Here is a 57,671-nt window from a genome sequence, read left to right as displayed (position 1 = left end):
AGCGCCATCCGCTTCATGTAATCGTTTATCTAAAGTGGATTTAAAGATATGCTTTTTCTTTTCCGACTTTTGAGTTTTTTTATCAATAAACTGCTGGGGAATTCCTGAGGCGCCGAGTTGATCTATTCCTTCCACTGATATCCATTCCCGTATTGTTTATCTTTTGAGAATGAGGAGACACTTGCTGATTCCCCATCAGGTTTTGACTTATTGTCCCAATCCAATGAAAAATAACCACCCTTTTGGATCTTATAATTATGACTGGTCAAATCCTCTGATTCATTAGGTAATGGAGTGACAACACAACGTCCGTCCATTAACATACCACGTTCAACCTCAAGACGGGGAGCGTAAATATTACCAATTACAAAACCACTGGATAAAACGGTTACCTTATGAGAACAATAAATATCGCCTTTAAAGACACCACCGATAACAATCTCTCGAGAGTGCACAGTACAACGCGCCCGTCCAGTGGATCCAATTATAACTTTACCTTCTGAATGTATGGAACCAATAAAATCTCCATCCACTCGCAGGATTCCAGATATAGATAAGTCACCTTGAAAAGCAGTTCCTTCGCCAATGTACGAATTTACAAAATTATTATCAGCCGTATATGAAGCCAAAAAAGAGTCCTTTATTTGTCGTTCAGTATTGTTGTAGATATGTTCATATATTTACGGGGATCAACAACCTGAGTACCTAAATGAATTTCATAGTGAGTATGCGGACCAGTAGCCATCCCTGTACTTCCCAATAATCCTATTACCTGCCCACGATGAACATCCTGTCCTTTTGTCACTAAAATACGATTCATGTGAGCGTATTTTGTATAAAAACCATACTTATGACGGATCAAAACATAGTTACCATATCCAGTTCTATCATATCCTGCTTCTATCACTTTACCATTAGCGGTTGCCACAAGAGGAGTACCGGGTCTATAGGCAATATCAATACCTTTATGAAGATACCAGGCTCCTGTAAAAGGATGAACAGCAGGTCCGAACTCAGCCGTTACATAACCAATACCATTTTGAACTGGCCACATGGTAGGAATATCTACGAGAAGATCTTTTTGTGCTGAGAGTACTTTACCAATTTCTTCTATAGGTTTGGAAGCTCCTTCCATATAGGCTGACAGACTTCTTAAATCGGAAACTTCTGCCATACTGCCCTGCTCTACATTATCGATACCTAAGAAATAACTTAAGTCTCCTAAAGGAACTCTACTGTCATCGTTATTACTGTCAGACTGTAGCCCCAACACACTTAATGTCTGGGATAGAGAGTCTTCAAAACCTTCAGCGGATTTTTTGAGATCACCTATCTCTTTACGCAAAACTTCCATATTCGTTTCTGATGATTGTAAGTCTGTTACTTTTTCCGATAATGTCTGGGCTACACCGGTAATCTTGGTAGAATAGAATAAGAATCCTCCAACAACTACCATCAAAAAGGCTCCAGTGAAGATAAGAGCGAAAAGTGAAATCTGAAAATTAAAGGGCTTCTTTTCCGTATGTGGTATAAGCATGACAGTATACTTACCTTGTCCACGTCCTCTAAAACGTTTAAAAATATTAAACGCGCCAAAAAAACGGCTCTTAAGCCCCTGGGACGCTTTCTTGGAAATATCTTTTTCTGTCTTTTTTAACCTATTTACCGGAGACAAAGTATATCCCTCTCATTGGAATTGAGTATATTCATATCTATATTAACAGGTTTATAAGATCTTTGACAACTCATTCTTTAAAGCCCTTTACTATTTCCCCTACACAACTCTCTTAATTATGTAGATTTTCGGCATAATGAGTATAGTTTTTTACTTTTTATCTATAATTGATGTTGGTATCTGTAAATATTTACGAGGATCTACTACTTGTGTACCCAAATGAATCTCATAATGGACATGAGGTCCGGTAGCGGTTCCTGTCATACCCATTAAGCCAACAACATCACCTCTTTTTAGAACCTGACTTTTTGTAACAATAATACGACTCAAGTGTGGATATTTGGTAAAAAAGCCATACTTATGTCTAACAAGTACATAGTTACCATAACCACCACGATCATACCCCGCTTCAACAACAACACCATTAGCCGTTGAGATAACAGGAGTACCAGTTCGGGCAGCAATATCAATACCTTTATGAAGATACCATTCCCCTGTAAAAGGATGAATAGCGGGGCCAAATTCCGCAGTAACGACTCCCTGACCATTTTGAACAGGCCATAAAGTGGGAATATCAACCAATAAATCTTCCTGTGATTTTAATAACTTTCCGATTTCCTCTATAGGTTTTGAAGTTTGATCCAGGTATAAGGACAAACTGTTCAAATCTTCCAGTTCTTTTGCGTCATTACTACTCGAGTTATTTTTATTCAAAAAGTAACTTAAACTACCAAAAGGAAGATTTTCTTTCTTATTTTCCATATTGGAATCAATTCCTAATACGGCAAGTGTCTGATTAAGAGAGGCTTCAAACTTGGTTGCAGATATTCTCAAATATCCTATTTCTTTTCTTAAAGTCTCCACATGGGACTCAGAAGATTTTAATTCAGCTTCTTTTGTAGTTAAGGTCGAAGATATTTCCGGTATTTTTGTCGAATAGAGTACCACTCCTCCTAGAATGAGAACAAGAAAAATCATGCTGATAATTATCGCCAGAAAGGAAGTTCTAAGATACAAACCTTTTTTATGGGTGTGTGGGATGATAGCTACACTATATTTACCCCTTCCATCTTTATGCTGTCTTTGTAAAAAGGTAATCAAATGGAAAATTCTTCTCTTTATATTTATCCATATATTATAACATGTATTCTTTTCAAAATTCTTGAGCTTATTATCGAGTGACACTTTAACCGCCTTGCGGTCAGATTATATCACAATTCGAAGATTATTTACCACATATTATTAAATCTTAAATTTTCCTTTCCTTAAACTCTTATTGACGTGGAGCTCCCACTGTGCTAGTTTTTATTAAAACAGAGAACAATCTTACCTTAATAAAAGAAGAGAAGCCCATGCGATATTTTGATACTCATTGCCATATAGGACTGATTCATGAAGATCCTATCGAACAGTTGCTTATTACTCAAGAAGCCAAACAAGACGGAGTTGATGGTATTCTAAGTATCACAAACAACATCCAAGACTTCTTTGAAGTATATTCTCATTTAAAGACAGCCTCTAATGTCTATTACAGCATAGGAGTGTCCCCTTCAGAAGTTAATCATCCGGGAAGGGATTGGGAAAGCAAGATAGAAGAAGGAGCCTCCTACGATAAAGTTGTAGCTGTAGGAGAGATAGGCTTAGACTACTACAAAAAGTTTGGAGATAAAAATTCTCAAATCGAATTATTTATTCGACAGTTAGAAATAGCTGAACAGCTAAATAAACCTGTTGTTATTCACAATAGAGAAGCCGGATCTGATATACTCGACATACTACGGGACAAATTACCAGCACGTGGAGGAATACTCCATTGCTTCTCTGAAGATTGGGAGTTTGCCAAAAAAGCGTTAGATCTCAATCTATACATAAGTTTTGCTGGAAATGTTACCTATAGAAATGCGAGAAATCTACACACGACGGCTAAAAACATGCCAGTGGAAAGGATGGTAATTGAAAGTGAAGCTCCTTTTATGATACCTGCCGAGTATAGAGGAAAGCGTAATAAACCCTCTTATATCCATTCTACCTGTGCTTATTTAGCAGATCTGAGAGGAGAAGATCCGGAAGAACTCTCATCTATTTTATATGAAAATTCCCTTAGAGTTTTTAACTTATAATTGATGAATGGATTATCTTAAACCTGTAATCTTACCCGGTGGAACTATACTGCCGGGTAATTTATTTTTAGCTCCTACTGCCGGATATTCAGATGGCCCCTTTCGTAGTATTTGTCGAACCTGGGGTGCTGATCTATGTTACACAGAAATGGTATCAACTGAAGCACTTTGGCGAGGCAATAGCAAAACACATAATTTATTAAAACGTGAAGATAATGAGCCAGAATATGCGATACAACTATTTGGCTCTGATTATGACAGTGTTTATAAATCACTTCCCTATTTGACACAACACAATCCTCTCTTATTAGACATTAATGCCGGTTGTCCTGTACCCAAAATCATCAAATCAGGAGCAGGCTCCTGGTTAATGAAAGATCCCCGAAAACTTATGGACATTATAAAAACCATTAAAGATCATACGGATATTCCTCTTACTATAAAATTACGCTTAGGGTGGGATGCGAACTCTATAAACTACTTGAAGATAGCCCAGGAGGCTCAAGAATTAGGAATACAAGCTGTAGGATTACATGCCAGAACAAAAGAAATGGCCTATAGAGGTAAGGCGGATTGGAATCATATAAAGCATTTAAAAGAAAACTTAGATATACCTGTATTTGGTTCAGGAGATTTATTCACATCTGAGGATGTCATCAGAATGCTAACTCAAACGAAATGTGATGGAGTTCTCATAGCTCGGGGAGCCTTTGGTAATCCTTTTATTTTTAGTCAGATCAAAGGAACCATAGACAAATTAAACGCAAAGACTATCATTGATACGGCCCTAAAACATTTAGACTTATCAATCCAATATTATGGAGATCAAGCCTTCAAAGAAATCAGAAAGCATTTCTCAGCCTACTTAAAGGGCATACCCAATAGTAACGATTTACGTCGAAAGCTGATGACCGCTCAAACAAAAGATCAATATAAACACTTACTTAATAGTATTTTATAAAATACAAACATTTTTTATCGATACACATATATACATTCCTTACTAAAATAGTTATTATTAATAAGTAAATATTTATTGATAATACTTTAACCAATGGAGTAAGGAGTTGAATATGAAAGTTATTGTTGTAGGAATTAATCACGCAGGGACATCTGCCATTAGAACTTTATTGACCCAAAATCCTGAAATTCAGATAAATGCCTATGATCGAAATACAAATATCTCTTTCCTAGGATGTGGAATAGCCCTGGCAGTAGGGGGAACGGTCAAAGATGTAAATAGCTTATTTTACTGTGACCAGATTAGGTTAGAAGAAATGGGGGCGAACGTCTTCATGGAGCATGACGTTATCAAAATAGATGAAGTCAATAAAACTGTTACCATCAAGAACCTTAGCACTAGAGATATCATAGAAGATAGCTATGACAAATTAATATATGCAGCAGGATCATGGCCGATTGATATACCAGGGATACCTGCGGAACATCAAAACCTGGAAAACATCATGTTATGTAAACTCTTCCAGCACGCTGAGGAATTGATTCAAAAAGCAGATGAACCAAATATCGAAAGTGTAGCGGTTATTGGTGCTGGATACATCGGAATAGAATTAGCTGAAGCTTATCAAAAGAAAGGCAAAAAGGTCACACTAATCGATTTTGCCGATCGTGTTATACCAAGGTACTTTGATCCCGAATTCACTGATAAAGTAGAACAGGATATGCTTAATTCAGGCATTACCTTGGCCTTGGGAGAAAAAGTTATTGATTTTGAAGGCATTCAGGGCAAAGTCAAATCAGTGATCACAGATAAGGGCAAGTATGAAGCAGATCTTGTCATAAAAGCTATAGGTTTCAAACCCAATACAGAGTTACTCCCCCATGGGAAGAAGGTAGAAAATGGTGCCTTGGTCGTAGATAGTCAAATGAGAACATCCCTACCAGACGTGTATGCCATTGGTGATGCAGTAGCTCTCTATCATGCTTCCCTACAGAAAAACCAGCAAGTAGCCTTAGCCACAAATGCCGTTAAAACAGGATTAGCTGCCGCTTTTTCAATAAATGGAATAAAAGGAGCAGAAGTCCAAAGCATAGCCGGAACAAATGCTATATCCGTATTCAATAATAATCTGGCAAGCACAGGATTAAGTGAGTTTGCCGCCAGAGCAGCAGGATTAGATATAGACTCAAGCTTTATCGAAGATGCAGATAGACCAGAGTTCATGAATGAATATGGCATGACAAAGATAAAGTTAATATATGAGAAGAAAACTCTTCGATTAGTGGGGGCCCAAGTAGGTTCCTGTGATGATATCAATCATACAGAAATTATATACTATTTAGCTCTCGCTATTCAGAAATCTATGACCTTACCGGAAATAGCTTTCACCGATGTTTACTTCCTCCCACATTTCAATAAACCATTTAATTTTATTCTTACAGCCATTTTACATGGCTATCGGACTGGATTATAACAAAGTGAATAATAAAGTCCTCGTTTAAAATTGTTGAAATCAAAATAAGCCCAGCCTACACTTTAGGCATGGGCTCATTTTTGGAAATGATACAATCCTTTTTTAACAATATATTTACTAGTGATCCACAGGAGAAATTGGTTAAAAAAGAATTAAGACTTGTACATCAAGAACTAAAGGCATTAAAACCACGCTTATATCAAACATCCCCCAAAGCATTCCTGCCTGCACTTGGGCAGCATTTTTACAACCTTTACTTAAACTTATTACCTATTTATGAAGTATTAAGCAAAACAATAGGACATAAAGAACCTGGGCTGAATAGAAATTTTAAGAATTATCTCTTAGAGAGTCTGCTAGGATCCAATTTCGCAGAAAAAAGAGAGTCTTTTCAATATGAAAATATTAAAAGAAAACTAGAAGGGGCTCCCAATAGAGAAAAGGAATCCATAAAGATTCGGGATGAACTTAAAAACTTTTCCAGAAGAGTCATGGCACTGGACAAATCAAAGTTTAACCTGGCTATGGCAGAAGTCAATCACCTTTGGGAACTATGTAATTATCCCTTTTCTAATATACTGGCTTTTTTTGATGTATCTCTCGACCTAAGTAAAATAGAAAAGAAACCAAGTTTCTCATTAAGCTCCAATAAAATGCTCTCTCAGGAATTGAAGGACTTCTACTATCTATGGGGAGGTATTAATTTTAACATGGATTTTCTCCCCCTGTTAACAGTGTTAGAAAAACGTCTCTATGGTGAGCATTTAGAGAAAAAAAAAGATCAACAGAAAATCTTAAACAACATACACCGTTATTACTCCAGAGAACTTCCACCAACTGTCATATTAAATTTGATAAAAGCCTGGGATGAGGACCCCCTCGCCCGTTTACCTGTCAATAAAGAACAGCCTGATGAAATAAAACTATATTTAGAATCCATCGAAAACTTATTCATAAAGGACATGGAAAGGGCACTCCGAGAATTAAAAGAAAATACTATATCCGATGATTTAAAAGTATTATTTGAATCCCAGAACTTAGAGGAGCTAGAGAATTATTGTTATACAAAGAGTCAAGCCTTTGAGGACATTGGCCTACCTGGTTTTAGCAAGATAAAACCTCTTCAAATACTATACAATCATATGAAAATACACTATCTACAACACCTTAAAGATCCTATCAACAAGCTGCTCATAGAAGGTTTTTATGATAGAAAGAACTTTCAGAATAGTCTGACAGAACACTATTATCAATGCGAAAAGATAATAGAGGATATCAACAACTTTGATCAGATATTGGGACAGGAAGGACGACATAGCGTTGTCATATTGGAACAATACATGAGAGAAATCAAATCTGGGGTGGACAGGATGGAACTCAGCCAAAGAATCATTGATAGTATAAACAAAAGAGCCGGTGAGATACTAGAAGAGAAAACACAATCACTTTATGGTCTAACATCCCAATTACAGGATATCCTTCAAGATTTTAAAAAACCTACCCCGGAAATCATTAGCAACATAAAGTCATTCGGGAATCCACTACAGACTCAAGACTCCATAATAAGTGATCTGGTTGAGGGTTTCAATAGGAATACCCAGTTCTTGAAAATAATAAAGCAATTTGTTGTATTAAAGAAACCTATGTAGTACTAAGTATTGCCAAGCCAATAAAAACTTGCTATATCTAGACTCGTGAGTGAAATGGATAGCGTAAAGCATTACTGCGGCGTTGTCGGTATCTTCTCCCAAGAAAAGTCCAATATTCCTGAGCAATTATACTTTCCCCTCTTTAGTTTACAACATAGAGGTCAAGAAAGTGCAGGAATAACCTATGTGAAAGAGGAAAGATTCGCAACATTTAAAGATCTTGGTTCGGTAGGCTCCGTCCTAAGTCACTATCTTAACGAAGAACATTTGTCCTATGCTGGTATTGGACATGTCCGGTACTCGACTGCTGGAGGAAACTTATGGGATAATGCCCAACCCATACATATTACCTGCAATAGAGGGGAGATAGCCCTAGCCCATAATGGTAATATTTCCAATGCAGACAAGTTACGGGAACGCCTGAGCCATGAAGGAGCGATATTTCAATCAACAAGTGATACAGAACTAGTACTTCACATGTTGAGTCGTTCCAGAAAAATTGATTTCTTCGATGGTATAACAGAAGTATTAAAGCATCTGGAAGGAGCCTTTAGTATGGTACTCCTCCATAGAGATATGCTTATTGGGATTCGAGATCCCTTAGGGTTTAGACCTCTGTATATAGGCCAAAAAGAAGGCATGACCATGATTGCCAGTGAGACTTGCGCCCTCGATACACATGAGATCACAGAATACCGATCTGTAGAACCAGGAGAAATGGTCATAGTAACAAAAGAAGGCGTCAGAAGTGAGAGATTTAACTCTTCACCAAGAATAGCTCAATGTGTCTTTGAGATGATCTATTTTGCTCGCCCTGACTCGGAAATATATAATCAATCAGTTCACATCAATCGAAAGAAAATGGGAGCAGCCTTGGCCAAAGTAGACACTGTCGAAGCGGATTTAGTCATTCCTGTACCTGATTCAGGTAACTTTGCCGCCCTGGGATATTCACAGGAATCGGGGGTGCCCTTTGACTTTGGCTTAACCCGAAATCACTTTGCCGGTCGTTCTTTCATACAACCAACAAAATCCAAAAGGGAAATGGCTGTCAAAATGAAGCTCCATCCCAACAAAGAAACCCTTAAGGGAAAAAGAGTAATCATGGTAGATGACTCCCTCGTTCGAGGAACAACTAGCCGAACCATTGTCAAATTATTAAGACAAGCCGGGGCTTCAGAAGTGCATCTTAGACTAAGTTCACCAGAACTTCACTGGCCTTGCTTTTTTGGAATTGATGTTCCCACAAGGGATGAACTTATCTCAAATCATAAAACACCTGATGAAATCGCAGAAATGATAGGAGCTGATAGTGTTATGTTTCTTCCCATAGAAGAATTAGAACACTGTGTAGAAGAACCTAATAAATTCTGCTATGCCTGTTTTAACGGTGATTATCCCGTTCATGTACCATTAAAATCAGAAGGAGTATTGAAAAATGGCTAAGACCTATGCCTCAGCCGGGGTTGATATTGAAAAGGGAGATCGATTTGCGAATTTTATATCCAATATTAATTCCAAAGCCGTATCTCAAGGATTAGGTGGTTTTGCTGGTGGTATCGAGATAGATCCAACCCGCTATAAAAAACCAGTCCTGTTATCCGCAACTGATGGTGTGGGAACAAAACTCATAGTAGGACAACAGCTCAAACAATATGACACACTGGGTATAGATCTCGTTGCTATGTGTGTGAATGACCTTATTGTGTGTGGTGCAGAACCATTAGTCTTTCTTGATTATATTGCTTGCGGTGGGATAGACGAGTCCATTCTTCATCCGCTTATGGCCGGGGTTGTCACTGGTTGTGAACAAGCTGAATGTACTCTGGCAGGGGGGGAAACAGCTGAAATGCCCGATCTCTATAAGACTGGAGACTTTGATTTAGCCGGATTTAGTGTGGGTATGGTAGATAAAGACCAAATGTTGCCCTTCAAAGATCAAATGAAAGCAGGTGATGTTATTCTGGGAATTCCTAGCGCGGGTATACACTCTAATGGTCTTAGTTTAGCCAGGAAAGTGATAAGTCCTGAGGACAAAACAGCTATGACAGAATTACTAAAACCAACCATTATCTATGTAAAACATATGAAATCCCTGCTTCAAACGGGCAATGTACTGGGAGCCGCCCATATTACTGGTGGAGGACTGGAAGGTAATATTGTAAGAAGTATTCCAGACAACCTCAGTATCAAATTGACCTGGGATTGGGATTTGCCCTGGATATTCGAAAAAATCCGTAAAGACGGACAGATCGAAGAATCAGAAATGCGGAAAGTATTTAATATGGGCATAGGAATGGCTGTCATTTGCCATCCTGACAAGGTGGAATCTCTCCTATCAAAGGCAAAAGAATCTGATTTCGAACTTCATAACATCGGGGTCCTCAGCTGATGGCTAAAATAGCTGTCATGGCTTCAGGTTCTGGTAGTAATTTTGAGGCTCTGGTTAAGGGATTACACGGGACGTCTCATAAGGTAGAATTACTCATATGTGACAAACAACAAGCCTATGCACTGACTAGAGCAGAAAAGCTGGAGATTCCCTCTTATGTCGTTTTATACAGAGGGCGTAAAAGAGAAGAAGCAGAAGAGGATATTCTAAGTATTTTGGAGAAAGCACAAGTTGATCTCGTTGTACTAGCTGGTTATATGCGTTTACTCTCACCCACTTTTGTAAATCCTTTAAAAGATAAAATAATTAATATTCATCCTTCCCTACTACCCAAACATCCAGGAACTCATGGAATTGAGGACAGTTGGAAGTCGGATGATAGCGAAATGGGGATAACCATTCACTATGTTGACCAGGGGATGGATACTGGTCCTATAATAGAACAATATTCCTTTGTAAAAGAAGATAAAGACACTCTAGATACGGTAGAGAAGAAAATACATTCTTTAGAACATAAGTATTACCCGGAGGTCATTATAAGACTTCTGGATAAAATAGATTTGGAGGATAAGTAGTGAGAGTACTCATATTGGGCTCAGGAGGGCGGGAACATGCCATATCTTGGAAATTTTCCCAAAGCAAACGTATAAGCGGCTTATACATCGCCCCAGGCAACGGAGGGACTGCTGAATTAGGGACCAATTTGAATATTAACCCTGAAAAGGAAGATCAAGTACTACAAGCATGTAGAGATAATAAGATTGATCTTGTATTTGTTGGTCCAGAAGGTCCTTTAGCTGCTGGAATCGTTGACAAAATCAAGGAAGCTGGAATTGCCGTAATAGGCCCCCATCAGGAAGCTGCACAATTAGAGTCTAGCAAAGCCTTTAGTAAAGATTTTATGGTTAGGAATCATATCCCTACTGCAGAATCAAGAACATTTACTAAAGCCAGTGATTTTGAATCCTACATGAAATCAATCACTCATAGGGTTGTACTTAAAAAGAGCGGATTGGCAGCAGGAAAAGGCGTCCTGGAATCAACAGATCAAGAGGAATTACTTCACTTTGGTAAAGAAGTTCTCAAAACAGACTCACTTGTTGTAGAGGAGTTTTTAGAAGGTTTTGAAGTAAGCTTTTTTGTCCTGTCCGATGGAAAAAATTATCGGGTACTACCACCTTGTTCTGATTACAAAAAAGCTCATGATAATGATGAAGGTCTCAATACAGGTGGTATGGGGGCTATCTGTCCTGTTCCCTGGGTAACCAAGGAATTATATAGTGAGATAGAACAAAGCATCATCAAAACAACAATGGACAGTCTTAATAAAGAAGGACTTAACTATGTTGGAGTTGTTTATATCGGGGTTATGGTGACCAGTAAAGGACCAAAGGTTCTTGAGTACAATGTACGTTTCGGAGATCCGGAAACTCAGCCACTGTTATCCTTAATTGAATCTGATTTTGGTAATATTGCAGATGCTATGATCAAGGGACATCTAGATAACTATACACCACGAGTTAATGAAAATAATACGGCACTGGGGGTTGTTATCGCCGCTGAGGGCTATCCCGGTGAATATAATAAAAGTATCCCTGTTCAACCAATACCTGAAGATACAGAGGATGCTCTGATCTTCCACGCCTCTACATCAATCGATGCTCAGGGTCAATTAGTAACAGGGGGAGGACGTTGCTTTACCTCCGTAGGAATCGGAAGTGATATCATATCAGCCTATTCAGCAGCTTATAGAGGAACAAAATTTGTTAACTTTGAAGGTGCCTGGTTCAGAAATGATATAGGTAAAAAGTTCTACGAAGAGGCATAAGAAAAAGGCTGAAGTTGACTTCAGCCTTTCTTTAATAAAAACGTTTTTGCTGGCAAGCGATCTCGTATAACAAGACACCTGTAGCTACGGAAACATTGAGGGAATCAATATGTCCCCCAGTAGGAATACTAACAATTCCGTCACATTCTTCTTTTACCAGTCTATGTAATCCTTGCCCTTCCCGTCCCATGACGATAGCAACTTTACCTTTAAAATCCATTTCAGGAGAAACGGTACCATTCATATCTGCACCATAGGTCCAGAAACCTGCTTCTTTAACTTGTCCAATGGCCCGTGTCAGATTGGGTACTGTTACGACAGGAACATAAGCACTGGCGCCAGCTGAAGTACGGGCAACCAAATCCGTTTCCTTAACAGATCTTTTGGAAGGAAGAACGACGAGATCCGCTTCAAATTGATCACAGGACCTAAGGATCGCTCCGAAGTTTTGAGGATCTGTTACACCATCCAGAAAGACAACAATACCAGTGTCGCTATTATGTTCAGCAATAAAATCCTCCAGGGATTGATACCGTCTCTTCTGAACCTGATTTACCTGAAGAGCAATCCCCCTATGATTCTTTACACCGCAGAGGGCATCTAATTCTTTATCAGGTACATTCTTTATTGTAACACCTGCTTGTTCCGCCAGTTCCACAATACTGGTATTACGTTTACTTTTTTTACTAATGAATAAGACCATATCTTTCTGAGGGTTACGAATTCCCTCTTCCATACCATGGTAACCTGTGTGTATCAACTTTGTCCCCTACTGATCAGTTTTTTCAATCAAGAGATTAATATTTTGTACTAGTTCCGTAAAGATATCAGGCTCCTTAATATCAATCCTTTGAGGCTTTTTTCCATTGACAATGGTCTCCAGAGAGCGACTAATACGTTTTATGGGAGAAACTATCCTATTTGCTAAATAAATTCCCGTACCAATCAAGAATAACATAATTATCAGATTATTCAAAAGAAGCACAGTAAAGAGAATATTCCAGTCTCTATAAACACTATCTCCGGTGATATCATTAGTAAAATAGAAGATCCCCATCACAAGGGAAAATACAAGAAATGATCCTAATACAGATAAGAGCCCCCAGGCGATGAGACGATTCCTGAATAATATGAGTATCCTTTTCTCATTCATAACCCATATTATAAGATAAAAAAAAGCGGGTTGCCCCGCTAATTTTAATTAATATCAGATAACCTTACAGGCCTTGGCTTTTCCTCTTCTCCCAACTCTTCACTTAATTCCTGCATAAGCTTCTTAGCTTTAGAACTTAGTTTATTGGGAACTTCAACACGTATCTTGATATACATGTCTCCTCTACGGTTTGCATTATGTAGATAAGGAACACCTTCCCCTCTAAGGCGCATTACTTTACCATTCTGTGTTCCACCGGGAACCTTGAGCTTCACTTTCTTACCATCCAGTGTTTCAACCTGGATTTCTGAGCCTAAGGAGGCCTGGGTTAAGCTTATGGGAATCATACAATAAATGTCATTACCATTTCGTTCAAAATACTCATGATTATGAACCAGAATAACAACATACAAGTCCCCTGGAGCACCGCCACTCTGGCCGGCATCTCCCTGACCTTCAATGCGAATCCGTTTTCCATGCTCAATCCCCGCAGGAATGGTTACTTTAATCTTCTGTGTCTTTTGAACTGTTCCTGTTCCATAACACTTATTACAGGGATCCTCAATCGTGTATCCTTCCCCCTTACAACTGGGACAGGGACTAGCGATAGAGAAGAAGCCAGAACTTCTTCGAACTTGTCCACTACCTCCACAGGTTGGACAGGTTTTTCGTCCACTACCGGATTTAGCTCCGGAACCATGACAAACGTCACAAGAAGAATCCCGTTTAAAGGATATTTCCTTTTTGGCACCGAACACAGCCTCTTTAAAATCTATCTCCAGATCGTATCTGAGGTCATTTCCCCGGTTGTTGTTGGAACGTCGACGACCACCGCCTCCGCCTCCGCCAAAGAAAGAATCAAAGATATCACCGAAGCCACCGAACAAGTCCTCAAAGTCTCTGGCAGCTGCACCACCAAATCCTCCGCCAAACCCGCCGGCACCTCCAGCACCCATGCCTTCTACTCCGGCAAAACCAAATTGATCATAGGCCGCTCGTTTCTTATCATCAGAAAGGACTTCATAAGCTTCTGTCCCCTCTTTGAACCGTTCCTCAGCTTCCTTATCCCCTTGGTTCTTGTCAGGGTGATACTTAACAGCTAGCTTTCTGTAAGCTTTCTTTATTTCATCAGTTGAGGCTCCTTTTTGGAGCCCCAGTACCTCATAATAATCTCGTTTTGCCAAATTAATACCTACTTGTCGTCATCAACAACTTCGTAATCTACATCCTCAGCATCTCCGGAATTAGAAGACTGAGAAGAATCCTCAGCTCCCGCAGCTCCTGCTTCAGGTCCCGCTTCCCCTTGAGGTGCTTGTTGCTTGTACATTTCTTCAGCTAGTTTGTAGGAAGCTTGTTGAAGGGCTTCTGTTTTAGCTTTGATTTCCTCAACATTATCAGCTTCAAGAGCTTTCTTTAATTCAGCAATGGCTGATTCAATATTGCTCTTTTCTTCAGCAGATACTTTGTCACCAAAATCTTTAAGAGATTTTTCAGTAGAATAAACAAGGTTATCAGCAACGTTTCGCGCTTCTGCCCGTTCCTTTACTTTCTTATCTTCAGCAGCATGAACTTCTGCATCTTTAACCATCTTGTCGATTTCATCTTCGCTTAAACCGCTTGATGTTTCGATTCTGATTTTCTGTTCTTTACCTGTTCCCAAATCCTTGGCTGATACATGGACAATACCATTAGCATCAATATCAAAACTTACTTCAATCTGAGGAACACCACGAGGTGCAGCAGGAATATCTGTTAAGTCAAAACGTCCTAATGTTCTATTTTGACTAGCCATTTCCCGTTCCCCTTGAAGAACATGAATGCTTACAGCAGTTTGATTATCAGCAGCAGTTGAGAAAATCTGAGATTTTCTTGTTGGGATAGTCGTATTTCTTTCTATTAGTTTGGTACATACACCACCAAGAGTTTCAATACCAAGAGATAATGGTGTTACATCAAGAAGAAGAACGTCTTTAACATCTCCCCCTAAAATACCACCCTGGATAGAAGCACCCATAGCAACAACTTCATCAGGATTCACCCCTCTGTGAGGTTCTTTACCGAATACTTCTTTAACAGCTGCCTGTACAGCAGGAATACGGGTAGAACCACCAACAAGGATAACTTCATCAATATCTGAAGCTGTTACACCTGCATCAGATAAAGCTTTTTTACAAGGTTCAAAAGTTCTTCGAACTAAATCTTCTGTCATTTGATCGAACTTTGAACGTGTAAGGTTATACTGCATATGCTTAGGACCCGTAGCATCCGCTGTAATAAAAGGAAGGTTAATATCAGAACTTTGTGTACTTGATAATTCCTTCTTAGCTTTTTCTGCCGCTTCTTTTAATCGTTGTAATGCCATTCTATCTTGTGATAAATCGATACCCTGATCTTGTTTGAAGCTACTGATTAACCAATCAATAATAGCTTGGTCAAAGTTATCACCACCTAAGTGTGTGTCACCATTAGTAGATTTTACTTCAAATACACCATCACCTAATTCAAGAATGGAAATATCAAAAGTACCACCACCCAAGTCATATACGGCGATCTTTTCATCACGATTATTATCTTTACCAAAACCATAAGCCAAAGCAGCGGCTGTTGGTTCGTTTACAATTCTCTTAACATCTAATCCGGCGATCTTACCTGCGTCTTTTGTGGCCTGTCTTTGGGCATCATTAAAATAAGCTGGTACAGTTACAATAGCTTCTGTTATTGTTTCACCAAGATAGTCTTCTGCTGTTTTCTTCATCTTTTGAAGTATGGCAGCGGATATTTCAGGAGGTGAGAGAAGATCATCATTGATCTTAACACGAACATCACCAGTACTTCCTTCAACTAAAGGATAGGGAATCATTCTTGATTCTTCTGAGATCTCGTTAAAATTTCTTCCCATAAATCTTTTAATGGAATAGATAGTGTGTTCAGGGTTTGTAACCATCTGGTTTTTAGCGGGTTGACCAATTAATCGCTCCCCTTTTCCTGTATACGCTACCATAGAAGGGGTTGTTCTCTGCCCTTCTGCGTTTTGAATTACAATAGGTTCTCCACCTTCCATTACAGCCACACAGGAGTTAGTGGTTCCTAAGTCAATTCCAATGATTTTACCCATATTAATATTCTCCTTTTTCTACAATACTCTAATTTATTCTTCGTTTTCGTCGTTATCAGTAGACTCTTCTACAGGAGCCTTTGGATTAGCTACTCTTACTTTAGCAGGTCTAATCACCCTATCATTAAGAAGGTAACCCTTCTGAAAATCTTCTAATACAACAGACTCTGTGTGCTCTTCTGAGTCAGTCATGGCAATGGCTTCGTGCTTTGAAGGATCAAAAACCTCACCAGTTGATTCATAGCGAGTCAAACCATGTTTTTGTTCGAGCATCGAAGTGAATTGCTTCTCAATCATTTGTATTCCTTCGTGGAAGGAATTAAAGTCCTGGGAGCTTTCTGTAGATTTGATAGCCAATTCAAAGTTGTCTATGACCCCTATTAAGTCTGTTAATAAAGAGGTATTCGCGTATTTTATAGCCTCTTGCTTCTCGCGGGCCATCCTTTTGCGATAGTTTTCAAAATCAGCTTGTTTTCTCAAGTACTGATTCTTAAGTTCAGAGTTTTCTTCTTCAAGTTCTTGAATACGCTTCTGTAGATCCTCTGCTTCTGATACATCACTGCTATCGTCATCTACAGGGGCAGATTCTTCATTAATAACTTGTTCTTCCTCTACTTCCTGCTTCAAATCGTCTGACATTCCATCATCCTTGTAAAATCTTTTCGGAGAATAAAATACTAATACTTAATAATATGGTCAACCCATGGGCGACACAGGTAAAAAACAGTAAAATGTGACATTATGACACAGCATAATAGAACTAAATTTATTAGAGGCTCAAAGTGACACGTTCTGTATGTTTATACTCGCCGGTATTGATAAAATTGATTCAAAAAGAATTTGAAAAAAATAAACTTTTTTTATGCTCTTTAATCAGGACTCATTTTATCGTCGAACAGTGTTACATAATACATCACCAAAGCCTTAAAAAGGAGCCTTTTTATAATGTTAATAATAATCGGTGCTTTCATAGCTTTATTTCTGGCCTCACTGGCCCTTATGAAGCCTGATAAGGACAGATCTAGCTACTTACTCATTATATGGTTAATCATTTTTGGGGTTCATATGGGACTAAGCTATTCCCTCTTTTATGGCTATACCTACAATATTCCCTTTTTACTGGGATGGAACCTACCAATGCCCCTCTTACATGGTCCACTCATGTATCTTTATATTCAATCTATCCTAGAAAAGCCTTCAATAAGAAGAGATAAATATTCCTTCTTCCATTTCCTCCTTCCTCTGGGCCTCAATATCTATCAAATACCTTTCTTTCTCTTGTCATCAGAAGATAAACTCTCATTCTACCTATATCAGGAGCAACACACAGGAATTTATAGCCGTATTTTATACATTCTGATTCTACTAAGCGGATTCTCCTATACCTTCCTGGCCTTATTATTGTGGAGAAAACATAATAAGAGATTGGTTTCAAAACGAAAGAACTGGATTCGTTTTGTGATCTATGGTTTTGGTATTCTATGGATGGCCATACTTATGATCAATGAAGTGCCTTCCCAGACTAATGAAAATACCCCTCTATGGGACATCATCGTCTATGGATCAGTGGCTTTCTATGTTATAATCTTGGCTTTCCTTGGCATTAGTATGACGAGTATATTTTCCTCTATTCCCAAAGAGACTTCAACTTACAACACCCAGCCTCTTTACAAGAAGTCCACACTAACACCAGAACAAGCTCGCTCTATCGCTACTAATCTCCAAAGCTCTATGGAAAGAAACAAATTCTACCTCCAATCGGATCTAAAACTCCCCTATGTAGCAGAGCAACTTAATGTCCAGGCCAATCACTTATCCCAGACAATCAATGAATATCTGAAGCTTAGTTTTAACGAATATATTAATACCTTGAGAATTACAGAGTTTATCAACAACATACATAGGATAGCTTCTGGAGAACACAATATTATTACTTTGGCCTATGAATGTGGATTCAATTCCAAATCCTCCTTCAATTCTGTTTTCAAACGAATCGCAGGAGATACTCCCAAAGCCTTTATAAATAAGTCCAATCCTGAGGGATAGGACGATAGAAGATGCGTTTCCCGTTATTAATGAGTCTAAAAAAAGATAGGAGATATCATGATAGCAGAAGCACTCAAAGGAGATTATTCCAAAAAGACCATATTCGTCATCTGGTTATTAGTAACAATACCTATGGGATTGGGCACTTATGTTCTGGTTCCCTGGCTCATTCCCCATATTCCCCTGCATCCAGGTATACTATATTGGATCATAATGGTGATAGGAATGATTTGGCAATTCATTCTATCGGTCATCATACTCAAAATCGAACTAGGAACAATAACATGGTCCAGGCTTAAGGACAGATTGTGGCTCCACCAACCACGGGATAAGAATAATAACAGATTCTTGAAGGCCTATTTATTATTAATTCCTATTATAGGCTACAATTTTTTTATTGAACAAACGGGCTACTTTGACTTTATTACCAATACCATAGTCAGCCATTTTCCCATACTGGCCAAGCCAAGCTATGGAGAGATTACGGCATTAATAGATCCTCAATTCAGAGGCCATTATTCACTAATACTTCTAGCCATCGTTAGTTGTCTTTTCAATTATCTATTAGGAGAGGAACTACTGTTCAGAGGGATACTATTACCCAAAATGGGAAAAGCCTTCGGAAAAACAGACTGGATAGTGAATGGTATCCTCTTTGCTACATATCATATACATAAGATTACGGAAGTCCCCTTATTTATAATAGGTTCCTTTTTTATTGCCTTTGTTAGTCGCAAATACCGTTCTATTTTCCCAACCCTTCTTAATCACGGCTTAGAAGCAGTCCCCTTGTTGGGAGCTGTGATATGGGTGGTGTTTTTTATGTGATGATTTTATTTAAGACCTTCCACTACATATATATGTGTAGTGGAAGATATCACAAACGATTAGATGTACTATAATATATAAGCTATTCCCCTTTTACTTGGTATCAAGCTTATAGATGATATAAGAGTATACAAACAGGCCTATAATCAGGACAGGAATGAAAAGTGTAGAAATGACAAAAGCCCTTGAATTAGTAAAGAATCCTGCTATGAATAGGAAAAAACCAGAAACAACAAAGCCGAAACCTCCAACTCGGTGAGTTTTGGTCCAGGACACTTCATTAGCAAGAGTCCAAGGAGTTCTAATTCCGTAGGTGTAATTTTGTCGGGCTCTAGGAAGATAATTACCTGTCAGAATAAAAAGGATTCCAATAGAAATACCTAAAAAGGTTTTTATGTTAAGGTCATACCCTAGTGAATAAAAAAGCATGAACTGTCCAAGGACGATTAAAAAAAGAAAAACAGTAAATGCTAAAAATGAGTAGCTTTTGATATGCTTTTTATAGTTTTCCTTACGGGGATCGATCCTGGGAATGAAGAACAGCAACATATATATAACAACAGGAAGGAACCCGAATAACCAGATAACATTACGAGGCCCCCAATCGTCTACCTCTCCCTTTATATTAAAGTGGGTAGGAATCTGTTCAGGAAGCTGCTTGTAAAACCATGCTATAACACCAAGAGTTAAAACTGTAATGACGATCACCCATTTATTGAATTTCATCTTCGTCTCCTTTTAATTTGTAAATCCACTCTATGATTTCCTGGAATACAGTGGTGTTTAGTGAATAAATGATTTGTTGTCCTTTACGTTCTTTTTGGACAAGACCGGCTTGATACAGAACTGTCATATGATGACTAATGGATGCACCGGTAATATTAAAACTGCTTGCGATCTCACCAGCACTCTTGTCTCCCCTTTTGAGGAGATCCAGTATAGATCTTCTTGTGGGATCTGCGAGAGCTTTAAAGAGATCATTCATTCCCTGCTCCTTAATATTAGATATTTAGATAATAATCTAAATATAATAAAAGTCAAGATATAGGGAAAGTCTTAAGCATCATTATCGTCTCAAGTCTAATGTGAACTTTGTTGTTTCAATTTCCTTTATGATTTTAAATAAGGGTTGTTCTAAGTCAATCCAAGTCTTCGAGGTCCTATCGATGTCACCAACGGTATATTTATAATCAACTAAACCTGCTATTTGGGTAACTAATTTATAGATACTCTCGATTTTCCACTCTGCTTCGTGTCCATTAAAACCAATAACAAACCCATCGAGTTTGTTATCATCCCAAGTTAGGTAATTTATTGTGAGAGCAAAACAGAACTCAGAATGTCTGTAACTTAATAAACCAAGAGGTGCCCAGAGATATAAGGAAGCAATAATATCACTGACAGACTGAGGGTTGTTAATATAGGAAACTTCCTTTTCTTCACCCTGCTGACTTTCATTATATACAATGAAAGCACCGTCCTCATTTTCTAATTTAATGTTTATAGATTCCAGATTTTTATGGAAGTCTTCTAAAAAAGACTTTGGTTCTTGTTTTGCCTCTAGCAAAACTAAATACTCGTTAGACCATCCCATAAACATTCTCCCTATAAAAGTATACATGTCTAATGAAAAAAGGAGAATCCAAATGCCGGAAGACATTATCATGCTAGATGAGGAATTAAGCAAAACACTAAAATCAATTATTAAAAATGGTAAATATGATCTTTTTATTGAATGTATGGAAGAGAATAATATTCAAGCAAACAGCTTCTTTTATGCCAAAAGAGATAAATACTGCCTCTTATACGCCGCATTATGCAATAATTTTTCAAATCGGAATTATAAAGGACGTATTCAGATTATCCAATACCTTGTTGATAACGGTGCTGACTTGAATGATAAAAATCCCTATGATTATCCACTTGTTTGTGGGTTCATCAATCAAATATATTATTTAAAAAATACGAATGCAAAAATCGAAGTCAATATGGAATTGATAAAACTAGGGATAAACCTGGTTCGGAGGAATGAACTCGATGTTAATCAGATTGGTGCTAATGAAGAGAGGATACTTGATCAAGCCTTGGTTCTTTACTCCCTATATTTAGCTAGGCCAGAATGGTCATTTGATGGAGTTTTAACATTACTATCGAAAAGGCTTGTTGAGGAACTTTTGAATAAAGGAGCCCAGTATAACAGCGATGACGATGAGTATAATGAGATAGTATCGAATATGACAACCAGTTATACCTGCCCCTGATTCAAGGAATATTAACCAATCCTATTCATAATAATCAATTGAGAGTCGAAATCTCCTTTCAATTCTGGTAGATTAAGGCCGGAGTACATCAGATAATCTCCATAGTATTGTTGTCCACTCTGGTCCTGATAAAGGCTGTCTTCTTCTAGCCCGGTCAATCTAATTTTGTCAAAATTGTTGTAGGGAGTAGCCAGTGTCAGATAGAAAAACAATAGGATCTCCGATTGATCTTCAGCAAGGAACATCCAGGCGCTGCTTGCACTTCCATACGGGGATCGTAAACGAATAAATTTACCACTCTGTACTGTTTTTCTAATCTTTTTATATAAGCTTAGCTGTTGAAGAATCTCTTTCTTTTCCCTGTCTGACAGTGTCAGGATATCCAGTTCATACCCCATGTTTCCCGCCATGGCTACATTGGCTCTTGTTTTCAAAGAAGTGGTGCGTCCCATCTGGTGGTTAGGGCAGGCCGAAACATGGGCCCCCATAGAGATAGGAGGATAGACATAAGAGGTCCCCCACTGGATCTTCAAGCGTTCCACACTATCCGTGTTGTCGCTAGTCCAGGTCTGTGGCATATAATAGAGCATTCCAGGATCAAACCGGCCGCCTCCCCCAGAACAGCTTTCAAAGAGAACCTCGGGAAAATGGGATATCAACTTTTCCAATAAGCGATATAATCCCAAAATATAGCGGTGAGAGCTTTCTTTCTGTCTCTCTGAAGAAAGAATGGGAGATCCTACTTCTGTCATATTACGGTTCATATCCCATTTTATGTAATTTATGTTGTTTTCAGATATGATACTGGTCATCCTCTGGTAGAGATAATCCTGTACTTCTTCCCTACCCATATCCAGGATAAGCTGATTGCGCCCTTCGGAACGATAACGCCCAGGAACAGAGAGGCACCATTCTGGATGGCTCCGGTAGAGATCACTGTCTGGGGACACCATCTCCGGCTCAAACCAGAGTCCAAACATCATCCCCCGACTATGGGCTGCCTCACTTAAGGCTTTCAGTCCTTTTGGAAGTTTTTCCCGGTTTACCCACCAATCTCCCAATCCCGATTTATCAGAGTTACGCTTCCCGAACCATCCGTCATCCAGAACAAACAGTTCAATCCCAAGCCGGGAGCTTTCTTCTATCAACTGCTCAATTTTATCCTGATCAAAATCAAAATAGGTAGCCTCCCAGTTATTAATTAGGATGGGACGTTCCCGCTTACTCCAGTAACCTTTATACAGGCGCGTCCTGTATAATTGGTGATAAATCTGAGACATTCCATTAAGTCCTCGGGAGGAATAAACCAATACAGCCTCAGGAGAAGTAAACTTCTCATCAGGCTGTAAGTACCAGCTAAAATCTATTGGGTTTAAACCGATTTGTAAGCGGGTCTTCCCATGGGCATTTACCGATGCTTCCGCCTGAAAGGAACCACTGTAAATGAGATTCATAGAATAGACTTCACCCCGGAATTCATCCGTTTCGGGCCTTACTAAGGCAAGGAAGGGATTTTGTTCATGAGAACTGGAACCTCTTTTGCTATCAATGATATGTCCATGCCGTCCCAGGGGTATCCTGCAGACTTGCCGCTCCATGGCCCAGGCTCCATAGAGATTGATTATTTCAAAATGATCATCCCGAAAAAAGTCTACTGTGGCACTCATCACTCTTTTGATGGTAATAGGCTTTTCTCCCTGATTGGTTAAAACAACCTTCCGTGTTATCACATCCTGTTTTTCCAGTACGGTATAATAGAGTTCTATAGTTAGGCCAGAAAAGGAATCGGCTAAAGTTATGACCAGAGTCTCCGATGAATCACCAGTTTCCGCTTCAATAAAGGGTAAACCTTTAGGCTGTACTGATCCTGGCTGAATCCGGTGACTTTGGTATTCAGGAGCAATCACATGAGTCCCATCGGCTAATTGAACCTCAATAGCAGGAGATTCATAATCACTTCTCCCGTAATCAGGAAATTCCCGAGGAATAGTATCGAAGGAGATCTCCTTATGCTCCGGTTCTGGATTAGGGGAAAAACTGGATTGCTCAACCAAGGGTAACTCAAATGCAGAAGCGATCTTTACTCTTTGTCCCCAGTAATGATGAACCAAATGTTTTCCAAGTAGAACCTCCATAATGTAACTAGTATGACAGGTTGTCAGATGGAACTGTTTCTTTTCTGAATCAAAACTTACGCCCATAAAGTCCTCTTTTATATTGTTATAAGGGAACCGCACCGCTAGATTGTCTGACGATTAGTTCCGGTTCTATCAGGATAACTTCCTGTTTGTTCTCTGTATGGTTCAATCCCTGTATTAAGAGATTGGAGGCCTGATTGCCCAGGGTGGAGAGTTTCATATCTACTGTAGTCAGCTGTGGATTACTACTTTTGGATAGATTGGTGTTATCGTGTCCAATGATCGATAGTTCATCGGGTATGTTCATCCCTAAAACAGAAGCGGCATTGATTGCCCCCAGAGCCATCAAATCATTACAGGTAAAGATCGCTGTTGGACGATCTGAAGGGGGTAACTTTAGCATTTCCTGACAGGCATGGGAGGACATACTAATGGCATTGTCTGTATTGGCTTGAGGAATCGAAACCAGGTAGCGAGAGTCTGGTTCTAATTGATGAGCAGTGTAAAAATCACGCCAGCATTTCTCTTTTACATCGAAAGAATGGCCCTGAAAACCCCGGACAAAGGCGATCTTTCGATGTCCCATATCCCATAAATAGTTCATCACCCGTTCCATCCCCTTATACTGATCCACATAGACGGACCAGAACTCTTTCAAGGCAGGAAAGGAATGAATCAGAATCAAAGGGGTCCGGCGGGAGATATCATGGTAGAGACCATTGTTGAAATTCTCTATGGTAGGGTCAATCATGATAATTCCTTCCACCTGGCGGGAGATTAAGCTCTCCAGGTATCTCTTTTCCTTTTCAGGTTTACCATCGGTGGAACTTAAAAATAACATAGAATCCATTTCTCCGAATCGCTTCTCAATGACATCGGTAATTTCCATGTAGTAGGCATTAGTCATAGAAGTTATCAAGGTTCCTATTGTCTTACTTTTTTTCTGCATTAAGCCCTGAGCCAACGCATTGGGCACATAACCCAGTTTTTCAATCGCTTTTTCCACGCGGATTTTAGATTCCTGTTTCACCTTGCGGTTATTTAGTACTCTCGAAACAGTCGCGGTTGAAACCTTCGCTTCTAAAGCAACATCCTTGATAGTCAATGACAACTCCTATACTGTAAGCGATTACAATAATATCATTTACAGGCTAAAGCATGTTTAAAAAAAGAGCAATAGAAATATCAATAAGCTCTAAATATAGACTCTTTTATCCTATTTTAATCCCTAAAAGGCCAAAATCACGTATTAATCAAAAACTGTAAACGTTTACAGTTTTTCTTGCCTTCCACCAAGAGCCGTGCTATTCTCGAAAAATAAAGACCCTTTGGAACTCCCTTTGGAGATAAAGAAAGGATCAAAATTTAGAGGAGTGACCTGTGAAAAAAAGAAATCAAATTGCAACTGTTTTTTTACTGATTGTCATGGCTCTGCCGATGTGGGCAAACGGCTCTTCCGAAAGCTCTGACAGTGCATCCAGTGATAAAGTGGTTCTAACATGGTGGACATGGACAATACCTACAGAAGAGGATTTTACTGTACTCAAAGAAGGTTTTGAAAAGAAATACCCAAACATCGAATTACAGTACAGTGTGAATCAGATGGATGATTACAAACAAAAATTACAAGTAGAGTTCGCCTCGGGCGCCGGTCCAGATGTCATATCCATGCAGCCTGGCTCTCTTCTGAACAAATACAAACCCTTTCTAATGGATTTATCTGAACCTGTAGCGGACACACTAGACCAACTAGTTCCTGCTGTAGTGGATAATGCAAAAAAATATTCAGGTGCAAATAAAATATACCTAGCCCCTCTAGGGACTTCTTCCACAATGTTTATATATTACAATGCCACCTATTTTGAACAAGCGGGTATCACTTCTATACCCAACGACCTGGACAGCCTGTTGGTTACCATCGAAAAACTAAAGAAGACTTTCCCCAATAAACTTCCCCTTACCATTGGATTAAAAGATGGTTGGTTTAACGGAGATGTATTCTCCTTACTTGCTAATATGGTGGAACCAGGAATTACGGAAAAAGCCGACAAGGGAGAAATCAAGTGGAACGACCCCCAATTTGTGAAAGCAATGGAGGTTCTAAGAAAGCTAGTTAAGCTGGGAGTCATCGATAAAAACGCCCTTGGGGTCTCTGTTTACGAAGATTCCATCGGTATGTGGGCCGATGGAAAAGCGGTGATGCATGTAAACGGTGGATGGGCCATAGGTATGTTATCCAATCCCTCTAATGTCAATGAAAAGGGCATTCCCTATGCAGACAGAAGAGGAGGTCGGGCCACAGATAATGATATATTCGGAGCTTTTGCTGTTCCTAACTTTGCAGGAGGAGACCCTGTCGTTCTGGGAGGAATTGATATTGGACTCTCTTTAAACAAGAACCTGCTCAAAGATAAAGCCAAGCTGGATGCAGCGCTTAAACTACTCGACTATATGCTAGTGAGTGAAGGGCGAACTTATGAAACAGGAAGACCCGGTGCGGGACTCATCCCCACTCTTAAGAATACCTCTCTAAACAAATCTATCTACCAGGACCCCGCTTCTTCTGCCGGTGTGGATGCTATCGTCAATACCACTAATAATGATCTGGCTGGCCCCAGAGGGGTTACCAATCCTGCGGTTTTCAATCAAATGGGAATCGTTGTTCAAAATGTAGTTGCCGGTAAAGATATCCAGGATGAACTGGATGCCTTACAGGCTGTTTCTGAAAAATAATACCAGAGCTTATCCCATAGGTTTCAACCTATGGGACGCTCTTTCTTAAGGGGGAGTCATTGCCTACTATCAATTCCTTATCAATAAATAGGCGGAAAAGACAAGATCTCATTGCGGGGTATCTGTTTCTTTTGCCCTTACTCCTATTAATGGGATGCTTTATCTTTTATGGGCTTTATTATGTTGTGCGTCTCAGCTTTTATAAGTGGGATGGATTGATGCCCGAAACCATGGAATTCCGGGGCATAAAAAATTATGCACTCCTCTTCTCTGATCCTGTTTTTTACAAAGCGATCATCAATGTGATTCTTTTTATGATTTTTACCGTATCCCTTCAGATGTTCGGGGGATTAATAATAGCCCTTCTTTTGCGCTCTCGAATGACAGGAAGCCGTTTTTACAAAGCTCTGTTTTATATCCCTGTAACCCTTTCCACAGTAGTTATCGCCCGTACGTTCATGGGCGTTTACGAGCCCTATTTTGGACTGTTAAATACCTTTCTGAGATTTATCGGCCAGGATGCTCTAACCAGAAGTTGGCTGGGGGATCCTTCTACTGCACTTTGGGCTATTATTGTGACCAATATCTTTCAATGGACGGGAGCCCAGATGGTTTTCTATATTGCTGGTTTAACCACTATTGACGATGCCATTTTTGAAGCAGCCCAGATCGATGGAGCCGGATTCTGGCAATCCTTTTTTCATATTGTATGGCCCTCTTTATGGCCTACACATACTACAGTGATCATACTAGGGGTCGTCGGTGCTGTGAAGACCTTCGATATTGTATGGCTTTTGACGCAAGGGGGGCCGGGCAATGCTACCCAGTTTCCTGCAACCATGCTCTATCAATCGGTAGTACAGAATTCCCAGGCAGGCTATGGTGCGGCCATCAGTGTGGTCATGATTTTATTCAGTATTACCCTATCTATTGTGCAGATATGGTTTAACAAGAAAAAGAGGGAGGGATAAAGGTGTTTACCAAACAATCATTTAAACAAAAATTAATCATTCAGATTCTACTGGCCACACTGGGAATTATCTACATTATTCCTATGGCCAATGTGGTAATCTCTTCCTTTGGTGGTGGAGGGATAAAAAATTATACCTACCTTTTTACCTCTGGTTTTCCTATTACCCGGATGATATTCAACAGCTTCCTAGTTTCGATCCTACAGATCATACTGATTATCTCCGTCTCTTCTCTGTCCGCCTTTGCTTTTTCTAAAATAAGCTTTAAAGGAAGAGACCTGATTTATCTTCTAGTGATTCTAACCATGTCTATCTCAATCCTCTGTTTTATCTCTCCCCTTTTCAGAACAATGAAAGTGTTAGGATGGATGAATACCTATAAAGCTCTTGTATTTCCTGCGGCCACTTTCTGGATGCCCGTAGCCATTCTGATTCAAAAAAATTATTTCGATTCATTGGGACGGGAATATTTAGAAGCGGTAATGATTGAAGGTGGTGGATATTTTAAAGCCTGGAGTTATGTCTACCTTCCCCTTAGCAAGCCAGCCGCAGCTAATGTTATCGTATTTGCCTTTATCAATTCATGGAATGACTACCTCAATCCATTACTGTTCTCAAGAACGGATCAGATGAAAACCCTCCCTATGGCGGTAGTGTCTCTAACGTCCTCCATCTACGGCGCCCGACCTGAAGTGGTCTTCGCCTGTTTGGTCATTATGGCCATCCCTTCGGTTTGTGTGTATCTTCTGCTCCAGGATCAGTTAGGTGAAGGAATGACGGCAGGAGCATTAAAAGGGTGATGTTTTGCTCAGTGAGAGAAAGGACTAATACAGGAGATCCTCCATAAAATTACTACTGTCCGGTTTAATTCAATGAAGGATTATGAATATTAAGGAGATAAGAAAGTAAGATCATTTAAGACTTATGATCTTTTTCAGTGACTTTTATTATAGCCTGGATATTGTTAAAGGTGGGAATATACCAGGCGATGTCTCAGCCCTTAAGGAGCTTTAGGCTGAGGCTACGCCACAATTTTGCATAACAAAGCGTCATTATCACAAACTTAAATAAATCTTCCGCTATAAATTTTTAACAATCCTTGTAAAAATTGTTGTATCTATCCAACCCCCAGTATTAAATCCGGTAGCAGTGGAATTAACATGAACCTCACAGTCAGATACATCCCAGGGGAAAGAACTATTAGTGTTTGGAGGAGTATCCTGATGGAGATTTAACATCTTAAGACTTGAACATCCTGAGAAGACACTGGCTCCTATGGAAGTAACAGATCTTAGTGTAACAGTCTCTAAACTGGTGCAGCCACTAAAAGTACTATTTCCAACAACATTAACACCTTCAGGAAAATCAATACTCAATAAGGATCTACAATTTGTAAAAGTATGAGAACTAATGCTTTTCACGGAAGAAGGAATATTAATAGAACGGAGACTCTCACACCCATTAAAGGCAAATTTCTCCAGTTTTACTAACCCCTCCGGTAATTTAACATTATCCAGAGACGAGCAATACCGAAAGGCCGCCCCTATAACTCTAACTGTGCTGGGAATTGTTACAGTCGTTAAATTGGAACAGTCGAAAAAAAGATAGGAGGGAAGTTCCGTAATTCCCTCGGGAATGGTGGCTGTAGTAAGATTTGTACAACCCATAAAAAGATTACCCCCTAGAGAAGTAACTGAGGGAGGGATATTTATGCCTTTTAAACTAGTACAGTTTTCGAAGGTTCCCGCTTTTAGGGTTTTTAAATTATTAGGAAGAGAAATCTCTTCTAGACTGGTGCACCTAGCGAAAGCTTCTTTACCTATGGAGGTGACAGAATTGGGAATGGTAACCTTGGTTAGATTTTTTCCATCTTTGAAAGCCCTATCTTCAATATATGTTACAGGATATCCCTTTATATGGGAAGGGATTACAATATCACCGGCCAGATCTTCATCATTTAGACCCACTGAAACAATTCCCGAATGATAAGTATAAATAAGTCCCTCCTCTTTAAAAAAAGAATAGGAGTCCGAATTATACTCATCAGTCCATTTGGCATAAAGAGTAATATACTCAGATCTAGGGGTGAAAGAACCATTTTTAAAAAAATCGAAATCCCTATCATCTCCTGAAGTTCTAGACCAGCCCAGAAAGCTGTACCCCTCTTTCGTGAAAATGTTGGAAGAGAGCTTTGTCGGGGTATGGAGAGTGCTTAATTGATCAGCCATATGCCCAGATCCACCATTGGCATCGTAGTGTATAATGACTTCTACCGGTTTCGGCTCTACCGGTTTCGGCTGTTCAGGCTTCGGCTGTTCAGGTTTCGGATCTAGAGTCGGCTCTATAGGATTCTTACATCCCCAAAAGGAGAGCAATAGTAAGATTATATATATTTTTTTAATCATCCACATTTTCCTTTTTACACTCTTATAAACCAAAAGATGGTGAGAGGTCTACTTGATAATAAGATATAGCAAGCCCTACCAATGCACAACTATCTTTATAAAAAAGGTCATTAATGGCATATGACATTGAATGGAGAGCTAAAAACGAATGTATCAGTCCCCTGTCGGCTGAAGATATCAGCTTAGTTTATAGCCCATTTTTTAAACAATATTCTGGATCTATAAATCATAACAATTGTTCAATATCATAGATTACTATTTGAAGTACATAGATTTTTATGAATCACTAGAAGCGTTTTTTGCTTACAAAAATAGAATTAAAACGGAATATATAATCTTATTGCGTAATACTACTGATTCTGTTCTTTTTTCCATCACACGTTGAAGTGCGTTTAGCTGACAATTTTTCATAGATCCCCTCGGACTTCATTGTTAAACGCACTGTTAACATCTTGCTTACAGCCATACTCCTGTCCAATATATAGCAAAATATTCACTGAAAAAGGCAAGAGAATCCAGTGTGCCAATGGGCCCTAACAACACAATCACTCCTGATGAAATGGCTAAGAATTCAGAAACATATTTTTATAAATGTATGGATGTTTTAAGACTAATTGCACCAAAATCAGATCTTAGTTCCTACACTGACTATGATTATACAGCATTGCATTGTGCAGCGGAAGAAACATTCTTGCTGATGCGGGAGCTGACGTAAACCAACAAAACAACGATGAGGCAACCCCACTAACAATAGCTATTGAAAAAGGTAAGGACAGAGCTGTAAAAATGCTATTAGAGAAAGGTGCCGATCCCAATTTAACAGATAAATATATAGAACTATTATGCAAACATGGTGCGTCAAAAAATGTTAAAGCGATTCAAAAGTATAGTGAAGTAGAAGTAGGTGATACCCCGGTAACACTAGCAGATAAGCTTGGAAATACAGAGATTATAGATTTGCTGAAATAAAAAGCTATTCCTATTGGGGTAATGATGATTACAGACAATATTCTTGAAGTGAAACTTTTCCTTCCTCGACAACATTAATGCGGAAACAGCTCTGCTTATGGAGAGGGACATTTTCCTAACAACCTCTTAATACTTGTTTACTAAAAATGCCTACGCCTATGTGGAGAAGACGAAGATAAGCTATGGCAGATTAGGTCAGTAGTAGAAACACCTCCGCCTGCGCGGAGAAGACAAAGGAGAAAGGAAAAATGGACGAAGCCAAGGAGAAACACCTCCGCCTACGCGGAGAAGACAAATATGGGCAGTGGGGTAAGATTGCTAATGAAGAAACACCTCCGCCTACGCGGAGAAGACGGGGGTTTACAGTCCAAAAGTTATACGATCCCAGAAACACCTCCGCCTACGCGGAGAAGACTTGGGGACATTGTATCAAATGATTAAATGTAGGAAACACCTCCGCCTACGCGGAGAAGACTTTTTGATGCATAGCTGCTTACTGCTCCTGTTAGAAACACCTCCGCCTACGCGGAGAAGACCTTGACATATACATAAATTCTTCTGTTGCGTCAGAAACACCTCCGCCTACGCGGAGAAGACTGCTCTTAATGCTTTAAGATTCATGCTTGGATGGAAACACCTCCGCCTACGCGGAGAAGACTAGTAAAAGAAATAGAACAAACGGCCTTTGATGGAAACACCTCCGCCTACGCGGAGAAGACTATCACAAAAGAATTCCCGGCTAACTCCTTAAAGAAACACCTCCGCCTACGCGGAGAAGACACGCTTATAGCTTGCTCGACGTCGCCCTCTGTAGAAACACCTCCGCCTACGCGGAGAAGACCTCTCACACTTGGTGCGCCTTTAGTCTGACTTGGAAACACCTCCGCCTACGCGGAGAAGACTTTATCCTGATGGAGATTAAAATGGAAGAAGTAGAAACACCTCCGCCTACGCGGAGAAGACGGAGATGGGGAGAGAACGCATACTGTTTATGAAGAAACACCTCCGCCTACGCGGAGAAGACGTAATGTCATAAAAAAGAAAGTAGGGTATATGGGAAACACCTCCGCCTACGCGGAGAAGACATACCCGAGACTTTACCAACCGACGAAGAAATAGAAACACCTCCGCCTACGCGGAGAAGACGTAGCTAAAACAGTTGCAATAAAAGCAAAAGAAGAAACACCTCCGCCTACGCGGAGAAGACGTGGCATTTCTGGAAATGGCCGAACAAGATATAGAAACACCTCCGCCTACGCGGAGAAGACTTCTCCCAAAGAAGCCCACATTACTTTAATACGGAAACACCTCCGCCTACGCGGAGAAGACCTTAACGTGCTTCCTAATTGTGGAACCATTTTAGAAACACCTCCGCCTACGCGGAGAAGACCAGGTACAGCAATAGGACGAATGTCTATAGCTGGAAACACCTCCGCCTACGCGGAGAAGACCCTATAGGTTTAATAACTGCCGCAATAATTTTAGAAACACCTCCGCCTACGCGGAGAAGACTCAAGGGAATTATCTTCTTCTGTCTTGCTTCCAGAAACACCTCCGCCTACGCGGAGAAGACATATTAATACATCAAGAAAAGAGCTTGAATCAAGAAACACCTCCGCCTACGCGGAGAAGACAGCGACATATAGAGTTCAACCTTATACTTAGGTACCATATATAGCGGTACTAATCCATCCCTAATTTTTCAAAGATCAGTTGTAATCCATCAATTTCTGCAATCCTATGCTTTGGATCGCCCATACCCCATATTTTATAATAAGGAGCTTTATTAATTCTCTGCATCACCAGAAGACCTGAATTAGCAGGACAGGATTCAAAGAGGTATTTGATCACACCTTCTGCCACACTATCCTTTATTCCAGAGACAAAGACATTAGCTCTAGGCTCCACAAACCAGAGTTTCATTCTACCTCTGACAGCTGGCGGTAAATTATTGGCTATAACCACAACCACAGTTACTTTCCTAAAGCCATGGTAATATCCTTTCCAATATTTTCCAGCAATTTGTTTTGAATAACACGTTTCCTGAAGTCCTCTACCACTCTATGTTTATTGTATTTGCCTCCCATTTCATAAGTCAAAGAGAATGCAAGATCTATACATAGATCTTCTTTATACAAGTCTGCCATATCATAAACAAAGGGTAATGGGCTACCAGAATGAACAAATCCAACATGAGGAGAATATCCCAGAGAATAGATAGCTGATGTCAGTATGCCATAGAGGGCGGCGTTGGAAGAAGTCAGAATCTGATTGGTCAAATCTCCCAGCTCAAATTTTCCTGGAGTGTACTGACGTCCTTTCCAACCAACACCATATTCCTTTGCTTTAGACTCATATAATCTTCTAACTCTCAATCCTTCCATACCCATTAACTCTTTTAAAGATTTTTGACTGACATTTTCTTGAGGAAATCTTCTGGAAAACATCCTTCTGGCTACTTCAACACGTTTCTTTCCATTTATGGCAAGTTCCATTTGTTTTCTCATATTTCTAGTATCTGAGGTAGGACTTTGACCAACAGCATAGAAAAGCATACTATCCTCACCTACCCAACAGATCATACAATTAGAAGCTGTTATAACCTTAACAGCTTCATGAGTTATACTGGTTCCAGGACCAAGAAGAATAGCATTAAGCATAGCTATAGGAAGACGAACAAGGTTTGCTTCACTATCAATCCATTTGACACTACTATCATCGATCTCCAATCTCCCTCGTTCCAGATAAATAAATGGATATTTATCCTTCACTTGAGGAAGATTGTTTCTATTTATCTTGATAAATAGTCTTTTATTCTTTTCCTCACTCATAATTCACAAGAGTTACCTGTCTATCTCGGTAGGATTTTAAGCGACCAAATCTAATTGGAATATCGTTAAGAGTCAAAACTTCTCCCTCATCCTCAAAAGCACCGTCTTTGATATGAAAGCTTTTATGAAGCTCAAGATTATGATCATCAGAGGATATGCTTTCTACTATTTTTTTCAACTCTATCTCAGCCTCATTATAGTAATCATATTCTCCTCGATAGAGGATCTCACTAGGTATACAGTTCTTACGACCTAGATACAGATCAAATACAGGTTCTCGTAAGGATTTCCCTATAAGATAACTAAGATCATCCTCTAGTTCCTGAATCACGCCAAAAGCCATATCCTGTAAATAGTAACGGTAAGTCAACTTTGCCCCCCCACCTACCGCGGACTTTCCTTCAATAGTCTTGGGAATCATATTTTTTTGCCAAGAATTCTTGCTGTCATACCCACTACCTACCATATGAAAATCTATCAAAGTACTGGTTTGGTTCTCCGTCTTCCAGTAAGCAAATATATTCTGCTTATACTCTGCGAGCTGTGCTAATAGATCTTCCTGACTCCCTCTAGCCCCAAGGGCTGATAAATAAAGACCGAAGAGGCCTGATTTTGTGGGAAAGTCTAGTGAATCCCTACGCCAGAATTTTGAGTCTACACCCCAGCTCTGAAAAGGACCTTCTAACCATAGAAGTAAATACTTCATATCAATGAACTCCCTCCAGAGCTGAGGTGATACCTTCTATCAAATCATCCATACTATAGGAATCATCCAATCCCCAGGTCCATTCTTGTACTTTGCCGAATAAGGATCCAGCCTTACTCTCTTTAGACTTGAGAGCTTGATCCAATGTAGAAATACTTTCAGAAAGATATCCATCGCCCTTACTTTTCACAGCCTTATCAAAACAAACTTGGAGATTCTGTCCTTTTCGAAGATATACTTTAGCGTAGTCCCATTGATTGAAACCAGCCTGAGTAGTCTGCCGTGCTTGTGGTACTGCTAGATACAGAGCTTTAATAAAAGCCATGATAGATGAATTGATATCACCATCTTCTCCCAAGGTATCCACTAGTTGTCCAAGATTAACTGAAATATAGCGATAATAAGTAGCTGAGTTAAACTCCAACGTTCCCATGTGGGAGGAACCTGTTTGAATCTCATCAGAATCAGGATAATCATCGATTGCAGTGAAGAAATCCAATTCATTATTAACTTTATGAGTCGAAATAGCGTGACTAAAAGAACAAGATGCTTCAATATTTAACTCTGGAGCTTGAGCGACCATCCTTCCAAATAAAGCTATGTCCAGGCCATCAGCAGCAGGATTGAAGAACTTTTTATGTTCTTTGTAAACGTCAGTCTTCTTGATATCAGAGGCTTTATATTCTAGAGATTTGGCATATTCTGCCAATCCTTCTGCTTCTTGATCTGTAAAAAAATGGAGAGTATCCTTAGATAAGTGCTTAGCTATTTCTATTGCACAAGTCTCTGCCTGTTCATCAGAGGCTCCTTGCTCTAGCATTTTTTTAACTATTAGCTCTTTGATTCTTTTAGTACGAACTCCCAGCTTTATTCCCAGGTTGTGAAGTTCCATCCGAACCTGACGCTTCCATGCTTGACTACTGACCCGAGCCCTTGTCGTTCCCCCAACAATAGCTGTCTTGGGAGCGCCAACATCATCCCTATTCAAACAGGTCACAGGAAAGCTCTGTAATATATGAAATTCTAATTTTAATCCTTGTAAGTTCCCTACACTCATTTTTATTTTCTCCTTAATCAATTCAGTGGTTTTAACTGTAACAGACCGAAACCAAAAGCTTTTCCCCGGCCTAATCCTTTAGTAAATGATTCTCTAAATAGCGTTTTATCTTCGACTTTCAAAATGCCAGAGAACATAGCTTGATGAAATCGTAAATTATTTCCCTTGCTTTTGAAGCTAATACTGCCAACTTCTGAGACTTCCAGATTGTCCCTATAAGGGGAAAATCCCCACTGCTGACTTCTACCACAAAACCAGTCCAAAAGCTCTTCTCTTCCGATTACTGGTTTTTTGTTCTTAAAGCCTTTTACATTTCTAACAGGATTGAGGCGGACTTTAAACATATACTCAGACCAATCCAGATAGCTCATAGGAAGATCCTTGCTCCTGATATTAAGATTTTTATTATTAGATGGTGTGTTCTGAGAGAGGACAAGAATTTTTCTCAGGGCTCTATCTCCTGGCATTTCCTGATAAAGGAAGTCTCGAGAATTTCCAGGAAATAGATCATAAACAAGTTTATGAATACCATATTCATCATGAATCTCTTCTTTGCTTATATCTCTTGGACTTAGTGATATTTGGGAGAGAATCATGATTCGCCTCGCCAATCATGGTAGAACTGTTTAGCCCAAAGACTTCTGGTCCGCTCGCGACTATCTTCCCTGTCAAACCAAAAAACTTCTTCCAAGAGCCTACTATGATTGATAGTTATACCTTTGGAACGTAATAAATGAAGCAGTGAAGGCAAGACTAATAATAGATCCTTTCGATTCTGGCAAGCTAAGAGACGTCTCAACCTAGCTCCTCCTGGACCTGTATCATCCTTACTGTGCTCATGATCCTGATAGGCCATAGCCAGTGCCTCTCCCAATCCATACTCACCGTCAACAGTTACATCTCTATTAGCAATATCAGCACCTATGAGAGCATAGACACGTCTATCATCTGGATATTCCAGATTGACATAAGAACTTAAGATATCCCAACAGTAGTATTCTGTATTGGGATTCTCCCCTTTGCGTAGCTTTGCACGGTACCCCTTGTCCTGACTACCATGACAGCGCTCCATAACAAGTTTTACGAATGTGCTAGACTGTTTATCATCCAACTTTTACCTCCTCTATAGTAATCTTTTTTATACGGGGATAATGCTCTGCCCATGACTTAAGCTGTCTTGCTGTCTGTTTAGGACAAGAAGCATCATAGATTTGCTCTACTATCTTTTTGGAATGATTATGGAATGCATCTAGATCAGTTTCATTAATTTCTTTTTGAATAAGCTTTGTGAAAACTAATTCCACTTGATTCCAGTAGAGAGACATGTCTTTATTGATTTTATCCTTATTATCAATACGAAGGGATCTGTTATACTCAGAGAGACATCTATACAATCTTTTTGAATGTGAATCGATTGTAGCTAAGGCTGACTTGACACTGGGGAACCAGGTGCCTCCCATTTGTTTTGGATCAAGTAGTATTAGTGACGCTATGTAATCATCAGTTCCAGAACAATACTGCTCTCCTGCATTACTACTGACTTTAAGACCTCCCGCCCATATGCCAGTAATATCACAATGTTTTTTAATCCTTCTAAAAGGAAGTTTCAACTGAAAGTTTGTAAAAGACTCCTTTTCTGAGTCTAAAAAAGAAAGAAAAGAGCTAATACTTCGCCAAGGCTTTTTATCCGTACTAACCCACAATGTCTTAATCTTTTTTTGGGTACTGTCGATGGCAATAGAAGGATCCCAGATCCCCTCAGCATAGTTAGGATAAGCCAGACCTTCAGTATAATAAACGCCTGATTCCGCTAACAAAACAAATCTAGACAAAGGCATTAGTCTACCTAGGTAAGAGCTTAATAAAGTTTTAGCAGTATCATCATCCTCACTTTCTGGCATTTTCTCCCATGGAGGAATGCCAAGACCTGTCATAAAGATTCCCATATTTTGAATATCCTGACTGGTAAAAAGATTCTGATAGATTGTCTCTTTTAATGTCCTGCCCTGCCAAAAATGGTGTTGTAATCCTTGAAAAGCTAAGGAAGGCCCAAATTTACCAGAGGTAGCTTTACCATTATCCTTGGTTTTTCCCTTATAGGTCGAAGATAAAATGATTGTGTTATCCACCTGCTTACCCGATGTAGCAAACCCACCTATTCTTAAGAGAAGAAGAGCTTTTTGAGCATCCGTCATCTCATTATCCATCTGCGAATCAAAAAGCACTGTGGTATTGCCCGAAGCTAATTCGGGAAGAAGGACATAATAAGGTTGTATTTTAGTGTTTTTTTCTTTCAGAACAGGCATCTGAAGAAATGGCTTGTCTCCATACAAGTTAAAGAGTTCTTTTTTATCATCAAGATATCCTAGACAGAGTTGTGCCATACCATGACTAGTCAGATCAGCCCAGGCTTTATCATCCTCGGGAGTACAAGCTGCCTGGGCGATAGCCAAAAAGAACCTAAGCAAAGAAATCTTTTGAACGGCATTACCTCCTATTGTTTTTAGGTTTTTGTTGTCAAAGATTTCTTTCAGACTCACCAGACCGGCATCTGCAATAGGAATCCAGGCTTCATCGATCAAGTTAAAATGATGATTCATACTTTATCTCCTCTCTATTTTTTCTGATAGCCAATGTCCTGGCTATAGTAAAGTTCATATTGATCATGCCCTGGTCGGCCATTGAGACCTTCAAGCATTCCACTAGCTTTTAGCTTGATTACTCTTAAAGATGATGGCGAATCAGGTTCGATATATAGAAAAGGTTTAAGAATACTGAGTTCTCCCTTTATCACACGGTCAGGAGCTTTAGAGATAGGAACAGTCATAATATTCCGAGAAAGGGATTGAGCAATTTGCCTTTTGGCTTTTCTATCTCCTACTGGATAAGATAGAGATAATCTAGCACCATTCACTAGAATAATTTCAGGAGAGGAACCGAAAATCATATCTTTTATGATAAGAACTTCTACAGTTTCCACGTCAGTATAGCGGGTTGAAACATCATCATTACTTATTTGAACAGCCATAGATAAACTTACCCGTGCCAATTGTCCAAGCTTTGTTATCCTTTGCTCTAGTTCAGATTTAACATTATTCAAGTAAGTTGGATCCTTTCTTGGAGCATAAACAGCTTCAATGAGAGATCGAAAGTCTTCAGGTAAGGTGATATTCGAGCGTTCTGCTAGGACTTCAGCACTCCGAGCTAGAATATAAGGAGAGTAAACAGCACCAGAAGGACCAAAACACCAGGAAGAATTACTTTGAATCTCCTCTTCGTTAGGCATTAGAATAAATACTTCTGGTCGTGCCTCATCTGTACGATAGGGATCTACACAGGAATGTCTCCATAGACGCCCCATTCTTTGTAACAACATATCCATAGGGGCTAAACGCGTCACAAGAAAATCTGCATCAATATCCAAAGACTGCTCCAGAACCTGTGTTCCCACAAGAATCTTTCCACCTTTATTATTAGAGCCTCGGATTTTTCCATAGACACCAGTCCAATATTCTTCCAGTCGTGCTCTGTCATCAGGGAGAAAACGGGAATGAATAAGACCTACTTCTATTCCTAACTCTTTTTCATAATTAGCAAATAACAAAAAGACCTTTTGCGCGTCTTCAACTGTATTCTCAATCCACAGAACATATTGTCCCTTCTGGGCTTTGTCCATGACGAACTCGTTGACAGATTCTTCATCTGCGGTTGAATGAAGTATATAAGTCTTTTGTTCTGTTTCTATAGCTTGTGAATAGGTGATATCATCATATACATTCTTATAGGAGAGTAAGGGATAGGAATGGGGCATTGGAGAGGTATAGGATAAAAGAGCTTTTTTTCTTTCCGTTGTCAAGGTGGCACTAAGCATTATCACTGTAGCCCCAAGTTCTCTTAATCCTCTGACAAGATGATCAATAATAGTTCCTGTATAGGCATCATAAGAATGCACTTCATCCAGAATAACGACCTTACCAGCTAAACCAAAAGCTCGAACAAAACCATGTTTCACATTCATGACAGACATGAGAGCTTGATCAATGGTTCCCACTGCAAAAGGAGCAAGTAAGCCCCTTTTGCGGGAGTTAAACCAAGAATACCCAGGGCGACCATCCTCGCCCATTTCGGTATCCAGGAGCCAGGACTTACTATGAACCAGGAGGCTTCGGTGTTGATCTGTAGAGTCTAGGATACAATCTAGGAAGCGCTCAAAACGCTCATGTATCTTCTCTGATGTTAGCTGTGTTGGAAGAGCAAAATATATACCACTGGCTAAACCTCTTTCCATAAGTCTGTAGGCAGCATAGAGTGCGGCCTCTGTCTTTCCTTGCCCCATACGATCTTCCAGAATATAGAGCCCTTGATCCTGTACCATATCAATCATTTGCTCTTGCATGGGACGTGGATTATATCCATCAAACACTTCAGCAAAAGAAAGACCCTTTTTAATTTGGGGCACTACAAATCCTGCCTTATCCACCACATCTCTTACTAAATCTATAAGATTATCTTCTGACTCTATAGCAAGTATATTGGACAAAGCAGGACCTGACCCTATCCAATCGGATACGGTGGTCAACCCCAGGATATTCAATGGAGTCCATATTTCATCTTGATCCATGATAGGCCAGTCTTCCTTAAGATAGTCTTCAAGGCTAAGAATTAGCTTTTCCCGTACCTTTTGCCAATTCGATCCACCAAAGACGGCAATATTTTTATCATCACTATAGGACTGATTTGGCTTCACGCCATGGTGCTGGCCTACAATCATAGCAGAACTGTTACTTATTTCACTTAAAGCGGCACGACTAACAGTCCAATGGTAACCAGTTTCTTTTTCCAAATTGGGATTAATACCTTTAAGACTTGGTTCAGAATTATGTTGATAATTACTTAGATTTCGTCTTATTTTTTCTTGGAATAATGGATTTACCTTTCCAATATCATGAGCCGCAGCAACAAGCTCAGCCCCTTTTGGATAGAGATTGTTCCTCATGTTATCGGGCATTCGGCTTAACAACTCACGAGCAACCAATCCTACGATCTTGCAATGTAGTTCAATGCTCTGTCCTGCTTTTATCTGTCCAGATTCTTCATCCTCTATAGTCTTTGCAATACAATGTTGTAAATCTAAGGCAGGTTGATTATGATCTGATAAATCCTTTGGTTTCTTCAATATCATTTCTAACTTCCTTTTTTATATTACTTCTCATCAGTAGATCTATGTGGGTAAAAAACTTACCTGTGCTATCCTTAGCTATCACTCTCTGCATCGAAACAACTTATGAGTTCATTAACAATATGATCCTCACCATTTTTTACAATGACCTCAAGGCAATCCATTGCTCTTGTCAATGCTACATAAAGAAGGTTTGTTTTCACTTTGTTAGCTCTTTCTTCTGAATATTCCTTTTTTAGCCACCAAAGGGTATCTGTGAGATGAATAAAGCAAACTGGGAAACTAAGTCCCTTAGCGTTGAAGAGTGTCATAATTCGCACCCCGTTTTGATTGAAATCAAAATCCCTATCAACACGAACATAAGGAATAGCATTTATATCCATTAATTCTGTTACCCCTTTGCGGCTTTTATCATTCGCACTAGAAATCACTGCGAGGTTATCCCATTCAAAATCCAACTGATCATGATAGAATCTCAGACGTTCTATAAGTGTTTGATCTGCCATTTCAGAACTATCTGATCGATGCAGAATACTTCTCGGTCCTTCTCTGAACGCTGTTGGATGCTGGTCGCTATCATGGGAAGTACCACAGCGAAAACGTTCAGCCAGCTCATGTATTTGAAAAGTATTTCGAAAGTTTGTGTGAATAATTCTTGTATTTCCCTGAAGTTGGATACCACTTCGGGGAAAAGGACTTAAGGGAGTATAGATACTTTGATCAAGATCAGAGGCCATTATCATAGCCCCTCGGCTTAGAGTTTTTAATAGAAAAAGCTTAACCATAGTCAGGTCTTGGGCTTCATCCAAAAAGACCTTATCATAAACCACTTTAGGAGGATCCTCTTTCCACAAAAGATATGTTTTATAATACAGGTAACTAAAGCTATAACATTTATGATCATCCATATAAGCTTCAAACTCAGTCTTGGCCTGCCATATAACTTCTCTGGTCTTCCGATTTAAGGAATCCTTCATCCCTTGTCTATGAATCATTTTATCAATGTAGTCTTCACGACTATATCCATAGGCCCATAAGAAACTTCTTAATTCCCTCACTAGTGCCTTATCAGACATATCAATAGTTATGGACGATTTTCTCCATAATTCATCTGTATTAAAAAGTTCATTTATTCCTAGTATTCCTTTGCAGACCTTGGTGAGAAGATGATCAGCAGTGGTGTATTCTACGTCCAAATGAGCATCTAAATTCATCAGTCCTGCAAGATAATGATTGTAATTCACCAAAGTTCTTGTATAAGTCAGGAAGACAACAGGAAGTTTTTTTTGAAGGCCAAGATCTGGTGATTCGTTTTGTATCAGGTATGTTTCTAGAGATTTAAGCAAAACCAGACTCTTTCCTGTACCTGCGGATCCCTTGATCATAAAATCTTTTTTAAAATTGATGTCTCTGAGAATACGTCCCTGTTCTTCTGTTAATCGAAGTATCCTATCTTCAAAGCCTCTTCGGCTTTGTGATAGATGAAGCATTCTTTTAAATATATCTAAGGAGTCAGAAATGGACTTATATTCTTCTAATTTATTCTGACTTGCATTGATAGCCTCAGTAAGGCTTTTTATCCTTCTATGACTCTCAAAGACTTCTACACGTAATTCCTTTCGTTCCTCTTTCCTGTCTTTTGCCCTTGATTGAAGTTGATGAAGTTCAGACAAGGTTGAGGACAGCTTCCTTTCAAGGTCTTGCTTTTCCTTCCATGCAACTTGATACTCTGAGATTCTTTGTGTGTTGATGAAGTTCTTTTCTCGAAGATCCTTTAGTTCTTTTTGAAGAATGAGCATTTCATTATGGTACTTAGTTTCTGGTATTCGTTTTGCCCAATCAGTGATTAGTTCTTCCAGGGCTTTTACATCGTCTATATGTTCGACACTAAGACCAGTAGCATCACAAAACCTAATAAGTAAAGATAAACTATTTTGAGATTCAGAATCTAAGACATTCCTGCATTGATGACGGACAGTATTGCTAAGTTGATGATTTTTAGTGAGGGAACAAAGAAGATCCATCGGGAACTTTCCATTGTGGAGGACTCTGTATAGATCCAATAGTTCACCGTATTCATAACGACTTTCAGGTAACAAGTCTAATTGTTCTCTGATCTGGGCTTCAATAAATGAGTGCAACGCTAGAACAAAAAAACCATTATCAGCAGACGCCACTTGTCTTAAGCGTTTGAGAGTCTCTGGAATTTTCACTTTTATTCCTTTGTTATCTTATTGAAAATAGTTTATCATGACCCATAAAAAAAAATCCTTTATATTTTTAATATATCCCTAGAATGAGAATGAATATCGATTCTATAATATCCAGCTTATATTTATCCTCAACAAAGAGCCTAAGTAATTCCGTAAAGCTTGGAATTAATATGGTATCCTCTTTTTCATTGTGAAATACACATATTCCTTTCTTATCTAGATTAGTTATATCTATACCAAAGCCGACAGGATCATCTTTATCCTGTTCAGGTATATAATAGGAATGATTTTGAAGAACATTTCTAAAGACCATCGGTCTTTGTAACTTTTCATGATCTTAACTAAAACATGTATTGGTATAACTCATCTCTAAAATTATTCTTGTACTAGCTCCATTGTTTGTTATTGGTACTGAGTAATTCTAATATGTGCTCATATGTAATAACTTTCAATTTAAATCATACTCCTGTGTGAAGAGTGATTGGAACCTGTAATATTTTCCCATTAAAACCGTTTTCAGAAAAGCGATTATTGCATGACAGCTTGCCTACATTTATATGGCGATTATTATGAAAAGAATTATTGTTTTATTATTCTGTTTACCAATATGATACCAGAAGTTACTCTATCAGAGAATTCAGACAATCTATCCGAAAGCATTGTTATAGACCAAATTGGTGTATAGGCTGGGCAAAAGCTTGCTACTGGTTAAATGATACTTAGTCATTATTTAGTTCCAATCGCCGTGATGCGAGTCTAAAGATATCAAGTCCCTTCACCGATTGGATATCTTAGGGGGCGAAGATCCTGGTTCGGTATAATCAGGCTGATTTGCCTTGGAGTGATACTTTTTTGAGGTTGTTATATTATAAGCAATCATTTAGAAATAGATATCTCTTTACTTAATTGAATTGATTATCTTTCTACCTGTAACAATATATATATCTTTATCATCCTTCTGTACGACTTGATACCACTGATTTAAAATTAATTCATATTTTTCTATAAAATCCTTTGATTTAATATATGAACTATCTTCATCGAAATATATGTCTGATATGCAATCAAACAATAAATCTATAGGTAGATCTACTTCACAAATATTGGAGTACGTGTATACTATTTTTAGTCTATCAAGAACGACAACCAATAATTTATCACCATATTTCTTATACATAGAATGAACGAATTCTTCTTCACTTACAGAATTATTACCCATCTCATCAAAACCCCAGAGATATAAATCTAAAGCCTTAACAACATCCTTAATCCCCTCTAATGTAAGTTCAGGATTATCACGATAAAATTCTATAAAAACTTCTCGATCTATTAATTGACCATTTAAATCAAAAAGATCATCAGAAAATAGATTACCAACAGAGAATATCTGAATTAATAAGATCATTAATATTGGCTTCATGGCCATAAACACCTCAATCTAAGTTGGATTTCATACGCTTATTCTTCGTAATAATTTTTCTTGAAGGTATGTACACTTTCATGAGCCAATAATCGAGATATACTATCCGATAGATTCTCGCTACTATTTTGCATAAAAACATAATTACCAAAACTCATAGCATTAGGCTTCCCACTTATATTAGTTATATTTTCCCATTAACCTCATATCCTCACCAGTAAAAATATTAAGATTTGATAAAAAATCACTAAGTTTTCCTGTTGACGGGTATGGTAATTTAACGAAATTATTAATTGTTGTCCTTTTGAAAGTTCTTCTCTTATGGTAAGCGATAGCTTAAACGGCGATTCCTAGATCTTCTGCTATCTCCTTTCTTATCTTTCCTAATTTCTGGGCTTCTTCAAAGAAGGATTTCCATTCTTGTGTTGTTGCTGGTTTCTACATTTTATTCTCCTTTGGGAGAAATTATGCTTTTTATGAGTTTCATAGATAAGGGCCGGTTGAATTGACACTGACTCTATACCCATCAAATAATGAGCATTGTATATTAATATTGATTATGTCTAAGTATAAACGATTAATTTTTTATACTTATCCAATTCCTATGGTTCATAATCCTCCAATGGATGAATCAATGTACCCATGTATACCCAGTCTTTGTCTGGCTCCATACCTGTACTTTTAACAAAATATTTTATGTTTTTACCATCATGAATAAATTTACCTTTAAAAGTTAAACCTCCAAATCCATATATAACAAACTCTGCTGACCGATTCTCAATTGTGGTCTTTCTTGTGTAAATACTAGTTACAACTTCTGTTGACGCTATAAATGAAATGCTTAAATTTGTACTACAATTAACATTAAAGATAAAAGGCATTATTGCCTTGTATGGATTCTTCTTTAAATTAACTTGATCTTTATAACTTAAAATCCATTTACCATTCCAATCATTGCCATCTTCACTATAAACAACTGAAAAGCTTGATATCATCACAATCAATATCAGAAATAGTATTTTATTGTTTTTATTGATCATTTTTCATTCCTACTAATTAAAAGCTTCCGCTACCCCAGTAACTTGCCTCAAAATACTGCCTATTATTATATGTATTCTTAGAGGAATAGCATTAGGTGTTTATCGCCCTTGAAATTGACGGTCACACCTATATTTTAAGGAATACTAAAAATCATACGCTTAAAAGTTCTTTTATTATAATCCCAAACAATCAAAAGAGAATCACCCACTGATCCTATTGGATAAAAATAAGGAAAAAGATTCAAACCTGGTGAATGGCTTTCAGGCACAGGATAAGAGGGCTTTATTTTAAACCCATAAAATGCTGGATCATAATTCTTAAAAGAAACTATAATTTTATTATCTATATCATAAATTTCATCGTTTTCAAACCGAACTACTATAGAATAAGGATCTGATTCTAGAACCCCAGTAAAACTCTTTAGAACACTTGAATTATCATAGTAAACACAATTGATAATTATTTTGTCATTTTTCAAATTCAAATATAAAATATCATCCTTTGAGAAACCATCTGAGAAACAATAATAACTCAATATACAAAATAAAATTGTTATAATTTTCTTTTTCATTCCCATAATATATACCTCCAATTGTATTGTCTTTCCTTTATCTTTGTATTTGGCTAATAAGGGAGATTATCTAAACATCTACCAGTAATCTTTTTTATTTCACCTTGATTTTGTGATGGATGCACTTCTTTGCCATTTTCTACAGAGGTAGTAACATGATCATAGTTTTCATCATTATTCCAATCAAAAAATCTTACTGTTCCAACACAAGCAACTCCATCTAGCTTAGGCTCGTTTTGCCATTGTTTTAGCATTTCTATCCGTTATATTACCCCCAGTAGCATCTTCGGCTGAATGAGTGAAGTCGAAGAACAATCCAATCCAGGAACACATTACCTAGAAAAAACTTCTCCCCCAAGAAAAATGCCCTCCAACATAACTTTCTTTAGCTTTTGCATAAGATTTATTCAAAATGTCTTCAACCTTATCTCCAAAGGGTGTGTCCTCGGCACTCCAAAGCTCTCACCAGCCTCATCGGTAATGGCTACAGTAGATCTTAAGTGGTCTTTGGAATAATAAAAACTGTACGGCCAGAACTAAAAAAGCCCAGAATGACAGGGAGGTCATACAGGGTTTGATTAACAATAACGAATCATTTTTTTGTTCAAATCGCCTTGATGCGAGCGCAGAGGCAAATCAATTCCCTACCCAGATAAGATATCTTATCTAAGTGGTGACGGTTCTATTTCTGTAAAATTAGGAGGATTGGCCTGGGAGCGATGTTTTTTGAGATTGAGATATTAAATTTATTGTTTGAATTTGGATTAATTTAGTCACCACCTTTAAATTACGATTACACACATAAGTATATAACTTTATTATAAATAATTTTTCTTAGTTCTCTAAAATTTTACTGTAGTGGCAGAATTAACCAGTATTTCTTTTCTTGTATCCTCTATATCCATCCTATCTATAGTCAAAACAGAAATTTTATATAAGTTATCCCCATCAAAGTTTCTAGAAGACACTATTTTAAGTAATGTTCCTTCTGCAAACAATCCTGCCCAAAAGTACTCAATATCAGTATTACTACTTTTTTTATTAGGGAAATATTTTTTAATAAAAGCTTCAACACCAACTACACCATCATAATATTTTACATTTTTGAAATATAAATATTCTAACTCTTTATCATCATATTTTAAATTTAATATTATTGAATCTACAGAAAGCTGTAATTTTTTTATGAATTTAGAGGGTAAAATACCATTATAATTAATGTCAACTAATAATGATTCTCCAATTGATAAGTTGTCATCAAAATAGCTATTAAATGAAAATAAATATTGAACAAAATTTACTGATAGTATTTCTCTTCTAAAGAAAGTTTTTCCATTACGTGCCTCTAGTGTCTTAAATAAAATTTCAGGAAAAACAAAGTCTTTTTTTTTCTCCAGCTGTTTATCCATATCTTGCCAAAGACTCATAGAATGCGTCGACACAAAAATACAAAGTATTCCTATAACTACCAAGAATAACATTAATTTAGTGCATTGTATTTTAGAGCCCTTAGAATGGTGATTAATTTTTTTATTAATTTTCATCACTATTATCTTCTCTTAATGAATGCTGTGCTGAAGAAGTTTCTTTGTCATCTCCACTATTATATCTAGATCGACCAATACTTTCAAAGAAGCTTTTTATTTTCCCAACTTTTTCATTGTCTTCACCTGTATAAGCATCTGGATTATTTTCATATCCTTTTTCATTTATATTCTTTGAGTCATATGCAAGATCATTACTTATAATATCAAAGTCATCCAAATCGACATCCCATTTTTGAAGCATTCCTTGTGGAGTAGTAACATATATGTCTAATCCATCTTTCTCTGCTTGTGCTACATCACCTTCAGAGAGACTATCTGATTTTGGATTTGTAGCATTTACATGAGCATGTATGTTGGCAACAACCTCTTCTCCATTTTCAGGAACAGAGGGATTCACACTATTTTTCACACCTTGGTTAGGCACTGTATATGAATAAGCCCCATCTTCATTTTTATAAATAGAGGAACCTAGCTCCTTGTTCATTCTTATAGAATCAAAGCAGTATATTCCCCTCCCCATAGCTTCTCACCTGCTTCATCAGTAATGGCTACAGTAGATCTTAAGTGGTCTGTGGAATAATAAAACTGCATGGCCAGGACAAAAAAAGCCCAGAATGACAGGGAGGTTATACTGGGTTTGATTAACAATAATAAGTCATCTTTTAGTTCAAATCGCCGTGATGCGAGTGGAAAGGGAAATCAAGTCCCTTCACAAATAAGATATCTCATCTGGGGAGGGCCGCTCCTGGTTTGATAGAATCAGGATGATTTGCCTTGGAGCGATGCTATTGAGGTAGATCTTTAAAAACCATGATAGATTCTGGTATTTTTTCCGGTGATTCTGTGACACCTTCAGGATGCCAAAACCCAATTCCTAATTTATTAGATGTGACATCAGAAAAGCCTATTTCGATATTCTCATCTAAATGTCTTAATAGTTGTAGCAATTCGTGATTACTCATAGCAAAAAGCTCATGACCTTCGTAATATATTTCTGCTTCTCTATAAAATTCAATTCCATCACACAAGTCATCTTTTGAATAGTAAACAAACATACCCAAAGTCCCATATTCATCAGTTAAGGGCTCATCCTTATCTCTATGAAATGAGCTACGGGTATATGTGCTCAATATTTTTCTTATCTGTTCACGAGATTGCCCCAACTTAATTAAATCAGTTCCAATGTTAGCTATTATCTTCATCAGTGTCCTCTGTATCTTCACTTTTCTTTTTTCTACTATCACGCCATTCTCTAAAAGAATCCTTTATTGATTTAAATAATCCACCACTAGATTTTTTTCTTTTTCGTTTTCATTATTTGTTCTAGGCTTTAACTTTTCAGGATCAATGGTATTGTAATATTCTAATGCTTCTGCTATTTGTAAGTCATATTTACTACCAAACAAGTCTCTTATTGATGCAATGTCTCGATTAAGAGCTTCTATAAATAATCCTTTCTCAATCAAATCTAATTGTGACTGGCGATATGTAGCCCCCCGGTCCCCAAGACTTAGTTTTCTTATGATCAACATAAGACATAGAAATAGCTGGCCCATCCCTCCAACTTAAGGAAATAGATGATCTTTTAATGGCATCAGAGGAGACTAAATGATGGCCTTCTACTGTCCTAGAAAGTCCTGTTAAATCTTTATATGCACCACCACGCTTAACAATATCTTCACCAGCAACTCTTTTTGAGACATTATTTATAGTATCAATAACAAAGTTAGCCGCATTGAATACAGTATTTTCCTCATAATCACGCCTAGTTTGTTCATGATTTAATAACCTTTTAGTATCTACTGTTTGATTTCTTATATATCTTTTCGCGGCACTTCCTTGGCCTAATGGATCAAACAGAGTACTTTCATCAGAGAATCCACTAGGATCAACAAACATAAGTGGATTATTCGCCGTATACAAATACCAATTCGACCCATCCCTGGCAGGATCTTCCGTAATAAATCGACCAGCTTGAGCATCATACCAACGGGCATTAAAGTAATAAAACCCTAACTTCGCATCATAATCCTTACCAGTATACTTAAAGTCAAAATCATCTCGTCCTGATGGATTATCGATAACAAACTTATCCCCAAAAGGAGTATATTCCGCTCTCCAGAGCTTCTCAACTGCTTAATCTGTAATGGAAACAGTAGATCCTAAGTGATCTGTGGAATAATAAAAATGACACGGCCGGGACAAAAAAGCCTAGAATGACAGGGAGGTCATACAGGGTTTGCTTAACAATAACTAGTCATTATTCAATTCAAATTACCTTGGAGCGATGCTTTTTGAGGGTTCAGTCATGGTTCTACTTTATTTTGTAAGCTTCAACCCATTCATTTTCATGCCCATTGTAATGATCTAGCAAGCGTCCTTCTACTCTTTCAGGACTCCAAGCAACCACACGTTCTAACCCCATGCATTCTTCTTTGGTTGCATTACGACGTATTTCCCCATTATCATAAATTTTATAGTCTTCTGTATATGGGGCACAGATAAACATTAATGGATTTCTTCTTAAACTCGGCTCTAATTCTAGATCCCCTTTAACTTCCCAACTATTCTTAAAAGTCTCATTAACACATATAATGAATAATATTTTTGCAGAAATAATATCTTTCAAATTAGTTATTTCTTCTGCTGTTCTATAGTCATAAAAGGCGATATTTCTATCCGTCAATATTCTTGCATATGTATGAGTGTTATTATCAATTGGAACTTGTAAAATTACACCCGGTCTAAACTTCTTACTCATAATTTCCCCTAATCAATATCGAGTATATTCATATTTTTCACCAAATGCTTTTGAGGCTGCATCATGATATTTCCTTCCGTTTATAGTTTTTACTTACGACCCTAATACTATTCAAGGATTTTGCATTCGCCCAGCGATCAGGATCTGTTAAAGCACCACCAAAGTAATCTATCATTTGCTGTTCACGTCCTCTTATCTTACCGTAAGCCCCTTCACCTGTTGCTGTCTTATCTGGGATTAGGACGACCTTTTTTTGGTCGAAAGAATTGGTTATTTTTAGGAAGTCCGGAAGGAGCGAAAGTCTTATGTATTATCTATACTCTTTTTGAAACAGCTAAGATTGACAAGCTTAACCCCTTTGGGTATAGGAATCTCAGACTTCTTGTACTTGAACTTCATGGAGACAAAACAGAGAGGGAAAATCTTTTACCTTTGGTTGTTTCAAAAGAGAAAGTTATTCAATTAGGTGTTCACAGTATCGTACCTTATTTCTTTTGTTTTCGATATTTTAAAATTACAACAATTAATAAAATTAAGTTAATTAAAATAGAAAATAATAATATTAAACTTCTAAAATCAATTGCTACACTTTTCTCAGTTTGGTCTAATAGAATACCATCTTTAAAATTTCCGTTATACTTATCTTCACCAATAGTTAATTCTCCTAGACCATTAAAATATCCGTTCTTAAATTCGCCTATATATCTAATTCCATTTTTATAAGTATAAACACCTCTACCCTCAAATACTCCATTCTTAAAAGATCCTGTATATCTGTCCCCATTACGATATTCTAATGTACCCTTTCCATTAAAATAACCCATTACTATCGCCCCGAAATATACATCACCATTCCTATATTTGATTGTTGCAGAACCATCTAATAAACCATCCTTAAAATTACCAGTAAAAGTAGCTATTTTAGTAGTTAACACACCCTTTCCATCCATTCTTCCGTGTTTAAACTGTCCCTTATATACATCACCATTATCCCAAGTTAGTTCACCATATCCTTCAAACATTCTATTTGAAATTGAACCTTCAAATACAGAATTATCTGGTAGCTCTATGGATTCAGAACAAATGCTTTCTATTAAAAAAGCCTGAAAAACTATCATATAGATAATACATAATTTATATTTCTTCATTTCTATTCAACCTACAATTATAAACTATAGTACTAAGGATAAAATATTTATTTTTCTGCCAAAAAAATCATCATTTTATTCTATTTCACTAATGTCATCCTACTCCTCCTCATCATCATCTTCAACACCACTAACCTTTTTAATTTATTCACTATCGATTCCTTGCTATTTTTTGGTGTTCAGAAATTCTATCCATAGATTCTTTTAATAGTCCAGAAACATCACTTCCATTTTCTAAATCATCTAATTGCTTTCTTAACATTGTGATCTCACTTACTTTTGCCATGGAAACTTCAACCTTATATAAGGTTGTATAGGCATACTCTGTAGCCCACTAGGATCAACAAAAACAAGCGGATTATTCGCCGTATACAAATACCAATTAGACCCATCCCTGGCAGGATCTTCTGTAATATAGCGACCAGCCTGAGCATCATACCAACGGGCATTGATGAAACAGAACCCTAACTCCGCATCATAATCATCTTAAAATCAAAGCTATCACACCCTGAGGAATTATCGATAACAACCTTATCTCCAAAAGGAGTATATTCCGCACTCCAGAGCTTCTAGCCTGCTTCATCTGTAATAGCTACAGTAGTTCTTAAGTGGTCTGTGGAATAATAAAAATAACACGGCCAAGACAAAAAAGCCCAGAATGGCAGGAAGGTCATTATGGGTTCGATTAACAATAACGAATCATTTTTTAGTTCAAATCGCCGTGATGCGAGCGCAGAGGTAAATCAAGTCCCTTCACAGATAAGATATCTTATCTGGGGAGGGGCGCTCCTGGTTCGGTAGAATCAGGATGATTTGCCTCGGAGTGATGCTTTTTGAGGATCTGATACATAATTCTACTTTATTTTGTAAGTGTCCCTTCCTAAAATATGATCGCAATCAACCCACTGGAGGGATGAATATAATTATAAAAATTAGTAAGTACCAGATTCATAGACTATTATTGAAATATGTTCTTAACCACATCGAATTAAATACTGAAAAGGACACCCTTACAGTGGATTTTGTTCCAAAGAAATCATAGAAGAAGCCTCAGATTAGCCATGGACCGAGGGATTTCTTCGATTGTTAAGTTCATTTTCATCATAATGGAAATTGATCGAATGTACACAAATATGGCCGAATCGATCATAAGAAACCTTCGATTTTGCTCGAAGGTTTCTTATTCAATAAAGATTCCCAAATTGTTGTCGTATGAATTTGGACAGCTTTAATTTGGCAATCTTATGATTTAAGCGGTAATCCATACACATTTAATTTGGGAAAAATGCGATCAGATTTTGGGAAGGGACACCTTTACTTCAAAAAGAAATACCTCTAGAAAAAAGGGGAGGATGATGCTTGTTCTGACACCTGATATTTGTCACCTATGTCCTGAACCCATACCGGAGGTGTTTCAGTACTATGATGAAGGAAAAAACTGTGGATTTGAAAGAGGAATTTGAGACTGTAAATATGTTATATAAAGCTCTAAATCTTTAATATAAGTGATAATGGGCTTTACACAAATTTACCAAAATCACTAAAACACTTATAACGAATTGTTTATTGTATTTTAGAAACTAATTTAATTTTTTGATAAAGTATTATAGCAAATATACCAAGAAGATTGAGACCAAGACTTATCGAACCAATATCAAAAAAAAACGATACTGTAACTATTTGGTATTGATAGTCATATCCGTTTATTTTAAATCGTATGATAGTTAAAATTAAAAAGATTATATTCAATGGTTTTAAATCTCTTCCTTTAAATAATAAACAGTACCCAACAACTCCAACTATAGTATAAATAACAAGAGTAAATATATAAAAAGGATGTTCCTTCATTATTCCTAGGAAAAGTTTCATAACTACAGTTATAATTGCAGAAAGTAGAAATAAACCATATATCAGTTTGCTCTTCATTTGCGATACCTCACTTTACTCACTATCTTAAATTTATCTCAATAATGTAAAGATCATTCTTAATATTTAAATACCTGATATTAAACATCCTATTATACCAAGAAAATAGTTAAGAAATAAACAGTACTCATATCCAATTTTTTTTCTTGCGTTATAAGATAAACTAAAAAAATAACCATCTGTCGGATCGACTACAAACTTCCATTCCCGAGTTCAAACCTGAAGTGCAACAACTTGAACTAAAGAAAAGAAAAACATGGAAGTATAAATAAAAACAAGATATCCTCTCTTGGCTCTCTATTACCACATAAATCACCAAAGAAATGAGAATATCTCGCAGAGAAAACATATCACATCCAACACTTTTTGTTATAGCTATATTAGCCAAGAGGAACGCGAAAAAAATTATGATTTTATTGGCCAAAGGACTTAATCAAAGAACAATTGCAACTAAGCTAGATCGTAATGCGAGTATAATCTCTGGAGAATACAGATCAACCTTAGCAGAGCGGAAAAGTAGCAATAGATGAGCTTCTGTAAACAAGTCAAAGATTTATCCCTAGCTCATGCCTTCCATATAGAAACTAAGTTAAAAGAAGGTTGGTCTCCAGAACAAATCACAAAAAAGGTATAACTGAGAGAATGGTACAGCCTTAATGAGTCAAGAATCTCTTTATCAGTATATCTAAAGAGAAAGAAAAGAAATCCCTCTACCTCGAAACATGACTATAGAATACCTAAGACAGACAATGGGGCAGTCGGAAGCTGATACTATTATATCAAGTCAAAGTAAATCTTGCTTATGTGTATTAGTGGAAAGAAAACAGGATTAACATTAATAGCTCAGAACAGATGTGAAAACATTTAACGAATAGACTCTCCAGAATTCCTTCTTCCATCAGGAAAACTATTACTTTTGATAATGGAATAGAGAACGCTAAGCATATAGAGATTGATAAAGAACTAGGAACAACATCCTACTTATATCATCACTATCATAGTTGGGAAAAGGGTAGCGTAGAAACACTAATATATTCGAAGAAAACTGATATAAGAAAAGTCAATATAGAGTATGTACTAAATAGTAATACCAGGAAGTGTCTTGGATATTTAACGCTCTATGTGACTTTAAAAAAGTGTTGAACTTCAGGTTTGAACTCGGGATTATCAATTAGTGTTATTTTTGGAAATTGAGAAATATTTAATTCCAAACAAAGAATCTGAAAGCTTATTACTTGATTTCCTAAATACAACTGAAAGAAAATCAATTATAGGAATACAACTAATACTCAATGCAATTATATCGAAATTTCTTATATGAATATGATCATCCCAAGTAGCAGGAATAAATAAACCAAGAGTTATAGGTAACGATAACCAAATATTTTGTATAAATAAGACTATGTTAGTTTTATCCTTTTCCATCACTTTATTAATTCCTGTAATCTTTTCCCCAAGACTTCTTGTAAATAAATTTCTTAACCAGAAATAGGATATTGAGAAACACATAATTGATACAGATAAAATGGTATTTGTAGGCATTAATTTAAGTCCTAATATACAAATGATACTAGATATACTATTATCAATAATAATAGCTAAAATTTGTTTTGAAGCTTTAATTTTACTTCTTATACAATTAGTTATTTTATGCCTACCTAAATATATTTTACTTGATAAATATATCAAAACTAATAGAAGTTGAAAAAATATAGAAATTAGTATTCTTGAATCATCTAAAAACAACAAAACGAGATTCGATAGTATAACACTAATTACACCATAGATAAATATATACAAATATTTCATATCACTTCTCCTGACTATTAATATGTTTATAGCTTTTATGTTGCTTTATTTTCAAATACCATTTACGCATCCATAGATAAATCCATTAGGTTCAATTTTAAATTAGAACCACTTTCAACAGCAATACAGGTATTACAATTTAAAGAAGTGGTAACAGTCTTTGACAAAGCAATAAGATTTACTTCAAGAATAACAACTTGCGTTTCAACGCTTTCCCCCTATTCCTGCAGATACTCCATATGAAACTTCTATTTTTTCATCATCAGGAGAATCGCAATGAGATTGAGCTCCTCCTGCGTTTGAATAATCAGTATATACCAGTATGATTTATAAATATCAAAGGATTATTCGCCATATACAAATACCAGTTAGCCCCATCCCTGACAGGATCTTCTGTAATAATCCGACCAGCCTGAGCATCCTACCAACGGGCATTAAGGTAATAGAATCCTAACTCCAGAGCTTATTCCCTGCTTCATCTGTAATAGCTGCAATAGATCAAAAGTGGTCTGTGGAATAATAAAAATAACACGGCAGGGATAAGAAAAGCCCAGAATGACAGGGAGGTCATACTGGGTTTGATCAACAAAACAAGTAATCATTTAGTTCAAATCGCCGTGATGCGAGCGCAGAGGGAAATCAAGTCCCTTCACAGATAAGATATCTTATCTGAATAGGGGCGCTCCTGGTTCGGTAGAATCAGGATGATTTGCCTTGGCGCGATGCTTTTTGAGCTCATTGAATTTCATTTCATATTTGGCCCATCAATTCTATAATAAATACGATCCTTGCCTGTTGGTAAAAAAGGATTTTGTCCTTGTGGAGTTAATTGTTCAACCCAGAAGCTATTATTGTCAAGCATATGGATAAGTAAGGAAACATCAAAGTTTCCCCTATCAAAGTAAAAAACAAACTCAAAGGTATCTTTTCTTTTCACTTTTACACTTTTAATAGGAAAAGGGCCTCCCATAACAGGAAGAAATAAGATTGGTTTATTAGCACAACCATCAATTCTTAAAGAGAAATTTGGAATGTATTTTGCTGATCCCCATGACATTTCGGTTTTCACTGTTTTTTCAGGATGCGGATCTCTATACCATACTCCACTGAGGTCTTCTAAATGATCGTTCCCTTCATCTTGAGTACATCCTACAGATATGATAGTTGATATTAGTGCTATTAACAAAACAAGCTTCTTATTATATTTCATATTTTTTCCTGTAGTATAAGTATACAGGGTAATTAAACATTTCAACCATATTTTGCCCTGGCATATTAAGAGCATTAGGGAATGCCAACATCTTGATTGCCCTCAACATCTATATTGTCAGTATTATGGTTATCCTTTCCATCTCTACCATTACGCCCTCGTGATGAACCTTTACCTTTTTGGTTTTCGATAAAGTTTTTAACAGCAGGTTTAGCTTTTTCCCAACCATTACGAATTCTATCTCCCAGAGATTTTTTACTAGTTCCATTATCATCTGCCTTTTCTTTGGCAAGCCCACTAGGATTCACAAATATCAAAGGATTATTCAAAGTATACAAGTACCAATTCGTACCATCCCTAGCAGGATCTTTTGTAATAAACCTACCAGCCTGAGCATCATACCAACGGGCATTAAAGTAATAACCAGAGCTTATCCCCTGCTTCATCAGTAATGGAGACAGTAGATCTTAAGTGGTCTGTGGAATAGTTTAATGATAATTTTTCGAAACCTTAAATAATTAAATATTCACAAATATCTAATTACTAATAATATAGTTGATGATTGAAAATAACATAAATATTAATCCACATGTTCCCACTATGTAATTAAACCAAACAAGAAAATCATTACCAAACATCTTTTTTAATTGAGAATGAGAGTAGAACTTCCATTCTTCCGGAGGATCTACAAGTATTTTCCATTTTAATTTAGTACCAACAATCATTAATAAAAATGTTAATGTTATTAATGCAATAAAATTCCAATCTTCAAAATTCAACCAATATTGCCTTATTTCATTCACCAGTATTTATAGATGATTAATAGTTGAGGGAGTTCTGACTCCCATACGAGTGTCAGATAAACTGTGCATCTCCTGACTTTCTTCTTTAAATACGGCTCCAGTCTCACACTAAATTGAATCATAAGCTAAGAATAAATGGAACCCCAGACCTTTTATAGCTACTTTCCTCAATGATAGTTTGAAGTTTTCAATGGGATTCGTCGTGTCGATCAGCTTCCACAGTTCCGTAGAGCATAAGTTAAGTTTATATAACAGATTTAGTTGCCAAGTAGATTTGAACTGTTGCTTTGATACTTTTCCCTGCCATTACAGTTATTTTAATGGCACACAAAAAAATCCCCCCATCCAAAGACAGAGGGACTAAATATTATTAAATAATTCCCTTCGATTATTTACTTCCCCTCCCTAACCCCCTTCAAGTTCAAAGCAATCTTCTCACCACTACGTCCTACAACATAACCGCCAACCCCAATGGATAGAAGGTTAAACAATTCCGGTGGCATTTCCATTTTCGGAGCCTTCCCTAATACCAGACTCAGATAAGGAAGTAACACATAGTTATTCCCTATAATGGCAATGATCACCATCATCAAACAGGGACGCCAATTCCTCTGTATCCAACTCTGTCCTTGAGCTTCAGCTACAAGCACATCCCTCTGCGCCTTTAAGACCTCAGCCTCATAACTAAGCATCTGGGACTGGATACCCATCTTAATCGATTCCAACTGATT

Annotated in this window: 59 protein-coding genes, 2 pseudogenes and 1 CRISPR repeat array (1 of these 62 running past the window's edge); of the genes and pseudogenes, 15 read left to right on the top strand and 46 right to left on the bottom strand. The window is 37.7% G+C overall.

Annotated elements, in window-relative coordinates; translation table 11 throughout:
* From K345_RS21620 to K345_RS21610, 4 genes are all read right to left on the bottom strand, one after another.
* A protein-coding gene (locus K345_RS21620) for a YaaR family protein (protein WP_053228425.1) crosses the window boundary here: on the bottom strand, nt 1–135 show its 5' portion. Its footprint begins 348 nt before the window's first position; 135 of the gene's 483 nt are visible here — the first part of the coding sequence; its start codon is at nt 133–135; the stop codon falls past the left edge of the window.
* Entirely contained in the window at nt 123–629 is a 507-nt protein-coding gene (locus K345_RS21615; RefSeq protein ID WP_053228424.1) for a bactofilin family protein, read from the bottom strand. Before K345_RS21615 ends, K345_RS21620 begins: the two co-directional genes overlap by 13 nt.
* A gap of 11 nt (nt 630–640) precedes the next feature.
* Complete coding sequence (locus tag K345_RS0116885) at nt 641–1,675, bottom strand: M23 family metallopeptidase (RefSeq protein ID WP_028975163.1); 1,035 nt, start codon at nt 1,673–1,675, stop codon at nt 641–643.
* 150 nt (nt 1,676–1,825) lie between these two features.
* Entirely contained in the window at nt 1,826–2,860 is a 1,035-nt protein-coding gene (locus tag K345_RS21610; protein WP_053228423.1) for a M23 family metallopeptidase, read from the bottom strand.
* Nucleotides 2,861–3,027: 167 nt separating this feature from the next.
* Here K345_RS21610 and K345_RS0116875 point away from each other — a divergent pair, with 167 nt between their 5' ends.
* The 8 genes from K345_RS0116875 to purD all read left to right on the top strand — a co-directional run bounded on the left by K345_RS0116875 (nt 3,028) and on the right by purD (nt 12,099).
* Nucleotides 3,028–3,795: a TatD family hydrolase gene (locus tag K345_RS0116875; RefSeq protein WP_028975162.1), complete on the top strand. Its 768-nt coding sequence runs from the start codon at nt 3,028–3,030 to the stop codon at nt 3,793–3,795.
* Between the two features lie 7 nt (nt 3,796–3,802).
* Entirely contained in the window at nt 3,803–4,756 is a 954-nt protein-coding gene (gene dusB / locus K345_RS0116870) for a tRNA dihydrouridine synthase DusB (RefSeq protein ID WP_053228422.1), read from the top strand.
* Nucleotides 4,757–4,868: 112 nt separating this feature from the next.
* Nucleotides 4,869–6,230 (top strand): FAD-dependent oxidoreductase, encoded by a 1,362-nt coding sequence (locus K345_RS0116865; protein WP_028975160.1) that lies wholly within the window; start codon nt 4,869–4,871, stop codon nt 6,228–6,230.
* A 68-nt stretch (nt 6,231–6,298) separates the two neighbouring features.
* The gene (locus K345_RS0116860; protein WP_156888454.1) at nt 6,299–7,879 is read left to right on the top strand and encodes a DUF5312 family protein; all 1,581 of its coding nucleotides are present in this window, start codon (nt 6,299–6,301) and stop codon (nt 7,877–7,879) included.
* 54 nt (nt 7,880–7,933) lie between these two features.
* On the top strand, nt 7,934–9,325 hold the full coding sequence (gene purF, locus K345_RS0116855) for an amidophosphoribosyltransferase (protein ID WP_053228421.1): 1,392 nt from the start codon (nt 7,934–7,936) through the stop codon (nt 9,323–9,325).
* Nucleotides 9,318–10,271: a phosphoribosylformylglycinamidine cyclo-ligase gene (purM, locus tag K345_RS0116850; protein WP_028975157.1), complete on the top strand. Its 954-nt coding sequence runs from the start codon at nt 9,318–9,320 to the stop codon at nt 10,269–10,271. The genes purF and purM overlap by 8 nt, the downstream gene beginning before the upstream one ends.
* Nucleotides 10,271–10,846, top strand: a complete 576-nt coding sequence (gene purN, locus K345_RS0116845) for a phosphoribosylglycinamide formyltransferase (protein WP_028975156.1) — start codon at nt 10,271–10,273, stop codon at nt 10,844–10,846. Before purM ends, purN begins: the two co-directional genes overlap by 1 nt.
* Complete coding sequence (gene purD, locus K345_RS0116840) at nt 10,846–12,099, top strand: phosphoribosylamine--glycine ligase (protein WP_028975155.1); 1,254 nt, start codon at nt 10,846–10,848, stop codon at nt 12,097–12,099. The genes purN and purD overlap by 1 nt, the downstream gene beginning before the upstream one ends.
* A gap of 31 nt (nt 12,100–12,130) precedes the next feature.
* Here the strand turns inward: purD and rlmB are convergent, their stop codons facing one another.
* Genes rlmB through grpE form a run of 5 tightly spaced genes read right to left on the bottom strand, consistent with a single transcriptional unit; the run spans nt 12,131 to nt 17,006 of the window.
* Nucleotides 12,131–12,859 (bottom strand): 23S rRNA (guanosine(2251)-2'-O)-methyltransferase RlmB, encoded by a 729-nt coding sequence (rlmB, locus tag K345_RS0116835; protein WP_028975154.1) that lies wholly within the window; start codon nt 12,857–12,859, stop codon nt 12,131–12,133.
* 9 nt (nt 12,860–12,868) lie between these two features.
* Nucleotides 12,869–13,252: a HAMP domain-containing protein gene (locus tag K345_RS0116830; RefSeq protein ID WP_028975153.1), complete on the bottom strand. Its 384-nt coding sequence runs from the start codon at nt 13,250–13,252 to the stop codon at nt 12,869–12,871.
* A 44-nt stretch (nt 13,253–13,296) separates the two neighbouring features.
* Entirely contained in the window at nt 13,297–14,436 is a 1,140-nt protein-coding gene (gene dnaJ, locus K345_RS0116825; RefSeq protein WP_028975152.1) for a molecular chaperone DnaJ, read from the bottom strand.
* Between the two features lie 8 nt (nt 14,437–14,444).
* Nucleotides 14,445–16,367, bottom strand: coding sequence for a molecular chaperone DnaK (gene dnaK / locus K345_RS0116820; protein ID WP_028975151.1), 1,923 nt, complete (start codon nt 16,365–16,367; stop codon nt 14,445–14,447).
* 33 nt (nt 16,368–16,400) lie between these two features.
* Nucleotides 16,401–17,006, bottom strand: coding sequence for a nucleotide exchange factor GrpE (gene grpE / locus K345_RS21605; RefSeq protein ID WP_053228420.1), 606 nt, complete (start codon nt 17,004–17,006; stop codon nt 16,401–16,403).
* A gap of 306 nt (nt 17,007–17,312) precedes the next feature.
* Here grpE and K345_RS0116810 point away from each other — a divergent pair, with 306 nt between their 5' ends.
* Nucleotides 17,313–18,413: a helix-turn-helix domain-containing protein gene (locus tag K345_RS0116810; protein ID WP_028975150.1), complete on the top strand. Its 1,101-nt coding sequence runs from the start codon at nt 17,313–17,315 to the stop codon at nt 18,411–18,413.
* Between the two features lie 57 nt (nt 18,414–18,470).
* Nucleotides 18,471–19,241, top strand: coding sequence for a CPBP family intramembrane glutamic endopeptidase (locus K345_RS0116805; RefSeq protein WP_028975149.1), 771 nt, complete (start codon nt 18,471–18,473; stop codon nt 19,239–19,241).
* Between the two features lie 93 nt (nt 19,242–19,334).
* On the opposite strand, the gene K345_RS21600 is transcribed toward K345_RS0116805, so the two are convergent.
* The 3 genes from K345_RS21600 to K345_RS0116790 all read right to left on the bottom strand — a co-directional run bounded on the left by K345_RS21600 (nt 19,335) and on the right by K345_RS0116790 (nt 20,835).
* Nucleotides 19,335–19,967 (bottom strand): SdpI family protein, encoded by a 633-nt coding sequence (locus K345_RS21600; RefSeq protein WP_037573021.1) that lies wholly within the window; start codon nt 19,965–19,967, stop codon nt 19,335–19,337.
* Complete coding sequence (locus K345_RS0116795; protein WP_028975148.1) at nt 19,954–20,226, bottom strand: autorepressor SdpR family transcription factor; 273 nt, start codon at nt 20,224–20,226, stop codon at nt 19,954–19,956. Before K345_RS0116795 ends, K345_RS21600 begins: the two co-directional genes overlap by 14 nt.
* A gap of 81 nt (nt 20,227–20,307) precedes the next feature.
* Nucleotides 20,308–20,835 carry a hypothetical protein gene (locus K345_RS0116790; protein WP_028975147.1) on the bottom strand — a complete coding sequence of 176 codons (528 nt, stop codon included), beginning with the start codon at nt 20,833–20,835 and terminating at the stop codon, nt 20,308–20,310.
* Nucleotides 20,836–20,887: 52 nt separating this feature from the next.
* On the opposite strand from K345_RS0116790, the gene K345_RS0116785 reads away from it, so the two are divergent.
* A complete protein-coding gene (locus K345_RS0116785) occupies nt 20,888–21,502 on the top strand; it encodes a hypothetical protein (RefSeq protein ID WP_028975146.1) in 615 nt (204 codons plus the stop codon).
* A gap of 11 nt (nt 21,503–21,513) precedes the next feature.
* On the opposite strand, the gene K345_RS0116780 is transcribed toward K345_RS0116785, so the two are convergent.
* A complete protein-coding gene (locus K345_RS0116780; protein WP_028975145.1) occupies nt 21,514–23,703 on the bottom strand; it encodes an alpha-galactosidase in 2,190 nt (729 codons plus the stop codon).
* 19 nt (nt 23,704–23,722) lie between these two features.
* Complete coding sequence (locus tag K345_RS0116775) at nt 23,723–24,745, bottom strand: LacI family DNA-binding transcriptional regulator (RefSeq protein ID WP_028975144.1); 1,023 nt, start codon at nt 24,743–24,745, stop codon at nt 23,723–23,725.
* A 275-nt stretch (nt 24,746–25,020) separates the two neighbouring features.
* Here K345_RS0116775 and K345_RS0116770 point away from each other — a divergent pair, with 275 nt between their 5' ends.
* The 3 genes from K345_RS0116770 (at nt 25,021) to K345_RS0116760 (ending at nt 28,144) form a co-directional block, all read left to right on the top strand.
* Nucleotides 25,021–26,373 (top strand): ABC transporter substrate-binding protein, encoded by a 1,353-nt coding sequence (locus K345_RS0116770; RefSeq protein ID WP_028975143.1) that lies wholly within the window; start codon nt 25,021–25,023, stop codon nt 26,371–26,373.
* A 218-nt stretch (nt 26,374–26,591) separates the two neighbouring features.
* Entirely contained in the window at nt 26,592–27,344 is a 753-nt protein-coding gene (locus tag K345_RS0116765; protein WP_169714831.1) for a carbohydrate ABC transporter permease, read from the top strand.
* A 2-nt stretch (nt 27,345–27,346) separates the two neighbouring features.
* Nucleotides 27,347–28,144, top strand: coding sequence for a carbohydrate ABC transporter permease (locus K345_RS0116760; protein WP_028975141.1), 798 nt, complete (start codon nt 27,347–27,349; stop codon nt 28,142–28,144).
* A gap of 279 nt (nt 28,145–28,423) precedes the next feature.
* Here the strand turns inward: K345_RS0116760 and K345_RS22615 are convergent, their stop codons facing one another.
* Nucleotides 28,424–29,749: a leucine-rich repeat protein gene (locus tag K345_RS22615; protein WP_053228418.1), complete on the bottom strand. Its 1,326-nt coding sequence runs from the start codon at nt 29,747–29,749 to the stop codon at nt 28,424–28,426.
* A gap of 669 nt (nt 29,750–30,418) precedes the next feature.
* Here K345_RS22615 and K345_RS0116740 point away from each other — a divergent pair.
* Complete coding sequence (locus K345_RS0116740) at nt 30,419–30,718, top strand: ankyrin repeat domain-containing protein (RefSeq protein ID WP_028975140.1); 300 nt, start codon at nt 30,419–30,421, stop codon at nt 30,716–30,718.
* Between the two features lie 204 nt (nt 30,719–30,922).
* Nucleotides 30,923–32,352: a CRISPR direct-repeat array (repeat unit 28 nt; unit sequence GAAACACCTCCGCCTACGCGGAGAAGAC).
* 49 nt (nt 32,353–32,401) lie between these two features.
* Here K345_RS0116740 and cas2e read toward each other — a convergent pair.
* The 31 genes and pseudogenes from cas2e to K345_RS0116570 form a co-directional block, all read right to left on the bottom strand.
* On the bottom strand, nt 32,402–32,689 hold the full coding sequence (cas2e, locus tag K345_RS0116735; protein WP_028975139.1) for a type I-E CRISPR-associated endoribonuclease Cas2e: 288 nt from the start codon (nt 32,687–32,689) through the stop codon (nt 32,402–32,404).
* 2 nt (nt 32,690–32,691) lie between these two features.
* Entirely contained in the window at nt 32,692–33,549 is an 858-nt protein-coding gene (gene cas1e, locus K345_RS0116730; RefSeq protein ID WP_028975138.1) for a type I-E CRISPR-associated endonuclease Cas1e, read from the bottom strand.
* On the bottom strand, nt 33,542–34,255 hold the full coding sequence (gene cas5e, locus K345_RS0116725; RefSeq protein WP_037573018.1) for a type I-E CRISPR-associated protein Cas5/CasD: 714 nt from the start codon (nt 34,253–34,255) through the stop codon (nt 33,542–33,544). Before cas5e ends, cas1e begins: the two co-directional genes overlap by 8 nt.
* A 1-nt stretch (nt 34,256) precedes the next feature.
* The gene (gene cas7e / locus K345_RS0116720; protein WP_028975136.1) at nt 34,257–35,312 is read right to left on the bottom strand and encodes a type I-E CRISPR-associated protein Cas7/Cse4/CasC; all 1,056 of its coding nucleotides are present in this window, start codon (nt 35,310–35,312) and stop codon (nt 34,257–34,259) included.
* Between the two features lie 17 nt (nt 35,313–35,329).
* Nucleotides 35,330–35,923, bottom strand: coding sequence for a type I-E CRISPR-associated protein Cas6/Cse3/CasE (cas6e, locus tag K345_RS0116715; RefSeq protein WP_211227917.1), 594 nt, complete (start codon nt 35,921–35,923; stop codon nt 35,330–35,332).
* Nucleotides 35,905–36,423 carry a type I-E CRISPR-associated protein Cse2/CasB gene (gene casB / locus K345_RS0116710; RefSeq protein ID WP_028975134.1) on the bottom strand — a complete coding sequence of 173 codons (519 nt, stop codon included), beginning with the start codon at nt 36,421–36,423 and terminating at the stop codon, nt 35,905–35,907. Before casB ends, cas6e begins: the two co-directional genes overlap by 19 nt.
* On the bottom strand, nt 36,416–37,912 hold the full coding sequence (casA, locus tag K345_RS0116705) for a type I-E CRISPR-associated protein Cse1/CasA (protein WP_028975133.1): 1,497 nt from the start codon (nt 37,910–37,912) through the stop codon (nt 36,416–36,418). Before casA ends, casB begins: the two co-directional genes overlap by 8 nt.
* Before the next feature lie 14 nt (nt 37,913–37,926).
* A complete protein-coding gene (locus K345_RS0116700) occupies nt 37,927–40,494 on the bottom strand; it encodes a CRISPR-associated helicase/endonuclease Cas3 (protein WP_037573015.1) in 2,568 nt (855 codons plus the stop codon).
* A 71-nt stretch (nt 40,495–40,565) separates the two neighbouring features.
* Nucleotides 40,566–42,704: a UvrD-helicase domain-containing protein gene (locus K345_RS0116695; RefSeq protein WP_028975131.1), complete on the bottom strand. Its 2,139-nt coding sequence runs from the start codon at nt 42,702–42,704 to the stop codon at nt 40,566–40,568.
* Nucleotides 42,705–42,771: 67 nt separating this feature from the next.
* Nucleotides 42,772–43,017, bottom strand: a complete 246-nt coding sequence (locus K345_RS0116690) for a hypothetical protein (RefSeq protein ID WP_028975130.1) — start codon at nt 43,015–43,017, stop codon at nt 42,772–42,774.
* A 585-nt stretch (nt 43,018–43,602) separates the two neighbouring features.
* Nucleotides 43,603–44,124 (bottom strand): hypothetical protein, encoded by a 522-nt coding sequence (locus tag K345_RS0116685; protein WP_156888453.1) that lies wholly within the window; start codon nt 44,122–44,124, stop codon nt 43,603–43,605.
* 602 nt (nt 44,125–44,726) lie between these two features.
* Complete coding sequence (locus K345_RS0116680; protein WP_028975128.1) at nt 44,727–45,164, bottom strand: hypothetical protein; 438 nt, start codon at nt 45,162–45,164, stop codon at nt 44,727–44,729.
* A 134-nt stretch (nt 45,165–45,298) separates the two neighbouring features.
* Nucleotides 45,299–45,736 (bottom strand): hypothetical protein, encoded by a 438-nt coding sequence (locus K345_RS0116675; RefSeq protein ID WP_156888452.1) that lies wholly within the window; start codon nt 45,734–45,736, stop codon nt 45,299–45,301.
* A 53-nt stretch (nt 45,737–45,789) separates the two neighbouring features.
* Nucleotides 45,790–45,990 (bottom strand): hypothetical protein, encoded by a 201-nt coding sequence (locus K345_RS0116670; RefSeq protein ID WP_028975126.1) that lies wholly within the window; start codon nt 45,988–45,990, stop codon nt 45,790–45,792.
* A 588-nt stretch (nt 45,991–46,578) separates the two neighbouring features.
* Nucleotides 46,579–47,280: a hypothetical protein gene (locus tag K345_RS0116665; protein WP_156888451.1), complete on the bottom strand. Its 702-nt coding sequence runs from the start codon at nt 47,278–47,280 to the stop codon at nt 46,579–46,581.
* Nucleotides 47,270–47,767: a DUF4329 domain-containing protein gene (locus K345_RS0116660; RefSeq protein WP_028975124.1), complete on the bottom strand. Its 498-nt coding sequence runs from the start codon at nt 47,765–47,767 to the stop codon at nt 47,270–47,272. The genes K345_RS0116665 and K345_RS0116660 overlap by 11 nt, the downstream gene beginning before the upstream one ends.
* Nucleotides 47,768–47,769: 2 nt before the next feature.
* Entirely contained in the window at nt 47,770–47,931 is a 162-nt protein-coding gene (locus tag K345_RS23225) for a hypothetical protein (protein ID WP_156888450.1), read from the bottom strand.
* A gap of 137 nt (nt 47,932–48,068) precedes the next feature.
* Nucleotides 48,069–48,485: a hypothetical protein gene (locus K345_RS0116650; protein WP_028975123.1), complete on the bottom strand. Its 417-nt coding sequence runs from the start codon at nt 48,483–48,485 to the stop codon at nt 48,069–48,071.
* A 63-nt stretch (nt 48,486–48,548) separates the two neighbouring features.
* Nucleotides 48,549–48,749, bottom strand: coding sequence for a hypothetical protein (locus K345_RS0116645; RefSeq protein WP_028975122.1), 201 nt, complete (start codon nt 48,747–48,749; stop codon nt 48,549–48,551).
* Nucleotides 48,742–49,380, bottom strand: a pseudogene (locus tag K345_RS0116640) (RHS repeat-associated core domain-containing protein); the annotation flags it as partial. The gene K345_RS0116645 and the pseudogene K345_RS0116640, both read right to left, overlap by 8 nt.
* A gap of 217 nt (nt 49,381–49,597) precedes the next feature.
* The gene (locus K345_RS21590) at nt 49,598–50,044 is read right to left on the bottom strand and encodes an Imm26 family immunity protein (protein ID WP_037573010.1); all 447 of its coding nucleotides are present in this window, start codon (nt 50,042–50,044) and stop codon (nt 49,598–49,600) included.
* Between the two features lie 485 nt (nt 50,045–50,529).
* Entirely contained in the window at nt 50,530–51,192 is a 663-nt protein-coding gene (locus tag K345_RS21585; protein WP_028975120.1) for an MORN repeat-containing protein, read from the bottom strand.
* Between the two features lie 151 nt (nt 51,193–51,343).
* The gene (locus K345_RS23700) at nt 51,344–51,478 is read right to left on the bottom strand and encodes a hypothetical protein (RefSeq protein WP_281169339.1); all 135 of its coding nucleotides are present in this window, start codon (nt 51,476–51,478) and stop codon (nt 51,344–51,346) included.
* Nucleotides 51,466–51,660 (bottom strand): annotated as a pseudogene (locus K345_RS23930) (RHS repeat domain-containing protein); the annotation flags it as partial. The gene K345_RS23700 and the pseudogene K345_RS23930, both read right to left, overlap by 13 nt.
* Nucleotides 51,661–52,755: 1,095 nt before the next feature.
* Nucleotides 52,756–53,118 (bottom strand): hypothetical protein, encoded by a 363-nt coding sequence (locus K345_RS0116605; protein WP_028975118.1) that lies wholly within the window; start codon nt 53,116–53,118, stop codon nt 52,756–52,758.
* Nucleotides 53,119–54,285: 1,167 nt separating this feature from the next.
* Nucleotides 54,286–54,927 (bottom strand): hypothetical protein, encoded by a 642-nt coding sequence (locus K345_RS0116590; protein WP_028975117.1) that lies wholly within the window; start codon nt 54,925–54,927, stop codon nt 54,286–54,288.
* Nucleotides 54,928–55,361: 434 nt separating this feature from the next.
* Nucleotides 55,362–55,529: a hypothetical protein gene (locus tag K345_RS23525; protein WP_211227916.1), complete on the bottom strand. Its 168-nt coding sequence runs from the start codon at nt 55,527–55,529 to the stop codon at nt 55,362–55,364.
* A 143-nt stretch (nt 55,530–55,672) separates the two neighbouring features.
* Nucleotides 55,673–56,137 (bottom strand): hypothetical protein, encoded by a 465-nt coding sequence (locus K345_RS0116585; protein ID WP_028975116.1) that lies wholly within the window; start codon nt 56,135–56,137, stop codon nt 55,673–55,675.
* A gap of 74 nt (nt 56,138–56,211) precedes the next feature.
* Complete coding sequence (locus tag K345_RS0116580; RefSeq protein WP_028975115.1) at nt 56,212–56,583, bottom strand: RHS repeat-associated core domain-containing protein; 372 nt, start codon at nt 56,581–56,583, stop codon at nt 56,212–56,214.
* Nucleotides 56,584–56,673: 90 nt separating this feature from the next.
* Nucleotides 56,674–56,862 (bottom strand): hypothetical protein, encoded by a 189-nt coding sequence (locus K345_RS0116575; RefSeq protein ID WP_156888449.1) that lies wholly within the window; start codon nt 56,860–56,862, stop codon nt 56,674–56,676.
* A 470-nt stretch (nt 56,863–57,332) separates the two neighbouring features.
* Nucleotides 57,333–57,671: 3TM-type holin (locus K345_RS0116570; RefSeq protein ID WP_028975113.1), on the bottom strand; the 339-nt coding region annotated here is incomplete at its 5' end.

Source organism: Spirochaeta cellobiosiphila DSM 17781, assembly GCF_000426705.1.
GTDB classification, from domain to species: domain Bacteria; phylum Spirochaetota; class Spirochaetia; order DSM-17781; family DSM-17781; genus Spirochaeta_E; species Spirochaeta_E cellobiosiphila.
The sequence above is the reverse complement of the archived record's forward strand: the minus strand, read 5'-3'. Positions and strand labels throughout refer to the sequence as shown.

Excerpts from the sequence above, each read along its gene's own strand:
- K345_RS0116875 (WP_028975162.1), top strand. The coding sequence starts at position 3,028 with ATGCGATATTTTGATACTCATTGCCATATAGGACTGATTCATGAAGAT.
- dusB (WP_053228422.1), top strand. The coding sequence starts at position 3,803 with ATGGATTATCTTAAACCTGTAATCTTACCCGGTGGAACTATACTGCCG.
- K345_RS0116865 (WP_028975160.1), top strand. The coding sequence starts at position 4,869 with ATGAAAGTTATTGTTGTAGGAATTAATCACGCAGGGACATCTGCCATT.
- K345_RS0116860 (WP_156888454.1), top strand. The coding sequence starts at position 6,299 with ATGGGCTCATTTTTGGAAATGATACAATCCTTTTTTAACAATATATTT.
- purF (WP_053228421.1), top strand. The coding sequence starts at position 7,934 with ATGGATAGCGTAAAGCATTACTGCGGCGTTGTCGGTATCTTCTCCCAA.
- purM (WP_028975157.1), top strand. The coding sequence starts at position 9,318 with ATGGCTAAGACCTATGCCTCAGCCGGGGTTGATATTGAAAAGGGAGAT.
- purN (WP_028975156.1), top strand. The coding sequence starts at position 10,271 with ATGGCTAAAATAGCTGTCATGGCTTCAGGTTCTGGTAGTAATTTTGAG.
- K345_RS0116830 (WP_028975153.1), bottom strand. The coding sequence starts at position 13,252 with ATGAATGAGAAAAGGATACTCATATTATTCAGGAATCGTCTCATCGCC.
- dnaK (WP_028975151.1), bottom strand. The coding sequence starts at position 16,367 with ATGGGTAAAATCATTGGAATTGACTTAGGAACCACTAACTCCTGTGTG.
- grpE (WP_053228420.1), bottom strand. The coding sequence starts at position 17,006 with ATGTCAGACGATTTGAAGCAGGAAGTAGAGGAAGAACAAGTTATTAAT.
- K345_RS0116810 (WP_028975150.1), top strand. The coding sequence starts at position 17,313 with ATGTTAATAATAATCGGTGCTTTCATAGCTTTATTTCTGGCCTCACTG.
- K345_RS0116805 (WP_028975149.1), top strand. The coding sequence starts at position 18,471 with ATGATAGCAGAAGCACTCAAAGGAGATTATTCCAAAAAGACCATATTC.
- K345_RS21600 (WP_037573021.1), bottom strand. The coding sequence starts at position 19,967 with ATGAAATTCAATAAATGGGTGATCGTCATTACAGTTTTAACTCTTGGT.
- K345_RS0116795 (WP_028975148.1), bottom strand. The coding sequence starts at position 20,226 with ATGAATGATCTCTTTAAAGCTCTCGCAGATCCCACAAGAAGATCTATA.
- K345_RS0116790 (WP_028975147.1), bottom strand. The coding sequence starts at position 20,835 with ATGGGATGGTCTAACGAGTATTTAGTTTTGCTAGAGGCAAAACAAGAA.
- K345_RS0116785 (WP_028975146.1), top strand. The coding sequence starts at position 20,888 with ATGCCGGAAGACATTATCATGCTAGATGAGGAATTAAGCAAAACACTA.
- K345_RS0116780 (WP_028975145.1), bottom strand. The coding sequence starts at position 23,703 with ATGGGCGTAAGTTTTGATTCAGAAAAGAAACAGTTCCATCTGACAACC.
- K345_RS0116765 (WP_169714831.1), top strand. The coding sequence starts at position 26,592 with ATGCCCGAAACCATGGAATTCCGGGGCATAAAAAATTATGCACTCCTC.
- K345_RS22615 (WP_053228418.1), bottom strand. The coding sequence starts at position 29,749 with ATGATTAAAAAAATATATATAATCTTACTATTGCTCTCCTTTTGGGGA.
- cas1e (WP_028975138.1), bottom strand. The coding sequence starts at position 33,549 with ATGAGTGAGGAAAAGAATAAAAGACTATTTATCAAGATAAATAGAAAC.
- cas5e (WP_037573018.1), bottom strand. The coding sequence starts at position 34,255 with ATGAAGTATTTACTTCTATGGTTAGAAGGTCCTTTTCAGAGCTGGGGT.
- cas7e (WP_028975136.1), bottom strand. The coding sequence starts at position 35,312 with ATGAGTGTAGGGAACTTACAAGGATTAAAATTAGAATTTCATATATTA.
- casA (WP_028975133.1), bottom strand. The coding sequence starts at position 37,912 with ATGAATCATCATTTTAACTTGATCGATGAAGCCTGGATTCCTATTGCA.
- K345_RS0116700 (WP_037573015.1), bottom strand. The coding sequence starts at position 40,494 with ATGATATTGAAGAAACCAAAGGATTTATCAGATCATAATCAACCTGCC.
- K345_RS0116690 (WP_028975130.1), bottom strand. The coding sequence starts at position 43,017 with ATGGTCTTTAGAAATGTTCTTCAAAATCATTCCTATTATATACCTGAA.
- K345_RS0116685 (WP_156888453.1), bottom strand. The coding sequence starts at position 44,124 with ATGAAGCCAATATTAATGATCTTATTAATTCAGATATTCTCTGTTGGT.
- K345_RS0116680 (WP_028975128.1), bottom strand. The coding sequence starts at position 45,164 with ATGATCAATAAAAACAATAAAATACTATTTCTGATATTGATTGTGATG.
- K345_RS0116675 (WP_156888452.1), bottom strand. The coding sequence starts at position 45,736 with ATGAAAAAGAAAATTATAACAATTTTATTTTGTATATTGAGTTATTAT.
- K345_RS0116670 (WP_028975126.1), bottom strand. The coding sequence starts at position 45,990 with ATGCTAAAACAATGGCAAAACGAGCCTAAGCTAGATGGAGTTGCTTGT.
- K345_RS0116665 (WP_156888451.1), bottom strand. The coding sequence starts at position 47,280 with ATGAAAATTAATAAAAAAATTAATCACCATTCTAAGGGCTCTAAAATA.
- K345_RS0116660 (WP_028975124.1), bottom strand. The coding sequence starts at position 47,767 with ATGAACAAGGAGCTAGGTTCCTCTATTTATAAAAATGAAGATGGGGCT.
- K345_RS0116650 (WP_028975123.1), bottom strand. The coding sequence starts at position 48,485 with ATGAAGATAATAGCTAACATTGGAACTGATTTAATTAAGTTGGGGCAA.
- K345_RS21590 (WP_037573010.1), bottom strand. The coding sequence starts at position 50,044 with ATGAGTAAGAAGTTTAGACCGGGTGTAATTTTACAAGTTCCAATTGAT.
- K345_RS21585 (WP_028975120.1), bottom strand. The coding sequence starts at position 51,192 with ATGAAGAAATATAAATTATGTATTATCTATATGATAGTTTTTCAGGCT.
- K345_RS23700 (WP_281169339.1), bottom strand. The coding sequence starts at position 51,478 with ATGGCAAAAGTAAGTGAGATCACAATGTTAAGAAAGCAATTAGATGAT.
- K345_RS0116605 (WP_028975118.1), bottom strand. The coding sequence starts at position 53,118 with ATGAAGAGCAAACTGATATATGGTTTATTTCTACTTTCTGCAATTATA.
- K345_RS0116590 (WP_028975117.1), bottom strand. The coding sequence starts at position 54,927 with ATGAAATATTTGTATATATTTATCTATGGTGTAATTAGTGTTATACTA.
- K345_RS23525 (WP_211227916.1), bottom strand. The coding sequence starts at position 55,529 with ATGATTACTTGTTTTGTTGATCAAACCCAGTATGACCTCCCTGTCATT.
- K345_RS0116585 (WP_028975116.1), bottom strand. The coding sequence starts at position 56,137 with ATGAAATATAATAAGAAGCTTGTTTTGTTAATAGCACTAATATCAACT.
- K345_RS0116580 (WP_028975115.1), bottom strand. The coding sequence starts at position 56,583 with ATGAAGCAGGGGATAAGCTCTGGTTATTACTTTAATGCCCGTTGGTAT.
- K345_RS0116575 (WP_156888449.1), bottom strand. The coding sequence starts at position 56,862 with ATGATTGTTGGTACTAAATTAAAATGGAAAATACTTGTAGATCCTCCG.